Below are 55,641 nucleotides of genomic sequence, written 5' to 3'. Positions count from 1 at the left end.
CGGCCTCGAGGGAACGATAGGTCGCCTCGGTGTCGTCCAGCTGGTCGCGGGAGATGGATCCCTTGGTGAACAGGTTCTGATAGCGATCGAACTTGGCCTTGGCCGCCGGCAGCTTGGCCATGGAGGCGCGCAGGTTGGCCTTCTCGACGCTGGCATCCAGGCTCAGCAGCAGCTGATCCGGCTTGACGGTATCACCCGACTCGAAGGAGATGCTGTCGATGGTGCCAGATTGCTCGGTCGACAGGGTTACCCCCTGGTTGGGTTCGATGAAACCGATGGCCTCGATGGTCGGCACCCAGTCGCGGGTCTCCACCTTGTGGGTGGTGACCGGAAACTCGGGCTCCGGCATGTTGGCCATGTAGTTGGCTATCATCTTTTGCTTGAACAGGTTGAAGCCAATCACGCTGCCGAACAGGGCCAGCGCGATGAGCAACATGATGCTCATCCACTTTTTCATGAACTCTCGCTCCTGAGATATGAGTGCAATGTTTAAGGGGTCAAAATAGCTCGCCAGCAGGCCCGGATCACGGCTTCCAGCTGGTCTTGCGTCAGTTCGAATTGGTGCACCTGGCTTTGCAGCGCCATATTTGCCACGCAATCCAGGCTCAGCACCTGCAGTACCCGGACGGGCAGGTCGATAAACAGACCCTGTTCCAGGCCCCGTTCGAAGAAGCGATCCAGCGGGGCCCAGGCAGCCTTGATGACCGGGTCCTGCTCCAGCTCTGCTCCCAGCGGGGACGTTTCATACTGCAATTTGCATTTGAGCGCGTTCGGTTCGTCGACAAAGATGGCGTGGATGTTGAGCCACAAACGCCGAAATTGTTCGAACGATACCTCCTCTGTCTGCACGCCTTCCATGACCAGGGGATGACACTGGAGGATGGTGTGCCGATAGAGTTGGCGGATCAGGTCATCCTTGTCGCTGAAATAGCGATAGATGGTGCCTGCCGCCACTCTGGCTTTCTTGGCCACCACGGCAATGGAGAGACCGTGGAAACCCTGTTCGCCGAGTACTTCATGAGCCGCATCGAAAATGCGTTCTTTCTTGTTCATGACGGGATGATCACAACGGCTGAATGAACGTTCATTCATTCTAGGGGGGCTTTGAGGCAAGTCAAGTTTTGCCCATCATCGGATTGCTATGTGGGGGGAGCCAAAAGTAGCGGAACCGGGCTGGATCCAGCCTGAATGAAACAAAAACGCTTAAAAAAAGCCATAAACGATGGAAAAACAAGCGGTTGATTCTGCGAGATAAAAAAATAGTAGACAAGGTGGGTCCCCATCATTAATATTGCGCCCCGTTCGACAGCGTAGCGCCCGTAGCTCAGCTGGATAGAGCGCTGCCCTCCGGAGGCAGAGGTCACAGGTTCGAATCCTGTCGGGCGCACCATCAAAAGTGCGCCGGTTAAGCGGGCGAGTTGAAGAACGAAAACAGCTGTGGTGGCTGTAGCTCAGTTGGTAGAGTCCCGGATTGTGATTCCGGTTGTCGTGGGTTCGAGCCCCATCAGCCACCCCATTTTACAGCTTGTCAGGTATGCGAAGGTGGCGGAATTGGTAGACGCGCTAGCTTCAGGTGTTAGTGCCCCCCGGGTGTGAGGGTTCGAGTCCCTCTCTTCGCACCATACTTGCTGTATGACGAGGATGACCGTTCATGGTCGTCTTTGTGTTTTGAAAAGAAAGCTTTTTTTAAAGCCTCGGTGATTAGCGCAGCCCGGTAGCGCATCTGGTTTGGGACCAGAGGGTCAAAGGTTCGAATCCTTTATCACCGACCACATTCTGAAAAACCCCGCTCAGGCGGGGTTTTTTGCTTTCTGTCGTCTGCCAGCCTGCTGCCGCAGGTTTCTGTCACGTCTGTTTACATTTCTGTTGGCACTTTCTCGCTGTCGCTTCGGGTATGCTGGGACGCAGACCCACGGCAAGTGGGCGTTATTGAACACAATTCAGGCCAACATGTCATATGCACCCAAATTCTTTTCGCGTCAGCACACTGGCGCTGGTTGTCGTGGCCCTCAGCGGCTGCTCATACAAACCCAAACCCGACGAGATCCTGATGGGGGCTGCCCCCATGCAGAGTATTGCCACCTCTGCGCTGGTAACCGATGCCGGATTCTGTGTGGCCCTCAATGACCACAATCAGCTGATCACCCAGCCTTGCGACCAGACTGTTCGCCAGCAGTTCAGCTGGGATGCCGGTGCCTTGCAGCTTGACCAGCGTTGCCTGGTGGCCAAAGGGGTGAGCGAGCTGACCATGGCCGAGTGCCAGGATGAGAGCCGGCAATGGCAGTGGCAGGAAGATCGGCTGTTCAACAGCAAGGCTGACCGCTGTCTGGATGTGGCCGGCCGTCGTCACAAGCCGGGCACCCCGCTGCGGCTGGCCGACTGTTTCGGCGGGGCCAACCAGAGCTTCGCATGGCAGAACAAGAGCAGCATGTTCGACAAGCTGAACCTGAAAAGCCTCATCTGGTAGGGCGTCAGGCCAATCTGGCCAGCTCCCCGTGGCTGGCCGCGAGGCCATGCCCTGCCGGTTCCATCTCCTGTTCGGCGGCCAGCGCGATGCGGGCCATGGCGGCGACCGCTTCCACCGGATAGCGGCCGGTTGCCGACTCGGCCGACAGCATCACCGCATCGCTGCCATCCATGACGGCGTTGGCCACATCCATGACCTCGGCCCGGGTGGGCATGGGGCTGGCAATCATGGATTCCATCATCTGGGTAGCGGTGATGACCGGGCGGCCGAGCGCCCGGCAGCGCCGGATCAACCTCTTCTGCACGCCGGGCAGTCTGGCATCGCCAATCTCGACCCCCAGATCCCCACGCGCCACCATGATGAGGTCGGCGGCGTGAATCAGCTCATCCATGGCGGCCACTGACGCCACCACCTCCGCCCGTTCCACCTTGGCCACGATGGCTGCCCGGCTGCCGCTGGCACGAATGAGGGTTCTGGCCTCTTCGAGATCGGCGGCGCTGCGCGGAAACGAGACGGCGATATAGTCGGCCTCGAGCAGGCGGGCCGTCAGGATGTCGGCCTTGTCCTTGTCGGTCAGGGCCGGAGCGCTCAGACCGCCACCCAGCACATTGATGCCCTTGCGGCTGGACAAGGTGCCGCCGACCAGCACCCGGGTTTCGATGCGCTCGTCGATCACCTGTTCCACACAGAGCTGGATGCGGCCGTCATCCAGCAGCACGACGTTGCCCGTCTGCAGTTCGCCGGCCAGCGCCGGATAGTCGGTACCGACCCGAGATTGATCGCCCTGGTGGCTGTCCAGGCCGGCATCGATGGTGAAGGGGTCGCCCGGTTGCAGCCGGATGCAGCCGTCGGCAAAGCTGGCGATGCGGATCTTGGGGCCCTGCAGGTCGGCGAGGATGCCTATCTCGCGGTCGAGGCGGGCGGCGCAGGTGCGGATCTTGGCCGCCAGGGCCAGGTGTTGCTCCGGACTGCCGTGGGAGAAGTTCAGCCTGAATACATTGGCTCCCGCCTGGATCAGCTGCTCCACCATGGCGGCGGATGAGCTGGCCGGGCCCAGGGTGGCGATGATTTTGGTCTTGCGCATGGGATGCTCCTGTTGCGAGGAAAATGCACAAGGGTGGCCGCCGGGCCACCCTTGTGCGGAACGGGGATCAGTGGTTGACGACTTTCTTGGCGTTCCACACCGTCATGGCAAGCAGCATGGAGACCACGGAGGCTCCGAGCCAGAAGTACTGGGCGCTGCTGAAGTCGTAGTGGGTGACGCCGTCGATCTCGCTGGTCTTGATCAGGGCGGCGGAGACCAGCTCCTGGATGGAGGCGGCGATGTAGGAGCAGAGGCCGATGAAGCCCTTCACGGCGCCTACTGCGGTCTTGGGCATCAGGTCGCAGGCGGTGAGACCGGCCAGGAAGACCACCAGCCCGCCGATGGCATAACCGATCAGGGCGAGGGCGACGGCATCCATCATGCGGCTCTGCGGGCCCCAGAACATCAGGCACATGCCGGCCACGTTGGCCAAGCCGTAGAGCAGGGTCGGGATGTGGCGGTTGGCGTTGAACAGCTTGTCGGAGATGATCCCGGCCAGAATGGCGCCGAGGAAACCGGCGATGGGATAGGCCGACATGGCGAAGCCGGCGTCGATCAGGCTGTAGCCCTTCTGCTCCTGCAGGTAGAGCACGGCCCAGGAGCTCATGGCGTAGCGGGACATGTACATGCAGGCGCAGGCGGCAGCGATGAGCCAGACGGCGGGCTGCTTGAGCACGAACAGCTGGGCGCGGCGGATTTCGGCCGGGTCCACCTTCTTGGCAATCTCGGGTGATTCACCAAAGGCGACTGCTGGCTCCGGCAGGGCGTAGGTTTGCGGGCGATCTTTCAGCACCAGATACATGCACAGGGCGGCGATCAGGGAGGCGATGCCAGCGCCGATGAAACCGGCCTTCCAGCCGAAGTAGCTGACGATGGTGGCGGTCAGGATCCAGGAGATGCCTTCCCCTATGTTGCGCGAGCCGCCCCAGATGGAGTAGACCGAGCCCCGTTGCTTGGGGGAGAACCACTGGAAGATGGAGACGCAGGAGGGGGCGGACCCGACGGACTGGAACCAGCCGTTCAGGCCCCACATCAGCACCAGAAAGAAGGTGGCGGTGTTCATGCCCATCAGGATGGTGCAGATGGACGAGAGCCCCAGCGAGACCGACATGAAGCGGCCTATGTTGGCGTAGTCGGAGAGGAAACCGTTGGAGAACTTGCCGACGGCGTAGGTGAACAGGAAGGCGGAACCGATGACCCCCAGCTCTTCCAGGGTCACCACGCCGGAGTCCAGCATGGGCTTCTTGACCACGTTGAGGCTCATGCGCACGACATAGAACATGGCGTAACCGAGTACCAGACCCAGGAAGACCTGCCACTGGTACTTGCGGTAAATGGAGCGGATTTTATCGGGCGAGGCTTCCATGACCGGCAGGTCGGCTCGCGTCTTGAAAAAGTTGAACATGGGGTTCTCCGTTTATATTTGGCAGCTTGGTTTCAGAGGGAGCTCTGATAGCGGCTGCCATCATATGAAGGGAGAAATTCAGCCGGCAAAAAGCCGGATATGGGTCAACTCTGACTCAATCATGGGAAAACCATGAGTCAAAAATGACATATTTGAACTGTCCTATTGATATTCGATGAATAACAATAGCGGCATGCCGAGGCATAATGAGTCAGAACTGGCTCATCCTCGTGGAAATAAAAATAACGGCATGTGCCAAATATTAGATGTACTGCACATAATCCTGAATTAAAGCGCGAGTCGACCGATAGTCATGCACCTCGTTTTCCGCCGGCTGGCCCTGTTCATGGGCTGTGTTTTGTTGCCATTCAGCACCCTTCAGGCCGCCTCGCTGACGGTGCTTACCTCCTTTTCTGAGGCGCCGGTCAAGGCAGTGATCGAGGGCTTTGCCGAACAATATCCCGGGATCCGGATCGAGGTTATTTATCGGCGCACGATTCCCTCCCTGCGCTTATTAACGGAAGCCGGTGCACCGAAAGTCGATATTATCATGTCGTCATCGCCGACTTTTTTTAACACGCTGGACAAAGCCGGTTTGCTGGCAGCTTTGCCAAATGAAACTATGCCGCCCAAATGGCTCGCTCCTCATACGCTTGGGCTGGGCAATAAAGTGGCCGTGGTCGGTTATTCCAGCAGCGGCATCATGTATAACCGCCATTATCTGGCCAAATATCAGCTGCCGCTGCCCACCACCTGGCAGCAACTGGCGTCCCCGCTCTTCATGGGGCACGTGATGATGAGCTCGCCCTCCCAGTCCGGCACCACCCACATGATGGTAGAGAGCGTGCTGCAGCAATATGGCTGGCAGCAGGGTTGGGCCCTGCTGATGCGGCTGGGCGGCAACCTGTCGGCCATCACGGCGCGCAGCTTCGGGGTGAGCGACGGCATCAGCCGGGGTCTGGCGGGGGCCGGCCTGGTGATCGACAGCTACGCCCTCAACAGCCAGGCCCGTTTCGATCACGTCGGCTTCAACATCATGCCCGACTCGGTGATCCTGCCGACCTACCTGGGGGTGGCACGCCACAGTACCCAGCCGGCCAGCGCGGCTCTGTTCATCCAGTACCTGCTCTCCGAGCGCGGCCAAGCCATCATCGCGACCCCCGGCATGGCCAAGGCCACCTTGAGCCAACCCCGGCTGGCCCGGCAGACCCGCTACGTCACCGACAAGGCGCTGCTCTATCGGCGGGCCGGTCTGCTCAAGGCCCTGTTCGAGCAGACCATCACCCAGCAGTTGCCCAGGCTGAAGATGACCTGGCAGGGGATCAATGGTCTGAATACCCATGGCGAGTCCTGGCGGGTCGCGCTGCTGGAGCAGGCCGTCGCCAAGGCGAGCACACCGCCGCTGAGCGAGCAGGAGGCGCAGGATCCGGCGTTGCTGGCGCTGTTTGACGGCCTCTATGACCGGGAGCAGGGCAATCCGCAGGCGGAGCGGGTGATGCATCAGTGGCGCCAGGCGACCGAGGCGCGCCTGCACGAGGCGCAGCGCCTGGTCGAACAGGCAGCCAGACCATGAGCCGGCTGGGGCGCATGCTGGCCATGCCGCGCACTCTGGGACGGCGGCTCATCCTCGCCTTCGTGACCATCACGGCCCTGACCGGTGCCATGGGCATGGCCGCCTATGTGATGTGGGATCGGTTGGGCCGGCAGATCCACCTCATCGTGGAGGAGAGCCTGCCCGCCATCGACGGCGCCTACCAGCTGGAGCGGGCCAGTTCCCGCCTGTTGTTGTTGCTGGCCCAGCTGCGCGATACCCGGGATCCGGTGCAGTACCAGCGCCTCTCCAACGCGGTGTCGACCACCCTGCGGGATATCCAGCGCGCCTACCTGCTGGGCACCCCGGGGGATCAGACCCCCTCGCAGCGCCAGGCGTTCGAGGAGTTGAGCGCGCTGGTGGCGGATCACGGGCGTTACCTCAAGCAGCAGATCGAGCACGCCGAAACCCTGCAGCAGTTGCAGAAGCGCAGCAACTGGCTGCACCAGGATCTGGTGGACGATGCCGCCCCTCTGCTGCAGGAGGTTGAGTGGCATCTGACCAGCATGGTGGCCAGCCCGGACGACATGAGCGAATTTGGCAACGTCATCAAGGAGTTCTCCGCCCTGCAGGATCTCACCTTCAAGGAGAATGAGCTGCAGTCGCTGGTGGGCGAGGTGATCGCCCAGCGCTATCAGCAGGATCTGGAGAGCGCCTTCCTGTTCATCGGCTACAAGATTGACGAGATAGATGCGCTGACCTCGCGGCTGGCGGAGTACCCCTCGACTGTGAGCTATCGCCAGATCCTGCAGGACATCATCACCCTGGTGAAGCCGGATGGCCCGCTGCACCGGCTGCTGCTGGCGGATGTGCTGACCCACCAACAGCTGACGGCTCTGCGGCCGCGGCTGGACGATTCCGTATCGCGTTATCACCAGCGGGTCAGCCTGATGGTGAGTGACGCCAACCGCTCCCTCAGTGCGCTGGGGGAAGACAGCAGCCAGCTGGTGGCGACCGGCAAGCTGGTGATCCTGGTGGTGCTGGCACTCACCCTGTTGCTCAGCATCTTCGTGCTGGTGGTGTTGATCGGCCGCCGGCTGATCAAGCGGCTCGACCTGTTGGGACAGGAGCTGGACAGGGTGGCGGCAGGCCGGCTGGACGTGCCGGTCAGCACCTGCGGCCGGGACGAGATCGGCCGGCTGGGCGACAGCCTGCGCCACTTCAGCCTGCAGTTGCAGCAGATGGAGCGGGCCAATGCCCTCAATCTCATCAACAACACCCAGGCCTGTCTCATCACCTGCCATCCAGATGGCACCATAGAGTCGGTCAACCCGAGCGCGCTCACCCTGTTCCAGCAGACCGGTGTCGAACCGGGTCAGCCGTTGTGGCAGGCCTTTCCGCCAGAGGCGGGGGCGGTGCTGGCCGATCAGTTCAGGGCAGGCCAGCCGCTGCACCGGTTCGGCCACAGCGAGTGCACCCTGGCCTGTGGGCTGGGTGAGACGCCCCGCTTTTTGCACCTCAATCTGCGCCGCTTCGAGCAGGGGCGCGGGTACAGGTTCATCATCACCATCACGGATGTCACCCGCCAGGAGCTGACGGCCAGGGAGCTCAGCCTGCGGGTGGCGGAGCGGACCCGCGAGCTGACCGAGAACAACCGGCTGCTGGCGGAGGAGGTGGTGCAGCGCCAGCAGGCGGAGCGCACCCTGCTGCAGACCCAGGATGAGCTGATCCAGGCGGCCAAGATGGCGGTGGTGGGGCAGGCGATGACCAGCCTGGCCCACGAGCTGAACCAGCCGCTGTCGGCGATGATGACCTACCTCTACACCAGCCGGACGGCGCTCGCCGCCGGTCAGCTGCAGGCGCTGGACCAGGATCTGGGCAAGCTCGACAAGTTGGGGCGGCGCATGAGTCGGATCATCAACGCCCTGCGCCACTTTGCCCGCAAGTCGCCGGCCGAGGAGGTGCGGGTCCGGCTCGCGCTGGGGTCGCTGGCTGAGCAGGCCATGCTGCTGCTGGAGACGCGGGCAAAGCGCGATGGTTGCATCCTCTGCAACGAATTGCCGGACGGACTCTGGCTCGAGACCGACCCCGTGCTGCTGGAGCAGGTGCTGGTGAACTTGCTGGTGAACGGTCTGGATGCGGTGGCCGGGCTGGCGCGGCGCGAGATCCGGCTGCAGTTGCTGGAACGAAGCGAGGCCCGGCTGCGGCTGGCGGTGGTCGACAGCGGCGCCGGCTTCAGCGAGGCCATCCTGCCGAGGTTGTTCACCCCCTTCACCACCTCCAAGGAGGTTGGACTGGGGTTGGGGCTGACCATCTGTCGCTCCCTGCTGGCCCGTTGTGGCGGCGAAATCATGTTGGGATCGGCGCTGACCGGCGGCGCCATGGTGATCATGGAATTTGCGTTGGCCGACCCTGCCGGGTCGGTCGCCCATCAGAACGAGGAGAACGCCATCGATGTTGTTGCCCGCTAACCGTCCTGCCAACGTGCTGCTGGTGGACGATGACGAGGACGTGCTGGAATCCTATTGCCACCTGCTGCGGCTCTCCGGCTACCACCCCAGGGCGACGACTTCGCCCCACGAGGCGCTGGCGCTGCTGGCCGATCAGTGGCCAGGGGTGCTGGTCTCTGACATCTACATGCCGGCCATGAACGGCATGGACCTGCTGGCCAGCGTGCAGGCGCTGGACGCCGAGATCCCGGTCATCATGATCACCGGCCACGGGGACATCCCGCTGGCGGTGCGGGCGGTCAAGCAGGGGGCGTTCGACTTTCTGGAGAAACCGCTCAATCCGCAGGATCTGTTGGGCCTGCTGGAGCGGGCCTGCCGACAGCGCAGCGCCGTGCTGGCGCGCCGCAGCGAGATCCAGGCGACGGTGGATGACGAGCTGATCGGCACCAGTCCACAGATAGTGGCGCTTCGCAGCCAGCTCAACCAGCTGGCACAGACCGACAAGGACTTGCTGCTGGAAGGGCCTGCCGGCTCGGGCCGTCACACCCTGGCCCGGCTGCTGCACCGGATAAGCGCTCGCCGGGAGCAAGCCTTCCAGCTGCATGACTGTGTCTCGGCCCCCAGCCTGGCGGAAGTGCAGGCCAGCCTGGCACAGGCGGGGCAGGGTACCCTGGTGCTGCAATCCCCGGCCCGCCTGAGTGCCGACTGCCAGCGCTGGCTCGGCAACCACCTGCTGGATCAGGAGCGCAAGGGGAGCAAGTCGCTGCGTACCATAGGGTTGTTTGACGAGTCGCCGGAGGCGCTGGTGGAGCGCCAGCAACTGATGCCGGAGCTCTACTATTTCCTCTCCCAGGTGCGGCTCAAGCTGCCCCGGCTGGTGGAGCGCAGCTGTGACATCATCCCCCTGTTCCGGGCCTTTCTGCGACAGGGCTGCAAACGCATCGGCCGGCCGGTGCCGGCGGTGGACCGCGCCTATCTGGAGACGCTCAAGCGGCATCAGTGGCCCGGCAACCTGCGCGAGCTGCGCAACGTGGCCGAGCTCTATGCGGTGGGCATCGTCAAGCTGGCCGGCGCGGAGCAGGTTATCCCCCTGGCCAGCGGCAAGGAGCCGCTGGACGACCTGGTGGAGGAGTTCGAGCGGCGGGTGATCGAGGATACCCTGTTCCTCTTTTCCGGCCGGGTGTCCGATGCCGCCCAGTACCTCGGCATTCCGCGCAAGAAGCTCTATCTGCGCATGAAGAAGCACCAGCTCGACAAGGATCGGTTCAAGCCGGCCACCTGAGCCCGGCTGCCGGTCGAGTCGTTCGGACGGTTATCCGCACAGGAGCACACCATGAGATGCCCGCACTGCATGAGTGAAGGGGTAGTACGGATCGAGGATGAACGGGTGAAGCGAGCCTGCGGCCTGGGCTTGGGGGCTGCGGGCGGCTATGCCTGCGCCGCCACGCTCGCCAGGATGGGGGCTGCAACGGGCTCGGTGCTGGGTGGTGTCGGTACTGTCGTCGGTGCCCTGGCGGGAGCGTTGGGTGGTGCCGTGCTGGGAGGATTGATAGGGGGAGGGCTGGGCTGGTGGCTGGGGCGTACCCTGGATCGACGCCTGTCCCGCCAGTATTGCTGCGGGGTCTGCGGGCATCGCTTCAGCCGCTGAATGGGGTCGTGCGCCATGAGCCGCAGAACTGCTCATGGCGCCTTGTCTCAGGCGACGTTGACGCCCTGCAGGGCGAACAGCTGCTCCAGATAGACGGCAACGCCATCCTCGTCGGAGCTCAGGGTCTGTTCGTGATTGGCCAGCGCCAGCTTGAGCCGGTCGTGGGCATTGCCCATCACCACGCCGCGGCCGACCATGCTCAGCATCTCGAAGTCGTTCATGCCGTCGCCGAAGGCCACCGCCTGGGACATCTCTAGCCCGTGCTGCTCCAGCACGGCGCGCACGGCATTGCCCTTGTGCACCCCGGCGTGCATCACCTCGAGGCAGTCCGGCAGGGAGAAGGTGACGTTGAGCCGATCACCATAACGCTGGTTCAGCTCTGCCTCGATCTGCAGCAGCTTCTCGTGCTCGCCGATGTAAAACACCTTGTTGACCTTGTCCAGCGGGTGGCTGGCGAGATCGGTCAGGCGATAGCTGAAGCCGGATTCATGATGGAACTGCAGCAGCCAGGGCATCTCTTCTTCCACCAGCCACTCGTCGCCGTAGTAGAGGTTGATGTGGATGGAGGGGTCGCGCTCCAGCGCGATCAGCTCGGCCGCCACGCTGTCCGGCAGGGCCTGGTTGAAGATCAGCTGATCCTGCTTGTCGTGCACCACGGCGCCATTGGAGGTGATGAGATAGATGTCGAGCCCGAGCGTGTCGCGGATGCTGCGTACATCCACATGGTGACGGCCGGTGGCCACCACGAACTTGATCCCCTGATCCACCAGACGGTGCAGGGTATCGCGGGTGCGGGGGGAGATCTGGTGCTGCCCGTTGAGCAGGGTGCCATCGAGATCGGATACAACGACCTTATACATCATCACCTCGGGGTTACGAATGAAAGCGGGAGCAGTGTACAGCAACCGCTCCCGCGACCCCATTTATTTAGGGATACAAAAAATAACCAGCCGCTAGTAGCGTGCGAAGAAGGCCAGAGTCGCGTTGAGCGCGGCCTGGCGCTGGGGATCGGCCTCCATGAACAGCTCGTGCCAGGCCCCTTCTATGCGCAGCGGTTTGCCTCCCTCGCAGCGAGCGAGTGCGCAGAAGGCATCCTGCGCGGCGTTGTCCACCACGCCGTCGTCGCCGGCCTGCAGCAGCAGCAGCGGCGTCTTGATGGCGCCGGCCTCGGCCACGGCGGCGTCCGCCCCCGTCAGCCCCTGATAGATCCAGTGGGCGGTGGCGCCCCCCAACTTGATCTGCGGGCGCTGCTCATAGAGCTCGCGGAAGGCCTGATAGCGGGCTTCGCTGTGGCTCAGACCGTTGTCGGCAAAGTCGTGGCTCTCGTACGGGCCCTGACCCGGGCCGTAGGGAGGCTCACCCAGCCAGCCGCCGACCGTGCCGATGGTGGCTGCCAGCCCCTTGGCCAGCCACTTGGGCAGGCCGCCGAGATTGATGCCCATCATGGGGGAGGAGAGCACGGCCGCCTCGATATCATCGGGCCAGCGCTCCAGATAGCGGGCCGAGATGGCGCCGCCCATGGAGTGGGCCAGCAGGAACAGCTTGGCGGGCTGGTCCTGGGCGATCACCTCGTCATGAAACTGCTTGAGATCGAGCACATAATCGTCGAACTGGTCGACATAGCCCTTCTCCTGGTCGGCCAGCAGCCGATCGGACAAACCCTGCCCGCGGTGGTCGATGAGGTAGAGGCTGTAGCCCTGACGCCACAGATCCCAGGCCAGCTCCTGATACTTGAGGTAGCTTTCGACCCGGCCGTTGACGATGAGGATGGCGCGATCGACCTTGGCCTGGCGCAGGGCGGCATAGCGGATGGTGACCCCGTCCTTGCCCTTGAAGGCGCTCTCGACGGCGTGCTGGCGCCAGAAGTCGGGCAGGGTCTGCTGATGAAGGGTAGCGACGTCGGCTTCCGGCGTCAGCTGATAGGGATTGTTCACGGCGAGGGCTCCGGCAGAAAACAGGGTCAGGGCCAGCAGGGGCAGGTGGTTAAGCTTCATCAGCGTACTCTTCCGAGGGGTCATCCGATTGCTGGGCGGCCCAGCCCTTGCGGGTCAGCTGCATCTGCTGCCACCACTGCTCGTCCGCCAGGATTTCGCCGGCCGGGCCGAGCTGGGGGTAGGGCATCTCTTTCTCTTTGCAGAGCTGGGCATAGATGGGGTAGCCCCCCTCAAACAGTATGCTGTTCTGCTCCTCCTGGTCGAGCGGGCAGCCGCGCTGGTAGCAGCCGGCCAGTTCGCGCTGGCGTTGGGCCTCATAGAGGATGGCGGCGGCGGCTACCGAGACGTTGAGAGACTGCACCATGCCCACCATGGGGATGACGATATGGTGATCGGCCAGGGCCAGCGCCTCTTCGCCGATGCCGTGCTTCTCCTGACCCACCAGGATGGCGGTGGGTTTGGTGTAGTCGATGGCGCGAAAATCCACCGAGCTGTCGGAGAGGTGGGTCGCCAGGATCTGCATGCCGGAGGCTTTCAGCTCGGCCACTGCACTGCCGATGTCCGGGTGCAGCTTCACATCCACCCAGTTCTGGCTGCCGCGGGCCGTGCCCTTGCGCTTGTGGATCCAGCTCTTGGGCCAGACCGCATGCACCCTGTGGATGCCGATGGCATCGGCGGTACGCACGATGGCGGCCAGGTTGTGCGGCTTGTGGACCTCTTCCATGCAGACGGTCAGATCGAGCTGGCGCTGGGCCAGCATGTCGGTGATGCGCTTGAAGCGTTCAGGAGTCATATCGGTTTCTATGTCGTGAGGTGTGTGCACGCATCGCTTGCATGCACAGGATCAAATCGGGCTGGCACCGGGCCAGCCTGTCGTAAATTCGTTCGACGCGTTCCGCGGTTATGCCGGCGCTGGGTCAAGCTTGTCTCTTGAAAAGCAGCAGGCGGCTTGCGCCGCCTGTGGTCAGTTTTTCTGTCGGCTCACCTTGAGCACGTTCGGCATCACCCGGATCTTGCGCATGATGTTGGCAAGGTGGATCCGGCTCTTGGTGGTGATGAGCAGGGTGACCAGATAGACCCGGCCATCCTTCTCCTCGGTGCTGATGGCGTGAATGTTGGCGCCGGTGGCGGCAATCACGTTGGCCAGCTCCGCCAGGGCGCCCTGGTGGTTGACGATCTCGATGCTGATACCGGTGCGGAACTCCTGTTCCTGCTCCTTGTCCACTTCCCACTGCACCGGCAGGTACTTGTCCGGTTCCTTGCTATAGCCCTTGATGTTGCGGCAGGCTTCCTGGTGGATAACCAGGCCCTTGCCCGGGCTGATGTGGGCGATGATGGCGTCCCCCGGGATCGGGCGGCAGCAGTTGGCGAAGGTGACCAGCATGCCGTCGGCCCCCTTGATCGGCATCTTCTTGCTGCTGGACTTGGGCTGCTCTTCCGGCGGCAGTTCATCCCCCAGCATGCGGCGCGCCACCATCACGCTCATGGCGTTGCCAAGGCCCACGTCGGCCAGCAGGCCCTGCAGGTTTTCGTGCTTGGTGTCGGCCAGCACCTGCTTGATGCGCGGCTCCGGGATGTCTTCGATGTTCTTGGCGCCGAGCGCATGGTTGAGCAGGCGGCGACCCAGCACCACCGACTCTTCGGTGCGCAGGTTCTTGAGGAACTGGCGGATCTTGGAGCGGGCCTTGGTGGTCACCACGAAGTTGAGCCAGGCCGCGTTGGGGCGAGCCCCCGGCGCCGTGATGATCTCCACCGTCTGGCCGGAGTGCAGCGGGCTGCTCAGCGGATAGGGGTGGCGATCGACCCGCGAGCCGACGCAGGCGTGGCCGATGTCGGTGTGTACCGTGTAGGCGAAGTCCACCGGGGTAGCCCCGGCGGGCAGCTCCATGATGCGGCCTTCGGGGGTGAACACGTAGATCTCGTCGGGGAAGAGGTCGGTCTTGACCCCCTCGATGAATTCAAAGGAGCTGCCGGCACTTTGCTGCAGCTCGAGCAGGCTCTGCATCCAGCGCTGGGCGCGGATCTGGGCGGTAGTACCCGAGCTGTCGCCATCCTGCTTGTAGGCCCAGTGGGCGGCGACGCCCTTGTCGGCCATCTGATCCATGAATTCGGTGCGGATCTGCACCTCCACCGGCACCCCGTGCGGCCCCACCAGGGAGGTGTGCAGCGACTGGTAGCCGTTGGTCTTGGGGATGGCGATGTAATCCTTGAAGCGGCCGGGGCGGGGCTTGTAGAGACTGTGCATCTGGCCCAGCACCCGGTAACAGGTATCTATGTCCTTCACCCTCACACGAAAGGCGTAGATATCCATTACCTCATGAAATTGCAGCTCTTTTTTCTCCATCTTGTTGTAGATGGAGAACAGGTTCTTCTCGCGGCCGCTGACCTGGGATTCGATGCCAGCCTCGCGCAGCCGGCCTTCAATCTCGCTCTGGATGGAGTCGATGATTTCGCGGCGATTGCCGCGGGCGCGGCGCACCGATTCGCGCAGCACGCGCGAGCGCATGGGGTAGAGCGCCTCGAAGCCCAGCTCTTCCAGCTCGTTCTTCATGGTGTGAATACCGAGGCGGTTGGCGATGGGGGCGAAGATTTCGAGGGTTTCCCGGGCGATGCGGCGGCGTTTGTCCGGTCGCAGGGAGCCCAGGGTGCGCATGTTGTGGGTGCGGTCGGCCAGCTTGATCAGAATGACCCGGATATCCTGGGTCATGGCCATCACCATCTTGCGGAAGTTCTCGGCCTGGGCCTCCTTGCGATCGCGAAACTTCAGCTTGTCGAGCTTGGAGACGCCCGCTACCAGCTCGGCGACGGCATCGCCAAACAGTTCGGCCAGATCGGCCTTGGTGACAGGGGTATCTTCGATGACGTCGTGCAGCACGGCGGCCATCAGGGTTTCATGATCGAGGCGCATGTCGCCAAGAATGCGGGCAACGGCAACCGGGTGGGTGATATAGGGCTCGCCGCTGGAACGCATCTGTCCCTGGTGAGCATCACGGGCCACCACATAGGCTTGCCTGAGCTTCTCCACCTGCTCGGGTGGCAGGTAGGAACTGGCTATTTCTTTAAGATTTTCAAATAAATACAAGACAGTCCCCGCAGCGGTGAAACGGCAATCCGTGGATATAGAGGGTATAGTCCTGAGTTTGCGAGGTTTTCGAGCGGTTGTAAATGGGGGAGAACAGTCGGCACCCGGGCGGGCGCCGACTATAAGAAATAACTGACTTAACCGCGGCCTTCGGCGATGGCAGCAACGGCAGCCAGCTCGGCGGCTTCCTGCTCTTGCTGCTCGTAACGGTCCTGGGTGTCCATCACCTGGTTGTTCACCAGACCCAGTTCGATCTCGCGCAGGGCGATCACGGTCGGCTTGTCGTTCTCTTCGTCAACCAGGGGATCTTTGCCTTGAACCGCGATTTGGCGGGCGCGGCGGGCGGCGACCAGCACCAGGTCAAAACGGTTACCTACCTGTTTTACAGCATCTTCTACAGTAACGCGTGCCATGCAGGACTCCAGTGTTTGGGCTTTCTCGGTTTAAAAAAGCGGTGTTTAAAAATGACGCAAAAGTTTACTTGTTTTTGGCCTATTCTGCCAGTAGCTGTTGCAGCAAGTTTTGTTGGGCCTGCTGCTGCTGGCGCAATTCCAGCCGTTGGCACTCGATGACGGCCCTCAGCTGGAACAGTGCCTGCTCAAAGTCTTCGTTGATGATGACATAGTCATACTCGTCATAGTGCACCATTTCGGCAATGGCTTTCTCCATCCGGCCCTTGATCACCTCGGCACTGTCCTGGCCGCGGCCGATCAGGCGACGCTCCAGCTCTTCGCGGCTGGGCGGCAGGATGAAGATGGACTTGGTCGGCATCTGTTCACGGATCTGGCGGGCGCCCTGCCAGTCGATATCGAGGAACACGTCGATCCCCTGCGCCAGGCAGGCTTCGATGGCGGCGCGGGAGGTGCCGTAGTAGTTGCCGAACACCTCGGCCCACTCCAGAAAGTCGCCGCGCTCGATCAGCGCCTTGAACTCTTCCACCTTGACGAAGTGGTAGTGCACCCCGTGCTCTTCACCGGGACGGGTGGCGCGGGTGGTGTGGGAAACCGACAGCTGCATCTTGCCAGCTTGATTGTGGTTAGTCAGCAAGGCATTGAGCAGGCTGGATTTACCCGCTCCGCTCGGGGAGGAGATGATATAGAGAGTGCCTTGTTGCGCCATGTCTGTACCTTTAAGCGAGACCGTGTTTTGGTTGTAGCAGAGGCCGCCGTCTTGTGCCCGAAAGGGAGACAGCCAAATCCGAAACGCGGAAAATTCTTGAATTAAGAGGGATGTAAAGGCGGCGAATTTTAACAGAAGGTGGCGGATAAAAAAACGGCCGGAATCATATTCCAGCCGATCAAAGTATTCGTAGCTTGCTGCGGGAGCGTCACCCACATCAGCCGCCATTCTGCCTACCGCCGTGTGGGTGGGCCAGCAGATTATCCCTGCTTCACTGCTCGGAAATTCCGAGTTGCTGTCCGGTGAGCAGCTGGCGATCGGCGCAGAGCCGGTCGAAGGCGGCGATGACCCGCTCGCGGGTTATCTTGCTCATGGCGTCCGGATCCTTGAGGCGGGTGCGCCAGCCGAGCTCGGCCAGCGGCTTGCCGGTCTCCTGCTCGACCAGCTCCTGATAGACGCTGACCGCGTAGTCGCGGCACAGATAGGGGCCGGTCCGCTCCGGGTTGTGGTGGGCATAGAGGCCGAGCACCGGCGTACCCACCAGGGTAGCCATGTGGGTGGGGCCGGTATCGGGGGCCAGCACCAGGCTGGCCTCCTTGATCAGCGCCAGCAACTGCTTGAGGTTGGTCTGCCCCACCAGATCCACCGGCTTGCTGTGGCTCAGCCGTTGAATATCGGCGGCCAGATCCCGCTCCAGTTTGGCCGGCCCGCCGCACAGATAGACTTGAAAGCCCTTGTCTGCGGCGTGATCCGCCAGCGCGGCATAGCCGGCGGCAGTCCAGTTCTTGAATGCCTTGCTGGCGGCGGCGCAGATGAGCAGGGTCGGCTTGCCGTCAATCTTCTCTTTCGCCCAGGCCTGGTGCTCGGCGCTGATGAGCAGTTGCCAGTCCGGGGTCAGATTCTGGATGCCGAGCTCTTTGGCGAAGGCGAGAAAGCCGTCCAGCACGTGGGGCGAGGCGGGGGATGGCACCTTGTGGTTGGTGAACAGCCACTGGCCATCGCTGGCCCGCTCCCGATCAAACCCGAGCTTGACCTTGGCCTTGATGCCGAGGGTGGCGATGCTGGCCCGCATGGCCGCCTGCAGGTGCAGCAGGGCATCGAATTGGCGTCCCCTGAGGGTCTGCCAGAGCTCGCGATAGCCGCGCCAGCCCTTGCTCTTGTCGAAGGCGATGACTTCGACCCCGGGCAGATCGGCAAAAAGCGTCGCTTCAATCTTGCCGGTGATCCAGGTGATACGGGTCGTCGGCCAGGCCCGCTGGATGACGCGCACCAGCGCCAGCGCGTGGCAGCAGTCGCCGATGGCGGAGAGCCGCAGGATGCAGATGGAGGAGGGCGGCGTTTGGAACAGCGGCATGATGTGGCGCAATGGTGGCAAAATGGATGGATGGCATTATGCAAACTCCCCCGTGGATTGTAAAATTGCGCACGACCGGCAGCCGGTGCCCCTGACAAAGCCCGTGTTGCCGTTGCCTGCCCTTGCCTTGTGTAGCCATGACTGACCGACCGGAATCGCCAAAAATGCAAATTCAGACCGAACACAACCAGATCTGCTGGTACGCCGAAGGGGCGTTTCGCGACCCTTCTCCCGAGCTGTTTGATCCGGCCTGGTGGCAGACACATCGCCAGGTGGTAGGGTCTTCCATCGGCCGCGGAGTGACCTGGTTCGTCAAGGATGAATCCCGCCATCTGGTGCTGCGTCACTACTATCGCGGTGGCATGGTGGGCAAGGTGGTGCGGGATCGCTTCTGGTTCGAAGGGGTTGAATCGAGCCGTGCCATGGCCGAATACACGCTGCTGGCCAAGTTGAGCGCCCAGGGATTGCCGGTGCCGCGCCCGTTTGCCGCCCGGATGGCCAAGCAGGGCCCCTTCTATCGGGCCGACATCCTGATCGAGCGCATCCGTGGCGCCAAGGATCTGGTGGCCCTGCTCAAGCAGGGGCCGATCGCCGGCGAGGTGTGGCACAAGGTGGGTCAGACGGTGCGCCGGTTGCACGACGCAGGTGTCTATCACGCCGATCTCAACAGCCACAACCTGCTGCTCGACAAGGAGGGCAAGGTGTGGGTGATCGACTTCGACAAGGGGGCCATCCGCTCTCCCGGCAACTGGCAGCAGGCTAACCTGGAACGGTTGCTGCGCTCCTTCAACAAGGAGTCCCAGTTGCATACCAGTTTCCATTTCGTACCGGAGAACTGGCAGGCCCTGATGAACGGCTATCAAGGAAAAGCGAGCTGACCCTGTTGCTCGGCGCGAGAGCCAATGTTACTTATTGAGAAGGTCTTCAGATTCGGTGTCGAGGCGCTCGATGGACATGCTCAAGGCTCCCCACAGGGAGGCAATTACCCGGTTTGATCTGGCGCTGATGGCGGATGCCATCGCCTTGCTGGAGGCAGGGCTCTGGAGCTGGAGCCCGCAGCAGGGCGTGCAGCGGGATCTCTCCTGTCTGCGGCTGCTGGGATTGAACGAAGCCGGTCTGGACGATCTCGGCTGGCTGGAGCGGGTGCACCCCGATGACGTGGGAAGCCTGCAGGAGGCGCTGACCGCCTGCCAGAGCGGGCGGGTGGCCCAGATCCGGCTCGAATACCGCATCCTGCATCACGACGGCCACTATGTTCGGTTGGAGGAGCGGGCCCGGCGCGATGTTCACGGCCAGGTGCTGGGGGTGGTGCGTCTGCTCGACTCACAGACACTGCTGGTGGAGGAGCGGCACGGTACCGATCCCCTCACCGGGCTGGAGAGCCGTAGCCACTTCGAGCTGTTGCTCGATGAGCGGCTGGCCAGCGAGAGCGGCAGCTTCAGCCTGCTGCAATTCAGCGTCGACCACAGGGCCAAGATCCAGCAGCTGTTCGGCGAGGTGGCCTGCGATGCCATGCTGGCCAAGCTGGCCCGTATCGTGCGTCACGAACTGCGGCGGGAAGACCCCTTCGCCCGCTGGGACGAAGACGGCTTCATCCTGATGCTCTCCCAGACCGATCGGTTGAGCGGCCTCGAGATTGCCGAGCGGCTGCGCCTCGAGATCGCCGATGCCAGCCTGCTGCCGCAGCGACCGGTGACCGTCAGCATCGGCCTGGTGCAGAGCCAGGTCAGCGAGCAGATCGATCACCTGCTGGCCCGGCTGGCCACCTGCCACGGTCAGGCCAGACGGGAGCACAATACCGTCGTCGGCTGATTTTTAGTCAGCGCTCACTTACCTCATGACGCTGGCATACCCAGAGGGAGGCCAGCATCAGCAGGCCGCCCAGGGTGAGCCTGAGCAGGTCGGTATCCTTGCCCCACAGCAGCAGATTGACCAGCAGACCCGCCGGGATCAGGGCGTTGTTCATGATGGCCAGCACACCGCTGCTGACCTGGGTCGCCCCCTTGTTCCACAGGAAGTAACCAAGCCCGGAAGCGCCAATCCCCAGCCACAACAGAATGCTCCACTGCAGGGTACTGGTGGGGTATTGCGGCGTGCCCAGCAGCCACCAGGCGGGCAGGGCCACGACCAGGGCGCCCAGATAGAAGCAGCCGAACACGGCGAGCTGGGGGGGCTGTTCCTTCTCCCGCGCCAGCAATACCTTGTAGCCGACCTGGCCGATGGCGAAGCAAATGTTGGCACCTTGCACCACCAGGAAGCCCAGCACGTAGCTTTCGGTCAGCCCGTCGAAGCGGATGACGGCCGCCCCCAGCACCGCCAGCAAGGCTCCCCACAGATAGGTGGGCTTGAAGCGCCGCTCCAGCAGGTCATGGATCAGGGTGACGTAGATGGGGGTGAAGATGGTGAACACCAGCACTTCCGGCACCGTCAGCAGCAGGAAGGAGTGGTAATAGAACAGATACATGATGCCGAGCTGGGTAGCGCCGAGGGCCATCAGCTTGGCCACCAGGTCGGGCCGCAGCCAGCGCCGTCTGAGAAAAGGCAGAAACACCAGGCTGGCGAGCACGATGCGGGTCAGTACCGAGAAGTAGGCATCCACCTGACCGGCGAGGTAGACCCCGATCAGGCTGAAGGAGAATGACCAGAGCAGGGTAACCCCTATCAAGTAGTTCATGTGGTTGATTTATCGTCAGTTGTCAATTTTTAAGGGGGCTATGATGGCCGAGATGGAAGCCTTGATCCAGCGTTTATGGCGCCAGTTGCCACAGATCGGAGCATTTTCCTTTACCGCGAGCAACGGGGCAGGCTCCGCCACCGACTGGTGTGGCAGTGGTGAGGGGGAGGTGACAGTGACCGATCATCATGGGGGTTGGCTGTTTGCCGAGCTGGGTCGCTACACCACGCCCCATGGCCGGGTGCTGACCATGCACAACCGCTTCTGGTGGCAGCGCAGCGAGCAGGGGATCCTGCTCTCCCACCTGCGCTACGAGCAGCCGGTGGTGCTGTTCGAGCTGCTGCCTCAGGCGGATGGTCGCTGGCTCACCGCCGAGCCCCACCTGTGCGGTCAGGATCACTACAGCGCCGAGCTGACGCCGACCGGGGACGGCTTTCTGCTCGGCTGGCAGATCACCGGTCCGCGCAAGAACGAGCGGCTGAGTTATCGCTATCGGGTGTGACGGGCGGCAGGCATAAAAAAACCGGCGCAGAGCGCCGGTAGAAGGGACAAATCGGAGGTTTTTTTGAAAAACGGTCCCAAAAACAGGAGAGATACACTCTCGTCACACATTCAGAAATGGATGTCAGGCACTCAGCGCATAGCTCAGCATGGCTTGCAGCTTGCTGTCGAAGAACCAGGGCAGCAGCACCATCAGCAGCCCGAGCAGACCCATCAGCCGCTGGCGATACTGCCAGCCGGCGATCACCACCAGACCGCCGCAGAGCGTGGTCAGGATGCCTGACATAGGGCAGCCTCCCGCTGGACGCGGCGCTGCTGAGCCCACTGGTTGAGGGCGACCGAGCCCAGGATCAGGGCCAGTGCCACGCCGGTGGTGGACTGGATCTGCTCGCCGAGGAACAGGGCACCCAGCATGACGCCGAACAGCGGCACCAGGTAGTTGCTGAAGGAGGCGAAGGTCGGGCCCGCCTTCTGGATCAGCGCCATGTAGAGGAAGTAGACCAGACCGGTACAGAACACCCCGAGCACCGCGACGGCGCCGATGGCATGCTGGCTCGGCATGGTGAGCGCGCTCAGATCGGTGACGAACGGCGCGGCCAGCAGCAGCTGGATGGCCGAAGAGATCAGGATGTTGCGTGCCACGACCACCGGGTGGTCCTTGGCGAAGCGCTTGATCATCAGCAGCCCGATGGCGAAGCAGCTGGCCCCGAACAGGATGGCCATGGCGCCGAGCAGGCCGGCATTCATGCCGCTGGCCAGTTTCGGCCAGAACAGCACCAGTACGCCGACGAAGCCGATGACCACGGAGACGAGACCGCCCTTGGTGATTTTTTCACCGGAAACCAACAAGGGTGCCATCAGGATGGTGACAAACGGGATACAACCCATTACCACGGCCGCGATGGCGCTATCCACATACTGTTGACCCCAGGCCACCATGATGAAAGGCAGGGTGGCATCGAGCAGGGCGATCAGCATATAGGTACGCCACGGAGTGTGTTCGCTCTTGAGACGCATGAACAGGCAGAGCAGACCCAGGGTCAGGCTGCCACACAAGGCGCGACCCGCTGCCACCATGATGGGGGGCAATTCGGTCACGGCCTGATGCATGAAAATGAACTGGGAGCCCCACAACAGGCCAATCGCCAGCAACAACAGATAGCTACGCATTTTAATCTCCGATGTAATTCGCCTGCGCATTCTATGCAATCTGCTACTATGCCAAAAATGAATTGTCGTCATTCAACCATGGCCAATATCGATGGAACTGCCCCTTTCCCGCCTCGATCTCAACCTGCTCACCGTGTTCGACATGCTGATGCAGGAGCGCAACGTCACCCGTGCCGCCGAGCGGCTGCACCTTTCCCAGTCCACCGTCAGCCATGCGCTGGGGCGGCTGCGAACGGCGCTGGACGACCCCCTGTTCGTGATGAGCCGGCGCGAGATGATGCCGACCGAACGCGCCAAGGCGCTGGCCGGCCCGGTGCGCCAGGCGCTGGCCATGCTGGAGCAGGGGTTGCGGCAGGCCAAGGGGTTCGACCCCGCCAGTGCGCGGCGGATCTTTCGCATCGCCACTCCGGGCTCGGTGGAACACGGCCTGGTGCCGGCGCTGGTGGAGCGGCTGCATCGGCATGCCCCGCACTGCCGGCTGGAGGTATGCGAGCTGGCCGACAGCGACTACGAGCGGGAGCTGGAGAAGGGGGAGCTGGATCTGGTGATCGGCTTCGCCGATGCCAACCACCTCTCGCCCCGGCTGTGGCGCGAACCCTGGTTCAACAACCCGCTGGTCTGTCTGTCGCCCCTTGGCAGCGAGCTGCCTGACGTGCTGGGGCCGGACGATCTGGTCAGCCGGCCCCACATCCATACCTCCAGCTGGGGTCATAGCCAGGCCATGGTGGACCTCTGGCTGGCCCGCTTCGGGGTGGAGCGTGAACTGGGTGTCCGATTACCGAGCTTTATGGCGGTGCCGCCGCTGATGGCCACCGGTCGCTATCTGGTGGTGGTGCCCGAGATGATCGGGCGCCACTTCTGCCGCTACTATCCGCTGCGTCTGCACCAGCTGGACCCCGACATCCCCATCGTCTATCTGATGGCGGGCCACCCGCTCACCGCCCATGACGAGGCGATCGGCTGGTTCAAGGGGTTGTTGCACCGGCTGGCGTTCGAGCGCTACGGCGCGGATGCGCTCGGCAGCCCGGCGCAGCGCGGGGCGGATCAGTTCAATCCGGCGAAGTAGTCGAGCCCCATCGCCCCCTTCACCTCGGCCAGCACCTCGTCGGTCAGGGCGCGCGCCTGCTCGGTACCCTGCTGCAACAGGCGCAGCAGCTGGCGCTTGTCGGCGATGGCCGCCTCGCGCCGTGCCCGCATCGGGGCGAGCAGGGTCTGCAGGCAGTCGTTCAGCACCTGCTTGCAGCGCATGTCCCCCAGCCCGCCGCGCTGGTAGTGGGCCTTCATCTCGGCCACCAGTGCCTTGTCGGGGTGGAAGGCATCGAGATAGGCGAACACCGTATTGCCCTCCACCTGACCCGGATCGCTCACCTTGAGGTGATTGGGGTCGGTGTACATGGCGAACACTGCCTGCTTGATCTCCTCCGCCGACATGCCGAGCTCTATGGTGTTGCCGAGGGACTTGGACATCTTGGCCTTGCCGTCGATGCCGGGCAGGCGGCCGGTGTCGCTCAGAATGGGCTGGCACTCGGTCAACACCTCTTTGCCAACAAGAGTGTTGAAGCGGCGCACTATCTCGTTGGTCTGCTCCAGCATCGGCAGCTGATCCTCGCCCACCGGCACATGGGTGGCACGAAAGGCGGTGATGTCGGCGGCCTGGCTGACCGGGTAGATCAGGAAGCCGGCCGGCAGGCTGCGCTCGAACCCTTTCTGCTGGATCTCCGCCTTGACGGTGGGGTTGCGCTCCAGCCGGGCGACGCTGACCAGGTTGAGGTAATAGGTCGTCAGCTCGGCGAGGGCGGGCAGGGCGCTCTGCAGACAGAAGGTGGTCTTGGCCGGGTCGAGGCCGGCGGCCAGGTAGTCGGCCATCACCTCCAGCACGTGGTCGGTCACCTTGGCCGGGTTGTGGCCATTGTCGGTCAGCGCCTGCAGATCGGCGATCATCACGAACTGGCGGTAATGGTGCTGGGCTTCGACGCGCTGGCGCAGCGAGCCTACGTAGTGGCCGATGTGCAGTTTGCCGGTGGGACGGTCGCCGGTCAGGATAACGGGGTTGTACATGTCACTCTCTCCAGTTGGGTGAGCCGGGAGGCGACAAAGGGATGAAAACAATGACCGCCTCTCGGCGGTCACGGTGTTTTCTTTGGAAAATTTTACATAGAAAAGCAGTGCCGCCTGTTTAAGAGCAGCACCACCAGTAGTTGTGATTGAATGAGGTCATATTCATGGCAAATCAAACTACGCCTGTTTGATCACTTCTGCAAGGGGACGACCAGCAGATCGCAGGGCACGGTATTCATCAGCTGGCGCGCACTCGAAGTGAGCAGGCTCCAGAAGCTCTGGCGGTGGCCGCACACCAGCAGATCGATCTGATAGTCCCTGACCGCCTGGTTGACTCGCTCGCTCAAATCACCGCAGATCACCAGCTTCTTCTCGATGGGGTAGTCCACCGAGGCCAGGAAGGCTTCCAGCTTCTTTTTCGCTTCGGCGATCACCTGATCCTGCACGTTGTCGATGTCGATATCGATCATCTCGGTGTAGAGATCCTTGAGGTCCACATCGACATGGATCACCGACAGCTTGGCGCCGTTGGAGCGGGCCCGGTCGACCGCCTTCTCGATCACCTTGCGGTTGTCTTCCGACAGGTCGATCGCGGCCAGTATGTGTTTGTAATAGGTTCCATTCATGGGAGTTCTCCTCACTGATCCTGAGTCCACTATACCAATGTCTGCTGAAACTAAAATGGTGTCCCCGGCACAGTTTTGGGATTTAAACGAGTTTCTTATGGAGCTTGTCGCCGACGGCAGGCAATAAACTGGCTATAAATCGAACAGGAGTTTGAAGCAGGTCACACCCGCCGGCTTGCCCGCGGCCGGTGACAGGCATAGGATGTGCCCGTGCTTCGCAATGAACACAAAACAACAAAAAGCATCTGAATACCGCTTTGGGGAGCCTCGCGCTCCCTTTTGTTTTTCTGCCGCCTTCTCGCCGATATTCCGCCCGACATCAAGGTAATCCCGCCTCGCTTGGTTATGCTGTAGCCAGTTCCTTTGGCAGACCGTCGCCGGCCATTGAACACCGGATCCCGGTTGGATACGGGCCGGTCTGCGACCGTCATTTCGCGTATCGTATTGATTCCTTGGAGACTCCTTGATGATCATTCACCCACAGATCCAGGGCTGCGTCGCCCGCAACTGTCATCCCATCGGCTGCCGTGCCGCCGTGCTGCAGCAGATCGAGCGGATCCGGGCGGCGGGCCCGTTCGACGGGCCGAAACGGGTGTTGGTGCTGGGTGCCTCGTCCGGCTTCGGGCTGGCGTCGCGCATCGCTCTGACCTTCGGGGCCGGGGCCGACACCGTTGGCGTGTCGTTCGAGCGGGGCCCCTCCGACAAGGGGCCGGGCAGCGCCGGCTGGTACAACAACATCTGGTTTCGCAAGGAGGCGGAGCAGGCCGGCCGCATCGCCATCAATCTGATCGGGGATGCCTTCTCCACCGGGATGCGCCAGCAGGCCATCGACACCATCCGCCAGCAGCTGGGGCAGGTGGATCTGGTGATCTACTCGCTGGCGAGCGGCATCCGGGTGTTGCCTGACGGCACGCAAGTGCGCTCCGTGCTCAAGACCACCGGCCAGCCATTCAGCGGCTGGGGACTGGATCTGGAACACGACACCCTGGTGCAGCAGTCGCTGGATCCGGCCACCCCGGAGGAGATCCGCGACACCGTCAGCGTGATGGGCGGCGAGGACTGGCAGCTCTGGTTGCAGGCGCTGCAGCAGGCGGATTGCCTCGCGCCCGGCGCGCAAACCGTGGCCTACTCCTATATCGGCCCCGAATCCACCTACCCCCTCTATCGGGACGGCACCATCGGCTATGCCAAGGAGCACCTGCACGCCACCGCCGAGACCATCAATCTGCAGCTGGCGGAGATTGGCGGCCACGCCTGGGTGTCGGTCTGCAAGGCGCTGGTGACCAAGGCGAGCGCCTACATTCCGGTGCTGCCGGTCTATCTGGGCCTGCTGATGGGGGTGATGAAGGAGCGCGGCGTGCACGAGGGCTGCATCGAGCAGATGCAGCGGCTGTTTGCCACCAAGATGTACGGCCCGCAAGGGGTGGTGGCCGACGGTAACCGGCTGATCCGGATGGATGACCACGAACTGGACCCGGCCATTCAGGCCGCCGTCTCGGCGCTCTGGTCCAAGGTGACGCCGGACAACTTCCACGCGCTGGGGGATTTTGCCGGGCTGCGCCAGGATTTCATGCAGCTCAACGGCTTCGAGCTGCCGGGCGTCGACTACGGCGCGCCGGTGGATCTGGCCTCGCTCAGCGAGCTGCTGCCCTGAGCCAGGGGGGCTGAGGGTCAGGCCACGCTGCTGGCCAGGGCCTCCGGCTCCTCCTGATTGATCGGCTCAGCGGCCAGGATGGTCTGGTTGCGGCCCTGGCGCTTGGCCTGATACATGGCCATGTCGGCCCGGTGGATAAGCTGGCCCAGCCCGTCATCGGCGGTCGAACGGCCGGCTACCCCGATGCTGATGGTCATGCGGGGTTTGTCGATCTGGCCGATGCGCTGGCGTAGCTGCTCTGCCAGATACCAGCAATCCGCCGCCGGCAGCGGCACCGCCACCAGAAACTCCTCGCCGCCCCAGCGCCCGACCAGTTGCAGGTCGGGTGCCCAGGATCTCAGCTCCCGCGCCAGCCGCTGAATGGCCCTGTCTCCCGCCTGATGGCCATGACGGTCGTTGATCTGCTTGAAGTGATCTATGTCGATGATCAGCAGGGTGAGCGGGCCCTCTTGCTGCCACTGGGTAGCCAGCCGTTCCAGCAGCGCGCGGCGATTGGGCAGCTCGGTCAGCTGATCGAAAGTGGCCAGCTTGTAGAGGTGGCGCGAGCTGCGGTGCAGCCGGTGGGTGGTGACGCCCAGCAGCAGCAGGGCACTGGCCAGCAGGCCGACCAGCGCCAGCTGGTAGTGGCGGGCGCTCTGCTGATGCAGCAGCTGTTGGCGCTTGTTCTCGTTCTCCTGCTGCAGCACCCGGTTGCTGGCCTCGCTGCGGGCCAGATCCATCTCGGCCTGGAAGGCGGCGGCATGCTGGCTCAGGGTCTGGTTGAAGTGCTGCTTGTAGTCGTTCACGTATTCATTGAGCGCCTGGTAGGCCTCGGGGTAGCGCCCCTGATCCGCCAGCAGGCTGGCCTGCAAGGCCTTGCTGCCGGCACCGGCAGGCCCCTGGCTGGTCAGCAGTTGCAGCGCCAGCTGCTTCTCGCCGCTGCCCTGCAGTGCCCTGGCCCGGGTCTCCAGCAGGCGCACCCCGGCTTCCGGGTAGCCCAGTTGCTGATAGAGCGCCTGCGCCTCGTCCAGGGCGCGCAGGGCGCCGGCCCAGTCGCGCTCGGCATTGAGCGCCATGGCCTGATAGCCGAGGATGATGGCACGGTAGTCCGGTGCCAGCGTTGGGTTGGCCAGCAGATTGTCCAGCAGCCGTCTGGCCTGGGCGGGGCGATCGGTATCGATATAGAGCCGTGCCATGTTGGCCCGGATGATGGTCTGGCTGTTGGGTTCGTCCAGCTGCACCATGCGCTGCAGCGCCTCCAGGTAATAGCTTTCGGCCTCCCGTGCCAGATTGAGGTCGGCATAGAGGTTGCCGAGGGTCATCAGCAGGCGGGCGCACTGCAGGCTGGCGATGGTGGAGTTTGGTATCGTCTGCTTGAGGCGAAAGGCGGTCTTGAGCTCGGCGATCGCCGCACTGAGCTGCTGGGTGCGATAGAGCGCGAGCCCGTTCAGGGCGTGCCACTCGGAGGTCTGCTGCGGATGGCCGGCGACGGCGGGTTTGAGCTGCTCCAGCAGGGTGAGCGCCTGATCCGGCGCTTCGGTATCCAGGGTGAGGGCGATCTGCTGCAAGCGGAAGTCGAGCAGGCGCAGGGTCTCCTGCTGGGCACTGGCCAGCCCGCGGGCACGGGCGTTGTCGAGCAGGGCTTGCGGATAGCGCCCCAGCGCGGCCTGGGCCAGGGCTCTGGCGTAAAACTGCTCCATGTCCTGCTGCGGGTTGGCGTCGAGGCGTTGCAGATAGCCGACGGGATCGCGCGCCGCCTGCAGTTCAGCCTCTTTCAGCAAGGAGGGAGTGGCCTGCAGCTGGGTCATCCAGAGCAGCGCCAGTGCCATTATGAATCTCATTGAATCCTTTCCCCGACCACTGGCGCCATCATAATGGCTGAATCCACCTACACCATGTTTCTTTGCTTCTCTATAACCGTATGGGGGATAGGATGAGGCGAAAAGCTGTCACAACTGAGAGCTTGGGCAGCGGTATCTGGTTGCTTCATAACGAAACTGTGGCGACAATCGTGACCAAATCACAGTGGAGAATCATCATGTTGGCCAAAGCCATGATCGAGAAGTTGAACGAGCAGATTAATCTTGAATTCTATTCCTCCAACCTCTACCTGCAGATGAGCGCCTGGTGCGAGGACAAGGGCTTCGAGGGGGCGGCCAACTTCCTGCGCCAGCACGCCGTCGAGGAGCGTCAGCACATGGAGCGCCTGTTCACCTACGTGAGCGAGACCGGTGCCATGCCGCTGCTGGGCGCCATCGATGCCCCTCCCCACGAGTTCAAGTCGCTGGGCGACATCTTCCGCACCACCCTCGAGCACGAATACCACATCACCAAGTGCATCAACGGCCTGGCCCACGTGGCGTTCACCACCCAGGACTACTCCACCTTCAACTTCCTGCAGTGGTACGTGGCCGAGCAGCATGAAGAGGAGAAGCTGTTCAAGAGCATCGTCGACCGCCTGTCGCTGGTGGGTGAAGATGGCAAGGGTCTCTACTTCATCGACAAGGAGCTGGCCGAGCTGGCCAAGGGCGCCCCTGCCAGCATCATGGATGGCAATGCCTGATAGTCGTGGACACTTAGTGTTCAGCCAGTACAATGACGGCCCCTCTTAACGAGGGGCCGTTTTCTATTGCGGCAGCCATGAAACCGCAGTGCTGGTTGCTGCCGGATACAATGACGGTCTTCGTATAAAAGGGCCGTTTTTCTTTTGATGAGTGAGTGATGATGAAGCAGTTTGATGTGGTGGTGATCGGCGCCGGGGCGGCCGGATTGATGTGTGCGGCCCAGGCCGGTTATCGGGGCCGCTCCGTGCTGGTGCTCGACAACGCCAAGAAGCCGGGCCGCAAGATCCTCATCAGCGGTGGCGGCCGTTGCAACTTCACCAACCATCAGGCCAGTCCCCACGCCTTTCTCTCGGCCAACCCCCACTTCTGCAAGTCGGCGCTGGCGCGCTACACCCAGCAGGATTTCATCGATCTGGTGGACCGGCACGGCCTGAGCTATCACGAGAAGACCCTGGGCCAGCTGTTCTGTGACGAGAGCGCCAAGGAGATCGTCGACATCCTGCTGACCGAGTGCGACTGGGCCGGCGTCACACTACAGTTCCAGACCGAGATCCTCACCGTCAGCAAGACCGATGACGGTTTCGTGCTGACCACCAGTCAGGGGGAGATCAGCTGCCACTCGCTGGTGGTGGCCACCGGCGGCCTCTCCATGCCGAAACTCGGTGCCACTCCCTACGGCTTCAAGCTGGCGGAGCAGTTCGGCCTCAAGGTGCTGCCTACTCGCGCCGGCCTGGTGCCCTTTACCCTGCATCAGGCCGAGAAAGAGGCCTTCGCCGATCTGGCCGGGGTCAGCCTGCCGGTGGCGGTGACCGCCGAGGATGGCACCTGTTTCAAGGAGGCCATGCTGTTCACCCATCGCGGTCTCTCGGGCCCGGCCATCCTGCAGATCTCCTCCTTCTGGCTGGCGGGGGAGAAGATCCACATCAACCTGCTGCCGGAGCTCGACATCGCCGCCACCCTCCGGGAGTGGGCCCAGGCCCATCCCGCCCAGGAGCTGAAAACCGTGCTGGGGCGCGAGCTGCCCAAGCGCTTCGTCGACAAGCTGGTGGAGCTGGGCCAGTTGGTCAGCAAGCCGATGCGCCAGTACAACGAGCGGGAGCTGGAGGCCGTGGCTACCCTGCTGGGGGATTGGCAGATCCTGCCCAACGGCACCGAGGGTTATCGCACCGCCGAAGTGACCCTGGGGGGGGTGGATACCAACGATCTCTCCTCCAAGACCATGGAGGCGCGCAAGGTGGCCGGTCTCTACTTCATCGGCGAGGTGGTGGACGTGACTGGCTGGCTCGGTGGCTACAACTTCCAGTGGGCCTGGTCCTCCGGTTGGGTAGCCGGCCAGTACTGCTGATAGAGGCTGCTTCTATATCGTCGATGAGCGCGATAGCGGCCTTTGGGGGGCAACTTCCAGTGGGCCTGGTCATCGGGCTGGGTGGCTGGCCAGTACTGCTGACCAACCATCGCACTCATCCACTTCAGACGCGGCCGCTCAGGCCGCGTTTTTTATGGGTGGTATCCCTCACGGGGTGGCCCGTTCCCCCTTTCTAAGAGTCGGCAAGAACGCGGTCAGCAAGCCGATGAGCGGCAGGTAGGCGCAGATCTGGTACACGGTTTCGATGCTGGTGGCATCGGCCAGCTGGCCCAGCAGGGCCGCCCCTATACCCCCCATGCCGAAGGCGAAACCGAAGAACAGGCCTGAGATGGTGCCGACCTTGCCGGGGACCAGCTCCTGGGCGTAGACCAGGATGGCGGAGAAGGCCGAGGCCAGGATCAGGCCGATGATGACCGAGAGCACCGAGGTCCAGAACAGGTCGACGTGGGGCAGCAGCAGGGTGAAGGGGGCGACGCCGAGGATGGAGATCCAGATCACCCGCTTGCGGCCGATGCGATCGCCAATTGGCCCGCCGAGGACGGTACCCGCCGCGACGGCAAACAGGAAGGCGAACAGATAGAGCTGGGCGCTGTCCAGCGACAGGCTGAACTTGTCCATCAGGTAGAAGGTGTAATAGCTGCTCAGGCTGGCCATGTAGAAGAATTTGGAGAACATCAGCAGGCCGAGGATGGCCAGCGACCAGCCGATCTGGCGGCGGCTCAGGCCGTGACCGAGGTGCGCCTTCATCCGTTTATGGAAGTTGGCGGCGTGATGGCTGGACCAGCGCCCGACCAGGCTGAGCACGATGACGCCGACCAGGGCGAACAGCGAGAACCAGGCCGCGCTGTCCTGGCCCTGCGGCACTATGATCAGCGCGGCGAGCAGCGGGCCTATGGCCGATCCCAGATTGCCGCCGATCTGGAACAGCGATTGGGCCAGTCCAGGCTGACTGCCGGCCGCCATGCGGGCGACCCGGGAAGATTCCGGGTGGAACACCGATGAGCCGATGCCGATCAGCATGGCCGACAGCAGCACGGCGCCGAAGCTGGCCGCCTGCGACAACGACAGCAAGCCGATCATCGTAAAGCCCATGCCGAACGGCAATGAATAGGGCATGGGCCGGCGGTCGGTGTAGAGGCCGATCAGCGGCTGCAACAAGGAACCCGTGAACTGGTAGGTGAGGGTGATGAGGCCGATCTGGGCGAACGACAGGTTGAGGCCGAGCTTGAGCAGCGGATAGATGGCCAGCAGCACAGACTGCATCATGTCGTTCAACAGGTGCGAGAAGCTGATGGCGGCGATCACCGGATAGGTGGTGCGATTCAAGGCGTCGTGCGCGGTAGCGGCGGCGAGTGGCTGATCGGTACTGAGGCTCTTTTCCATGAGGGCGGGTTCTGTGAGTCTGGGTATGGCTTAACATGCCTGATCCCGACGCGTCTGGACACCACAAAGTGGGGCGGGAAGAGTGCCGTGAGAGAATGGGGCGAGCGATCACGGATCGGCACTTGTGCTCGGCGGGCGGCGGATTAGTATAGAAAGCCGTCGCTGTGTTATCCGGGTTACCACCCGCCATGGAGGGAACATGTTCGAAAGCCTGGGAGTCATCAATGTCTGGACCTGTTTGAGCGGGCTGTTTTCCAGGTCCAGAGGGGCGCGCCATGTTTGAGAGTCTGGGGGTTATCAATGTCTGGACTTATCTGGTCGGGCTCTTCTTCATCATCATAGCGCCGGGGCCCAACTCGATTTATGTGCTGCGCACCGGGGCGAGCCGCGGCGTCGGCCCCGGCTACCAGGCGGCCCTCGGGGTCTTCGTCGGCGACGCCATCCTGATCTTCTGCGCTTATCTGGGCATCGCCTCCCTCATTCGTACCACCCCCTTGCTGTTTACCCTGGTGCGCTACCTGGGGGCCCTCTATCTGCTCTATCTCGGGGTGAAGATCCTGCACGCCAACTTCATCGCCAGGCGGGAAGGGCAGGCGTCCGTGGTCGAGCACGGCGAGCGCTACTTCTCCAAGGCGCTCACCTTGAGCCTCACCAACCCCAAGGCGATCCTGTTCTACGTCTCCTTCTTCGTGCAGTTTGTCGACTTCAACTACGCCCACACCTGGGTCTCCTACCTGGTGCTGGCGAGCATGCTGGAGGCTATGAGCTTCGTCTATCTGACCCTGTTGATCTTCGGCGGCACCCTGATGGCCCGCTTCTTCGCGCGCAAGGTACGCCTCGCCAAACTCGGCAATGGCCTGATCGGTCTCTTCTTTATGGGCTTCGCCGCCCGTCTGGCGACCCTGTCGTCCTGACCGGCCTGCGGGCCTGCCAAGCCATGGACGCCCGGTGCCGGGCGTCTAGTCTGGCCAGCAATCCTTGCCAACCCGTACAAAACGGGATTGATGCACGATCAGCTTCTGATTGCCAGACTGGCTGATCTTGGGATTGCGATAGGTCTCGCCGGGCAGCAGATATTTGTTGTCTGCCATGCTGTCCGGCTGGTCACACCCCTGTTTCACCATGAACTCAAAGAAGCTGTTGCCGGTATTGGTGATGCTGCCCGCCACCTGATCGAGACGATATTCGAACCGTTCCTGGCGGGGCCTCACCACCAGAATGGATTGCAGCGCTATGGTCATTTCGACCGCACTGCGTTTGCCTGCGTTATCGGGTATGCCGGCCTGTGCCACCGGCACCTCGGTGAAAACGACCCGGTAGTAGCGCTCCTGCCTATCGCCTGGCCCCTTGTAATAGAGTTTGACGTGTTTCCGCTGGTCCGGATGCAACACAAACCGCTTGGGGGCGAACAGCAGTTCGCCAGGGGCCATGGGTAGAATGGCCTCGTCCGCTGTCGGACTGGTGATGCGATACGCCGCCAGCTCGTAGAGCTTGGGTGTGCTGGCGTTGTTGGTGACGGTGCGGGAGATGAACTCTTCATCGTGCTCCATGATGGCTGTCATGGGGCCTATGTCGATGGCCCATGCCTGGGGGCCGGCAAGCAGCAGAGCCGTCAGCAGAGTCAAACTGCGCGCCAGGTTTTTCATCATTGTCCTGAGATCCATGTTGATTGCTAACGCCAGCTGCCCTTGATGGTCAGGGTGCCGCTCTGGTGCCGTTCTCCTTCCCACATGCTGCCCTCCGTGGTTTGTGCCGCCCTTGGATCGGTCAGATCAAAGTCCAGCTTGAGCAGATAGAAGCGGGTAATACCCGGGTTCCCGTTGGGATCTATCCAATTGTGAGCCGGTTGACTGTCTTTGATGGCGAGTGTCCTGATATTGACCGGCACCCGGTCACAGCCGATCGGATGGCGGTAGTTGGCACCATAGCGGGTGGAGTCGAACACCAGCCTGGCGGGGATGGGCACGGCACTCTCAGGTTCCTGGCTATCGGCCGGGTAGAAGGTGCAGTACCCCTGATAAGGAGTTCCCTTGTCCTGGGCCAGGCTCATCTCCAGCACGTCGGCCGAGACGGGGCCGCTGTCCGAGATATTGTATTGGAACGACAGCACATCCTTGCCGATTTGTCCCTCACGATAGGGATTGGTGATCCCTTCGGACGAGAGGATGGAAACGCTGAAGTGGCGTGGCTTGATGATGATTTCCGTGGTGCCGCTGAACTCGTAATAGCCACTCTCGGGGGCGTGAGCATTGCGCATATTGAAGTTGATCAGATCCCGGGTCAGCCGATCCTGCAAACCCAGCCGTACGACCTGCTTGAAGAAGTTGCCCGAAAGAAACAGGGAGACGGATTGCTGGTTCTTTAGGTAGCGAGCCGTGTAGTCATAGCCATTCCAGGCCCAGTTGGTCATGTTGGCGGTGACTTGCACATCGGTGGCCGAGATGGCTGACTTGAGGCCTGCATCCTTGATATTGGTAAACAGATAGATGGGGTCGAAGGTCTGGCTGCCATCTTCGATGAAGGAGTAATCGAGGAAGCGGCACAACACCCCGCTGACGTTATTCAGCACATAGTTCTCGCAGCCGCGGGAGCCCGGCAATACATAGGGATTGCCGTTGCTGTCGACGGTCACTTCGCTGATGGCGTTGGTCTGGGTGAACTTGATATGACCCGCCTTCTTGTGTTCAATCTTGCGAACATACCAGTAGCCACTTGCCTGATCCTTGCAGCGCGCCCCTGTAGCTGCGTTGAAGCTGACCAAGGTGGCGCACAGGTTCATTTCACGCAGCAGTTTGCTGCCGACCGGCATGCTTCTCAGGTAGTCGAAGAAACTGGCACTCAGCTTGGCATGGCCCCAACCCGCTGCCGCGCCCAGCAGGCCGTAGAAGCCCTTGCCATCGACGACGGCAGGTTTGTTGACAGCCTCGGCCGTGTTGGGATCGCAGCGGGTGTAGCTCATGATGCAGCGCTGGTTGATGTAGGGCTGGTTGATGGGCCCCTCTTCCCACATGTCGACGTTCCAGTTGTTGATGTCGGTGTTATAGCCGTTGTCGACATAGGCCAGGCTGACCTGGCGGGTGCCCTTGAGGGAGGTCCAGGCGTTGGCTCCGCTGAGGCGGGGATCGAGGGCATCGGTCGGGGCGACAAACAGGTTGCTGTCTTCCTGGTTTTCGATAAACAGAAAATTGCGTAGCGGCGCATCGCCCCAGACGGTCTTGGAGACGGCGGCCTGGGTGCCGGCACTGGCGAGCATGCCGCCGATAAAGCAGGCCGAGATAACTATTTTCGTCATTTTCATGCCATCAACCTCTCACCATGGCGTAAGTGGGCAGGCCGCGACAGATCACATCACCTACCCAGGCGGCGCCGCTCTGCTGGGCCAGATCAAGCTCTGCCTCACAGAATTCGTTGCCATGCTTGAAGCTCAATACCGGATTGGCCTTGTCCACATCCAGGGAAAACTCACCGGTCTCATTGGTCACAGTGGTGCCGATATGGTTGTCGATCCTGGCGTTGGCGATCACGCTGCCATCCTCGGCGCGTATGATGCCAAAGACGGTGACCATCTCCTTGACCGAACGGGTTGCATCCAGCGTAGCCACGTTGCCGGGAAACAGGGTATAGCGCTGCTTGCCGGTATTGATGTCATAGCTGTCTTTGGTCGTCTTGCTGTTGAGCAGTTCCACTTCGTACTCCTGAAAGGGGGAGAGGGCGACAAAGGTCTTGCTGCCTTCGAGCGAGTACTCCTGGCCATTGATCTTGGCGAGCATCTTGCCTTCCTTGCCAATGCCGGTATCGATCAGCAAGCCGGAACCGGATCGGTTCTGGCTGGAGGCCAGGATCTCATCCCCTGTGGTGATGACAGCACCACGTGCAATCAGGTTGCCGTTCACATCGCCACCCTGACTGCGACCCAGGGTCAGGGTGCCGCCCGTCATGCTGTTTTCAAAACCCAGGGTCCCCGAGAGGGCCAGGTCATTGTGCTCTGCACCATTGATGACTTTGGCTCCGTTGAGTGTTGCCGTATTGATGAAGCCTTCCATCCGTCGCTGATAGCTGAGGTTGGCCGTGGTGTGGCCCTCTTCGTTGCTGCTCATGCCCAGACTGAACAGGTTGTCGAACGGGATCGAGTAGTCCAGGGTCAGGCTCTTGTTGTTGAAACCGCTCAGGGTTGCGCTGCTGCTCTGCAGGCTGGTACGCAGCGACAACTGGCCATAGCGACCGGAATAGAGGCTCTGGTAATAGTCGATATAGCTGCGATCGCTCCCCTGCTCACGGTCGTGCGTGGTGTTGAACGAGAGGCTGCCCAGCCTGTCATGCCAGCCGCCCAGGTTGATGCTGATGCCGGCGGTATAGAGATCCAGGGGGGCCGTGGTCAGCTTGCTGCCCGTGTCGAGCTTCTCCTGACTGAGCCAGAGCGAGATGTTGTCGTGTACTTGTGCCGTCACGCCGGACGATAGCCGCCAGGAGGTGTCCGAGGCCAGCATGCCCTGCAACTGGGTGCTGATTCTGTCGGTCAGTTGCCAGTTTGCCTGGCTCTCGCTGACCAAGGCATCCTTGAAGCCATAGCCGGTCAGGGTCAGGTTGGTGGTCTCGAAGGTGCGAGCCAGCGACAGCCCCAGCAGGGGAGAGCGGGCACCATCCTGACTGGCCTCCATCAGACCGCCCCAGGATTGCCAGCCCCACTCCTGATCGAAGCCCAGGCTGTTGTTGAGTTTGGTGACGCGCTGATTGCTGGACTCCGTCAGGCGACCGTCGATGTGGATCTCGACCGTGACGTTGTAGGAACCGTGGGGGAAGCGGCTGGTATCGATGCGGTGGTTGCCGATCGAGAAATTCTGCAGGCCGATCAGCTTGCCATCCCGATAGACCCGGACCTCGCCCGCCGAGGGCATGAAGACCTGGATCGGGGTGGTGGACTCGCTTTCGTTGACGGTGCGTGAGCGGGCCTGGTTGCCGTAAGAGATCCCGTAGATCCGGCCAGCATTCAGGGCGGATACGCCCCCCAGGGTCTGGAGATCCCAGGTCGACACCATGCCGGTCGCAAAACGGCGATCTTCGATATCCCGCTCATACATGGCGCGATAGAGGGAGCCGCTCTGGTTCGTTTCCCCCAGATTGTAGAGAGAACCATCAAGATCCAGGTGGTGTTCACTGTACCCCACCAGGCTGTTCAACTGGGCGAAGTTGGTGCTGGAGCTGCCCGCCTGACGGCTGTTGGCAAAGGAGTAGCCCAGGTTGTAGCGATTGACGCTGGTCAACGCTGCAACAGAGGGCATCAGGCTGGTCTTGGTCGTGCTGACGCGTTTCTCGCCAAAGGCGGCCTTGGTGACCTGTATGGTCAGCAGCATGGCGATCAGATCCAGCTGCAGGGTGGCGCTGTCGTTGATGACCAGCCGACCGTCGCTGGAGAAGGTACGCAGCTGGTTCTGTTGCAGCAGATCCACCAGCTCCTGGCGCAGGGCCACATCGCTCTGGCCCTGGTTGAAGTCCAGGTTGAGCAGATGCAGCGTGCCGTCCCGCAGGATCAGCGTGGCGTTGCCAACGGACTCTTCGGTGATGGTGTCGAGTGCCAGCGCCTGATCCTGATACTGCAGCCTGACCGGTACGGCAATGCCCTCTGCCAGTGCACTGGCAAAGCTGGCAGGAATGATGATATTGGCGATTTTGAGTGGCGCTGAGGCGTTGGCCGACGCTGACATCGCGATCAGTAGTGAGGCTGGCAACAGGCAGGCTTTTTTCAACATATCACGCACCATGGTTTCAAATTTCGGCAAAACAACACCGCCACTCGACCGGGTGGTGGAGGCAGTACCAGCACATAGGGTTATTTGATGACGACGAATTCCTGGCCCAGCCAGAGGCCGACATGGCTCTTCGGATCCCGGAGATCGACCTGGCGGAATTGACGTTGTTTACCCGGCAGGTCGTAATAGGTTTCCTTGCACTGCTCCCGGCTCTGCTTCAAACATGTGCCGTAAGCCACTGTGCGGTATGAGGCGTTTCCTTTGTTGATCAGGACGTCACCTTGCAGAAGGTAATCAAACTTTTGCTGGCGTGGCGTGACCACCAGGATGGTGCCTATCTGGGCCGAGGTGGTGGCGACGGCCTGGCGACGCTCGTTGCGCTGGTCGTCCATCGACAGTGCGGTATCCAGCCAGCGGATGCGGTAATAACGCTCTTTGCCATCCTGTGGGCCTTTGTAAAAGAAACGCACGTTGTTTTTGGCGTTGGCGGGCAGCATCAGCCGGCTTGGCGACAGCATGAGTTCACCGTCCACTTCCATCGGCATCTCCTGGCCACCCTCTTCAGGTGATGAGATGCGTGTCACCGTGATGGTGACCAGCCTGGCCTGATCGCTGGCGTTCTCGATCTCTTTGGCGACATCCTGACTGCCCGCGTCAATAAAGGTGGTCACCGAGCCGACGTTGATCGCCTGGCTTATTCCGGGAATAAACAGCATCCATGCCATCAGCATCTTCAGGTTCATGTAATCTCCTGTGAATACAAAGGGCCCCGCAGGGCCCCGAGTGATATGCGTTGAGGCAATCAGGCCCAGTTGGCCACGAACTCGACGTTGACTTCGCCGCTCCACAGGCCGTCAGGCAGGGCTTCAAAGGTGGCAGTGCTACCGTTGGCAGTGGCACTCTCAATGTTGAAGCTGAAGGAGCCCTGTGCCGTGGTGCGCTGGGTGTCTTCCTTGAAACCTTGGGCTATGGGGGAGAGGTTGCCGCCGCTAATACCTGCCGCCGTATCGATCAGGGTGGTGTAGGCGGTGGTGCTGACCGGTGCGCCGCCCCACAACACGCCGACGTCGACGGTGGAGTTGCCGCCCAGATGGTTCAGGGTGCCATTCAGCTTCTTGGCTTTCAGGGTGAAGGAGGTCGCGCTGGCATCCCCTTTGATAGCGACGTCGAACAGGCCGTTGACGGTATTGAAACCCTTGATCCCCTCGGCGTACTGGAAGGAGAGGCTGGAGAGCGGAGTGACAACCAGTTCGGAGGTGGTGTCTTTTTTGGCGGTTGCCTGCCAGGTGGCAACCGCGGATGCTTCAACGGCAGCCTGAGCGGTGGCGGCCAAGCCCAGACCAGTCACAGTCAGTGCAATCAGAGTCTTTTTCATCTTGATATTTCCTACACATTTCCTGATAGGGGGCGTTTTGCCACCCTTTTGATTTCACGCACCCGGGGGGCGTTCGTTTTCCATCTGCCGGACTTGCTTGTCCAGACGGCCTTGCCAGTTGCCGAAGCATAAAGCTTCATCAACCAGCTCATCTTTTCGTCAATCAAGATAGCGGCCCGACCTGTTTGGATCGATCTAATGCTGTGTAGGAAAAGTCTTAAAAGATGGTTGTGGTCTGCAACTTAAAGTTGGCCATATTCCCATGGTGAATATGGGTGTTTGTTTGTTTTATGACTTTGATTTTTAAGCATATTGATGCTTCTCTTATCCAGAGCCTCTGGCATTGTGATAGATAGGGACTGGTGCGATTGAAACGGTATAAATAGCCCAAATCAAAACTGAGATTCAAAGGAATATATGTGCTTGTAAGTATTTGATGAATATATGTAAAAGTGTCAGCTTAAAATTGGTAACAACTGAGGGAATTAGCAAGCCATTGAAATATGCAACATATCATTAATATCTAAGCGCCATATGGTACACGTGCTGATTTTGTAGTTAGTATACGCATGACCAAATGGGTTAAGGATAGGTAAGTATATGGCAAAAATATTGATAGTCGACGACCACCCAGCGATAAGAATGGCAGTAAACATCCTCTTGAAACAGGATGGTCATCATATCTTGGCAGAGGTTGATAATGGTGTTGATGCCATTTCATATGCTAGAAAAAATAAACCTGAGATGGTTGTTCTGGACATCGGAATACCCAAGCTGGACGGTATAGAAGTAATCAAAAAGTTGAAGGATATGGATGCTTCTATCCAGGTTGTAATACTTTCTGCACAAGCTACGCATCATATTATGGTACGTTGTTTACAAGCGGGTGCAGATGGCTTTATATCCAAGCTTGATGACCTATCTTTACTGAGAAGTGCGCTTGATAAAATAGGAAAAGGTCAGCTCTATTTTCCTCGAGATATTATTGCCGGAGCCAGGCATGCCCACGAGGTTGATCGTACGGATCTGTTGTCGGCACTCTCCGACAGAGAGATGAGTGTGCTGTTGCTGATATGTCAGGGACACACCAACAAGCAGATTGCCGAGAACATGCTGCTCAGTGAGAAGACGGTCAGCACCTACAAGACCCGGCTGATGCAAAAGCTCAATGTCACCAACATGGTTGACCTGATCAGTCTGGCCAAGCGCCAAGAGTTGCTGTGAGCATGATGAAACTCCTCACCATCATACTGGTCGCTCTTTGCACACTCTGTGCCTCTGCTCATGAGCTGGAGGCACAGCTGCTGCACATATATGCGCGCAATGACAGCGAGTATCTCGAGAAACGGAGTCTACCGTTGCATGCGGAAGATTGGCTGTGGCTGAGAAATCGTGGCCGACTGATCCTTGGGGTGCCCAGGCCGGACAATCCCCCGATGGACATCACCCTGCGCGCCAATGCCTACGAAGGGGTTACCGCCGACATAGCGGGTATGCTGAGTCATCTGCTGCGTGTCGAGATCGTCGTAAAGACCTATCCCTCTCGGGCGGCAGCCATAGATGCGCTCAAGAGGGAAGAGATCGACTTGCTGAGTACCTCCAATGCCTATGAAGAAGAGCAGCAATTATTGTTGACCGATAAATATATGTCGGATGATCCTGCTATATATAAAAATATGCACGTAAAGGAGCGTGATATAAGAACGGTGGCCGTCCCGGAGTATTATCTGCCAGCCATAGACATAATGCGCTACCTGCCTGATGTTCAAATAAAAACATATCCCTCTCGTTATAGTGCATTATCTGCAGTAGCATACGGTCAAGTGGATGCCGTCATGATAGACATGATTTCCGGCAACTTCATCGTTAATAAGTTTTATCAAGACAGCATTCAATTACTGAAACCTCTTTATATAGATACCCATGGTTTTTCGTTTTCGCTGGAAAAGAAAAATCAGCGGCTTAAAAAAATTATCAATATTGCCCTGGATGAAATTCTGGAAGGCAAGCGGGAGGAAATTGCCAAACGCTGGAATGGCGGCGGCCTCTCTATCGGTGCCAGCAAGGTTGGCTTGAGCAGTGAACAGTGGGCCTGGTTGGGTCAGCAGAAAAAAATCCGGATCGCTGTCAACAGCGGGGTACCACCGCTGAGCTTTCTCGACATCAACGACACCTTGCACGGGGTGGTAGCCGATTTGCTGCAGGTGCTGCGGGCAAAGCTGGGGGTCGAAATAGAAGTCGTACCGGTCAAGACATCCAAGCAGATGCTGCAACTGCTGGATGGGGGTCTGGTAGATGTTGCAGTTTTGAGTCCGTCTGTGGAGCGCAGGCATCGTTATCTGTTCAGCCGCGCCTTTGTGCTTGATCCTTTGTCATATGTGGTTGGCGTGCGACATGAGGCGAGCCGGCCGGAGATGCTGCTGAGATCCGGCACCGTTGCCATGATCAGGGATTTCATCTCGGAGCAGGCCATCGCGGAGGGGTATGGCAAGCTGACCGCCAGGCAATTTGACCGGATTGAGGATGCCCTGCGCTGTGTGGCGACTGAGCTGTGTGATGTGGCCGTGCTGCCGCTGCGGGTGGCCAAGTACTACATCAACAGCAAGTTTCCTGACAGTTTGCTCATCACGGGCGAGTTGTTTGATTCGATTCCTATCGGTGCAGCCTTTGCCGTTTCGCCAGATCATCAAATCTTGCGCGACATTCTGGACAAGGTGATCACCATCATTCCACCGGATGAGCTGGAGGGACTTTCCAACCGCTGGCGAGTCAGTACCCAGCAGGAGGCCATTACCTGGCAGGAGCTGGTGCAGGAGTTCGGGGTGTTCATCGCCTTGATTCTGCTGTTGACCATCTGGATCAGTCTTTGGGGTCTCTCTTTACACAAGCAAGTGCGTCAGCGCCGGGCTGCCGAGATGGCTTTGAGCACCCAGCTCAAGTTCATCGAAGATCTGGTGGACGGCACACCCCATCCCATTTATGCCAGGGATAGGGAAGGCAGGCTCATTCTTTGCAACAGCAGTTATGCCGGTTTCTTCGGTGAAGAGAAGCCCCGCTTGCTGGGGGCCAGCATGGAGGAGGATTGTCGGCGCTGGCCCTTTATCGCCCCTCTGTTTGAGGATCTGAGCTCCGCTCGTGCGGTACGCTGCACTCATCAGGGCGATCATCGACTGCCTATGCCAACCGGCACCGTGGATGTCTACCATTGGGTGCAGCCCTACTACGATCTGGATGGCAATGTTCAGGGGGGATTGGCGGCTGGATCGATGTGAGTGAGCGCCAGCGCTTGCTGGATGAGCTGGCGCTGGCCAGCCAGGATGCTCAGGAGGCCAATCGAGCCAAGTCGACCTTTCTGGCAACCATGAGCCACGAGATCCGCACACCCATGAACGCCATCATTGGTTTGCTGGAACTGACTCTGCGTCGTGACAGGTTGCACGAAGAGGACAAGGCTTCGCTCACCATCGCTCATGGTTCGGCAAATGACCTGCTTAGCCTGATTGGCGATATTCTCGATATTTCCAAGATAGAGTCGGGCCGGCTTGAACTGATGCCGGAACCCCATGACATTGCTGTGCTGACCGGTTCTGTCGTCACCGTCTTCAGTGCATTGGCCAGACAGAAGCACCTGCAACTGGAGCTGATCGCCGAAGACGCTCGCTGGGTACAGATAGATGGCCTTTGCTACAAGCAGATCCTCTCCAACTTGGTCAGCAATGCCATCAAATATACGGAACAGGGATCGGTGCAGGTCGAGCTGCGGTCCAGGTCCAGCGATGGTTGGTGTACGTTGCAACTGGTCGTCAGAGATACCGGCATTGGCATCGAGCCTGCGGAACAGGCCAGACTATTCCAGCCTTTTGGCCAGGCCAGCCAGCCCGAACATATCCAGCGCTCCGGTACCGGTCTCGGACTGATGATCTCCCGCTCGCTGTGCGAGTCGATGGGAGGCTCGCTGCTGCTGGAGAGTGAGCCTGGCCACGGCACGTGTGTCAGCATCGAGATGAAATTGCCATTGGCAGCCGCACCAGAGCAGGAGCCGGTAGTGGATGCCGTCATCGTGGCCGAGTACAGCCGGCGGTTGCGGGTCATGATTGTGGACGATCACCCCACCAACCGGCTGCTGGTCAGCCAGCAGCTGGCGTACCTGGGGCATGATGCCACCGCCGCCGAGTCAGGGGCCGAAGCGTTGGCACTGTTTGCCAGGCTCCCTTTCGACGTGATGATCACCGACTTCAACATGCCCGGTATGAATGGCTTCGAATTGACGCGGCAGTGCCGGGCGCTGGAGCAGGACATGGCAGCCCGTCGCTGCCTGATCCTCGGCCTGACGGCCGACGCCCGTCAGGAGCAGGTGAGCGAGGGGCTGGCAGCCGGCATGGATGATTGCCTGTTCAAACCGGTGGGCCTGGAGGAGCTTGAACGTTGTCTGTGCCGGCATATGCTGCGGGAAGAGCAGCTCAGAATCGCCAGCTATATGCATGAGATAAAACAGTGTCTCGGACCATTGACCGGCAATCAGCCTGCGCTGATGCAACCCTTGCTGAGTGAGTTTGTGCGGGCCAGCGACGATGACCTGCTGGGCCTGCAGCAAGCCGCAGAGGGTGGTGAACTGGCCCGTTTTCTCGACTATGTACACCGTCTGAAGGGCGGGGCCAGGATCATGGGGGCGATGACGCTGGTTGCGGTGTGCGGTGAGATAGAATCAGGCGGGATCGCGCCGCAGGGATTGCCGATGGCATTGCGGCAGTTGCAGCATGCCTACGGGATCGTCAGGCAGGCCATGGTGCAAATGCAGGCCGAGCCGGAATGAAAATGAAGGCATGCCGGGCATGCCTTCATGGATGGTCAACCGTGCCAGTAGACCAGCAGCTCATAGGCTGCTTCGCCAGTCTGGTCCGGTCTGGCGGCCGGAGCCAGATAGCTGAGGAAGTAGCGGGTAGCCTGGGTCAGGGGCAGGGCATGGTGTCGCGGCAGTGGCTGGCCGTTGAGCGCCAGCTTGAAGTCGGTGCCGGCCTGTTCGGGCAAACTGGCATACAGGGTGCGAGCCTGCAATTGGTAGGTGGTGTTGAAATCCGGATTGCTGACGTTGATGGCCTCGGTCTGGACCGGGCTGGATGTGGAAACGGAATTGACCGGTTGCTGGCCTGGGTGGGTGAGCGAGATTTCCATCCCGGTGCTCTTGCTGGCGGTGGCAGGCCAATTGAGCTGATAGGTTTGCGTGCCGGCCTGAGCCGCCATTGCGTAGCAACCAGCCAGTAGTGCCACCAGAACTCCTTTCTGAGACATATGATTATCTCCTGGATATCGAGGTTACCCCGCTGCCGGGGGTCACTCATCTATCGACCCGTCAGCGGCAAAGCTTAATCTGGAACCCACTATTCGGAATGAGCTGACACGGGATACGGGGTATGATCCCGCGCCTTGTCCTCCCTTTAGTCATAGATATGGAATCCCTGCTTTGCTCGAAAATCAGATGATGTTGTTGGCGGTGTTCGAACGGGCGGCGCTGATGTTGATGACCCTGTTCTTCCTGACCCGTACCCGGCCGTTCCAGCGGCTGTTCCAGAAGCGGGATCACACCCCGGCCGAGCTGGTGCTGGTGGCGGCCATCTTCTGCCTGTTTGCGGTGTTCAGCACCTATACCGGCATTCCGGTGGAGGGGGCCCTCATCAACGTGCGGATCATCGCCATCATCTCGGGCGGCATCCTGTTTGGCCCCTGGGTCGGCATTCCGGCCGGGGTCATATCCGGTCTGCACCGCTATCTCATTGACATGGATGGCCACACCTCGATCCCGTGCCTCATCGCCAGTATCATCGCCGGCCTGCTCGCCACCTGGCTGCACCTGCGCTGTCGCAAGTCGCGGCTCTGGCTGTACGGCATTCTGGCGGGGATGTTGTGTGAAGGGCTCACCATGCTGCTCATCTGGCTGCTGACCGAGCCCCATGCGGTGGGCGTCGAGATCGTCAGCCACATCGCCTACCCGATGATCGCCGGGGCGCTCTGCATCGGCCTCATCATCAAGCTGGTGCAGGATCTGGATGACGAGAAGGAGCTGATCGCCGCCAAGCAGGCCAAGCTGGCGCTGGACATCGCCAACAAGACGCTGCCCTTCTTCCAGAACATCGATCGCCACTCCCTGAGCCAGGTCTGCGCCATCATTCGCAGCGAGATCAGCGCCGATGCGGTGGCCATCACCGATACCCGCGACGTGCTGGCCTATGTGGGGGTGGGCAAGGATTACTACGAGCTGGACGAGCACCACGCCATCAGCGACATGACCCAGCGGGCGGTGCTGCTGGACCAGATCATCATCAACAACGATCTGCGCCAGTATCACCTCTCCGATTTCCACTCGGTCATCATTATTCCGCTGCGGGAAAACGGCTCGGTGAGCGGCACTCTCAAGATCTACTACCGCCGCACCCACAGCATCACCAGTTCGCTGCGGGAAATGGCGGTGGGCCTCTCCCAACTCATCTCCACCCAGATGGAGGTGTCGCGTATCGAGCAGCTCAAGGAGATGACCCGCAAGGCGGAGTTCACCGCGCTGCAGAGCAAGATCAACCCGCACTTCCTGTTCAACGCCCTCAATGCCATCTCGTCGCTGATCCGCATTCGGCCCCAGCAGGCACGTCAGCTGATTGCCAATCTGGCGGACTACCTGCGCTACAACCTCAACAAGGGGGACACCCTCATCGATATCCAGGAGGAGCTGCAGCAGGTGCGCGACTACGTGGCCATCGAGCAGGCCCGCTTCGGTGACAAGCTGGAGGTGGTATTCGAGGTGGACGACGTACACATCCAGGTGCCGAGCCTGTTGTTGCAGCCGCTGGTGGAAAACGCCATTCTGCACGGCATCCAGCCCCGCAGCGCGCCGGGTCGGGTCACCATCGAGGTGAAGCAGCTGGCGGGCGGCATCCGGGTGGCGGTGCGCGATACGGGTTACGGCATCAGTCAGGAGGTGATCGACGGGGTCGCCGCCGGTCGGGTGGAGAGCCGCAGCATCGGCCTGATGAACGTGCATCAACGGGTCAAGCTGCTCTATGGCGATGGCTTGCACCTCAAGCGGCTGGAGCCGGGTACCGAAGTGAGTTTCTATCTGCCGGATCAGGAGTCGATGCCATGCTGAAGGCCATCATTGAGGAAGTTAAGTGTCTGACTCGCGAGGCGTTGCCATGCTGAAGGCCATCATAGTGGAAGACGAATATCTGGCTCGCGAAGAGCTGGCCTACCTGGTGGGGCAGCACAGCACCATCGAGATAGTGGCGAGCTTCGAGGATGGGCTGGCCGCGTTCAAATACTTGCAGGATCACGAGGTGGACGTGGTGTTTCTGGATATCCAGATCCCCTCCATCGACGGCCTGCTGCTGGCCAAGAATCTGCACAAGTCGAGCCATCCGCCCCACATCGTGTTCGTTACCGCCTACAAGGAGTTTGCGGTGGAGGCGTTCGAGCTGGAGGCGTTCGACTACATCCTCAAACCCTACAACGAACCGCGCCTCATCAGTCTGCTGCAAAAGCTGGAGCAGGCGGGCAAGTCGCAGACGGGGCAGGGGAGCGAGCCGGGCACGCCGCACAATCGCACCATCAATCTGGTGAAGGGGGAGCGCATCATCGTCACCCCCTGCGAGCAGATCTACTACGCGGAAGCCGACGAGAAGCTCACCTATGTCTACACCCGCGATGATCGCTACGTGATGACCATGACCCTCAGCGAGTTCGTCAGTAGGTTGCCGGCCGAGGGCTTCTTCCGCTGCCATCGCTCCTACTGCGTCAACATCAACAAGATCCGCGAGATAGTGCCCTGGTTCAACAGCACCTATCTCATCCGGCTCCATGACCTGCCGTTCGAGGTGCCGGTCAGCCGCAGCAACATCAAGGCGTTCCGTCAGCTGATGCGGCTCTGATTGTCATTCATTCCCGCCGATCTGCATTTCATGCCTTAATCGGTCGGCGGGAGTGGCGTCTTGCCTATAGTGGCCCCAGTTTCCTTAAGGCCATTGACCGAGACGCATCATGACCAAAGAGATGAATCGCACCCGCTACCTCACCCTGTTGGGGACCATCATCACCCAGTTCGCGCTGGGATCCGTTTACACCTGGAGCCTGTTCAACGCCCAGCTCTCCGACAAGCTGGACGAGCCGGTGAGTCAGGTCGCCTTCGCCTTCGGCCTGCTCAGCCTCTCCCTGGCGGTAGCTTCCTCCCTGGCGGGCAAGCTGCAGGAGCGGTTCGGGGTGCGCAACGTCACCCTGGGTGCCGGCGTGCTGCTCGGCATCGGCTTCTTCCTCACCGCCCACGCCAGCAACCTGGCGATGCTCTACCTCTGCGCCGGCATCCTGGTCGGTTTTGCCGACGGTACCGGCTACCTGATGACCCTCTCCAACTGCGTGAAGTGGTTCCCGGAGCGCAAGGGGCTGATCTCCGCCTGTTCCATCGGCGCCTACGGCCTCGGCAGCCTGGGTTTCAAGTACATCAACCTGCTGCTGCTCTCCAGCAACGGCCTTGAGACCACCTTCCAGCTGTGGGGGCTGATCGCCATGTCCATGGTGCTGGTGGGCGGTATGCTGATGAAGGATGCACCCAAGCAGGCGGCCGCCGTGCAGCAGAGCGAGAGCCGCGACTTCACTCTGGCCGAGGCGATGCGCAAGCCGCAGTACTGGATGCTGGCGCTGATGTTCCTCACCGCCTGCATGAGCGGTCTCTACGTCATCGGCGTGGCCAAGGACATCGGCGAGAACATGGTGGGCCTGCCGGCCGTGGTCGCCGCTAACGCCGTCGCCATCATCGCCATGGCCAACCTGGGTGGCCGGCTGGTGCTGGGCATCCTCTCCGACAAGATGTCCCGCATCCGGGTCATTACCATCGCCCAGCTGATTACCCTGGCCGGCATGGCGCTGCTGCTGTTCGTGCCGCTCAACGCCAACCTGTTCTTCGTGGCGGTGGCCTGTGTAGCGTTCAGTTTCGGTGGCACCATCACCGTCTACCCCTCGTTGGTGAGCGACTTCTTCGGTCTCAACAACCTGACCAAGAACTACGGCGTCATCTATCTGGGCTTTGGTCTGGGCAGCATCATCGGCTCCATCGTGGCCTCCCTGTTCGGCGGCTTCATGGCGACCTTCAACCTGATCCTGGTGTTGCTGGTGGTGGCGCTGGTGCTCTCCCTCACCATCCGCCTGCCGGCGCCGGTATCGGTGGAGCGGGCCTGATCACCCGCCTGTCGCAGCAAGCAATGAAAAGACCCGGGCCTGGCCCGGGTCTTTTTTATGCGCGGCTCATTACTCAGCGTGGCGGCAGCCCCAACAGCTGGCGCACCCGCTGGCAGGTCTCTTCCACCGTCGGCCAGTCGGCGGCGGTGATGGTGACATGGCCCATCTTGCGGCCGGGGCGGGGTTCCCCCTTGCCGTACAGGTGCAGATGCACGTCGGGCAGTGCCAGCAGAGCTGCCCAGTCTGGTGTGCCGGCCTGCCAGAGATCCCCCAGCAGGTTGAGCAGCATGGCGGGGCGCACGGCAATCCGGGCGGGCAGCGGCAGATCGCACAGGGCGCGTACCTGCAGCTCGAACTGGCTGCACTCGGCGTTGTTGAGGCTGGGGTGGCCCGAGTTGTGGGGGCGGGGCGCCAGCTCGTTGACCAGCAGTTTCCCTGCCACCAGGAAGAACTCCACCGTCAGCACGCCGACGTAGTCGAGGGCGGCGATCAGCTGCTCGGCGATGCGTCTGGCGTCGGCCTCCAGCGCCGGCACCTTGGCCGGGGAGCGGGTCTGATCCAGAATGCCGCCGCTGTGCCAGTTCTGCACCAGCGGCAGGGCACCGATGGCACCGCTCGGGCTGCGGGCCAGGGTCAGGGAAAACTCACCCTCCAGCGCCAGCCGCTGTTCCAGCACGCAGGGTACGCCGCTGGCGGCCAGCGCGGCCGGCAGCTGGTCGGCGGCCTGAATGGTCCACTGGCCTTTGCCGTCGTACCCCTCGCGGGCGGTCTTGAGGATGGCGGGGAAGAGGGCGGCGGGCAGCGCCGGCAGCGGCTCGCCCGGCTGCAGGGTCTGGTTGGGGGCGACCGGGATGCCGGCTCTGCTCAAGAAGGCCTTTTCTTCGCGGCGATCCTGACAGATGCGCACGGCGCCGGCGGCCGGGCGTACCGGCTGGTACTGCTCCAGCAGGGCCAGGGCGGTGGCCGGCACGTTCTCGAACTCGCAGGTGACGGCGGCGCAGCGGCTGGCCAGATCGTGCAGGGCGGTCGGGTCGTCATAGGCGGCAACAATATGGTGATCGGCTGCCGCACCGGCGATGCTGGCGGGATCGGGGTCCAGCACCACCACCTTGTAGCCGAGGCGGTGGGCGGCCATCACGAAGTAGCGGCCGAGCTGGCCGCCTCCCAGCATGCCGAGGGTGGCGGGTGGCAGTATCATGCCGGGTCCTCCAGGGTGAGGGCCAGCACCCGGTCGCGCTCATTGGCGCGAAAGCCGTCGAGCTGCTGCTGGTAGCGGGGGGCATCGCCGTCTTGCGCGACGGAGAGCAGGGAGACCGCGAACAGGCCGGCGTTGGCGGCGCCCGCCTCGCCGATGGCGAAGGTGGCGACCGGCACCCCCTTGGGCATCTGCACGATGGAGAGCAGGGAGTCCATCCCCTTGAGCTGGCGGGTCGGAATGGGCACACCCAGCACCGGAATGGTGGTCTTGGCGGCCACCATGCCCGGCAGATGGGCGGCGCCGCCAGCCCCGGCGATGATGGCGCGCAGGCCACGTTCACGGGCGCTGGCGGCATATTCGAACAGCAGATCCGGGGTGCGGTGGGCCGAAACCACGCGCGCCTCATAGGGGACGCCATGCTCCTTGAGGATGCGGGCGGCGGCCTGCATCACGGGCCAGTCGGAGTCGGATCCCATTACCAGGCCGATCAGGGGAGGGGTATTCATGGCTATGACTCCTTGCAGTAAAACGTTTGTCTCTGGTTGGCAAAAAGAGCCGGCAAGCCGGCTCAGAATTTTTCGGGTCGCACGATTTCGACCGGTTGCAAAAAGGCGACCATGGCATAGTCGGGGTAGTAGCGACTCTGCAGGTGGGCGAGCAGGCGTTCCGCCTGTTCGCGGCTGCAGATCGCCTCCAGCCGGATGTTGCCGCTCTCGCTCCAGCTGGCGTTGCGCTCACCGTGGTCGCCGCGCCCTCTGGCATCGGTGATGGTGTAGCCGCGCAGCCCCTCGCGGGTGAGGGTGCGCAGCAGGGTGGGTTCCAGGTTCGCTTCCGTGATGACGGTGAGCAGGGTGCGGATCTCGGTCTGCATGTGGCTACTCCGTGAAGTGGCGGGCCCAGCTGTAGTAGAGCGGGATCCCCAGCATGATGTTGAACGGGAAGGTGACCCCCAGTACGGCGCTGAGCGACAGGCCCGGATTGGCCTGGGGCACGGCGATGCGCATGGTGGCCGGCACGGCGATATAGGAGGCGCTGGCCGCCAGGGTGGCCAGCAGGGTCAGGCCACCGAGGGAGAGCCCCATCAGCTGGCCGATCATCAGGCCCAGGCCAGCCGAGGCGAGTGGCATCAGCAGGGCGAAGCCGAGCAGGAACAGGCCGTGGCGGCGCAGGTCCTGGCACTGGCGGGCGACGATGAGGCCCATCTCCAGCAGGAACAGCGCCAGCGCCCCCTTGAACAGGTCGACGAACAGGGGTTTGAGCGGGGCGATCCCGTCGGGACCGGCCAGGTAGCCGATGGCCATGCCGCCCAGCAGCAGGGTGACCCCCTTGCCGAGGAAGGTTTCATGGGCCAGCCGGCGCCAGCGGGTCTGCCGGCTCACTCCCTGGGCCAGCACGATGCCGACCAGGATGGCGGGGATCTCCATCACCGCCAGGAAGATGGAGAGCTGAGATTCGAAGCTGATGCCGCGCTCGGTGAGCCAATTCACGCCGACCGCAAAGGTCGCCACGCTGACCGAGCCGTAGTGGGCAGCGGTGGCGGCGGCATCGACCCGGTTCATCTTGAGGCGCAGCACGGCAAACCCGGCCAGGGTCTGCAACATGCCGAGCAGGATCACCAGTGCCAGTTGCGGTAATAACGGTTGCAGTGATTGCTGCGCCAGACCGACGCCGCCCTTGAGGCCGATGGCCAGCAACAGAAAGAGGGAGAGGGTATCGTAGAGGGCAGGCGGCAGCTTGAGCTCGGAGCGCACCAGACCGGCCAGCAGGCCAAACAGGAAAAAGAGTACAACAACATCCAGCATGGGAGTTCGCAGGAGGCAATTCACAGGGTGGTTGCATGCTAGAGTGCAAGATGTTTCGATAAAATCAGATTTTGATTGATGATTGTTCGGTAGAAACTGATAAGGGGCCCGATGCTCAACTACAAACAGCTCTATTACTTCTGGCACGTGGCGCGCAGCGGGAGTGTGACGCGGGCCGCCGAACAGTTGCACCTCACGCCGCAGACCGTCAGCGGTCAGGTGGCCGAGCTGGAGCTCTCGCTCGGGGTGGCATTGTTCAACCGGGTGGGGCGGCGGCTTGCCCTGACCGCCGCCGGTCGCCAGGCGCTCGAACAGGCTGGCGCCATCTTCTCGCTCGGCGCCGATCTCGAGCATACCCTGCGCCATGCCAGCCAGGAGCTGACCATGCAGGTGGGGATCGCCGACTCAGTCCCCCGCACCCTGGCGTTCGAGCTGCTGGCGCCCGCCATGGCGCTGGCCACCCCGCTGCGGCTGGTGTGCCATGAAGAGCGGGCGGAACAGCTGTTCAGCGAGCTGGCCAGCCACAAGCTGGACATGGTGCTGATCGATCGCCCGCTCCCCCCCGACAGCGGGGTGCGCGGCTACAACCACGAGCTGGGACGCAGCCCCTTGGCGCTGTTTGCCAGCCCTGAGCTGGCTGCTCGGGCACGGCAGGGTTTTCCTGCTTCCCTTGAAGGGCTGCCACTGCTGATCCCGGGGGAGAAGTCGGCGACCCATGACAGCCTGCTGGCCTGGTATCGGCAGCAGGGCATCCATCCCCATCTGGTCGGCCAGTTCGATGATTCGACCCTGATGAAGTCGTTCGGCAAGGCGGGGATGGGGATCTTTCCGGCGCCGCTGGCCATGGCCGACGAGATCGCGCGGCTCTATGGTGTCGAACGGATTGCCACCCTGACCGAGGTGACGCTCTCCTACTATCTGGTGTCGGCCGGTCGTCACCTCTCCCATCCCGGTGTGCAGGCGGTGATGGAGGGTGCGAAGCAGCGGCTGGCTGCGCTGGGTGGCAAGAAATAGAAATCTGGATGGCTATACATCCACCTCTGCTCTGCCTATAATCCCTGCGCTTTGGCGCATCATGCTTAATAGGGAATCCGGTGAAAATCCGGAGCTGGCGCGCAGCGGTAAGGGGGAACGAAGCGACACAGGGCACTGCCACAGGTGGGAAGCCGTCGCCGTAGGCCATCAGCCCCCCAGCCCGAAGACCTGCCAAAGTTCGTATTTCGGGCCGAGAGAAACCGGCCACGAAGTAGATGCTTACGCGAACTTAAGGATCTCTCATGTCCAAGAAATTATTGGCGGCTGCCCTGTTGCCAACGGCGGCCTTTGCCCAGACCACCATCCCCGTCAATCCTACCCTGGTGATCACCGCCAATCGGGTGGAGCAACCCATCAGCTCGGTACTGGCTCCCGTTGTGGTGATCGATCGCGCCGAGATCGAGTCCCGTCAGGTGCAGAGCCTGCCAGCGTTGCTGAAGACGCTGCCCGGCGTGCAGATCACCACCCTGGGTGGTCGAGGCCACATGAGCAGCCTGTTCATCCGTGGTACCAACTCCAACCATTCACTGGTGCTGATGAATGGGCGCCCCATCGCGGCCATGGTGGCCGGCACGCCCGATCTCAGCCAGATCCCGCTCGGCAATATCGAGCGCATCGAGTACATCCGTGGCCCGCGGGCGGCCGTGTATGGCTCGGACGCCATCGGAGGCGTCATCAACCTCATCACCAAGACATCCGCCAAGAATGGCAGCGAGACCCACCTGAAGGGCGGTGTGGGCAGCAATGGCTACGGTCAGGGTCAACTGCGTACCGTGCAGGCTCTGGGCCAGCAGACCGACATGAATATGATGATCGGCTACGAGCGCACCGATGGGTTCGACGTGATAGCGAATGCCCAGCAGCCGGATCGGGATGGCTTTGACAGCCTGAACGGCCAGTTCGGACTGAATCATGCTTTCAACGACGCATGGAGTGCCGACTTCAACGCCCAGGGCTATGACAACCAGACCGAGATGGATGATGCGTATCAGTCGGCCGATCAGAGCCGGGTGCAGGCGTTCCAGTACGATGGCGGCCTCAAGTATCAGAGCGGTGCGCTGAGCAGCCGGCTGGAGGCCAGTTATGGCGAGAACAAGCTGAAGAGCTGGCTGGAGAGCAAAGGGGAGTCCAGTGCGGAGCCCATCCACACCGGGTTGACCCGCTTCTCTTGGATCAACAGCTGGAGTGGTGTCGAGGGGCTCAACCTGACCGGTGGTGCCGACTGGCAGCAGGAGCAGCTGAAATCCGATACACGCAGCTATGGTCAGGCATTCAATGCCCCGGATCGCGACAACACGGGTCTGTTCGTGGTGGGCAGCTACCGCTGGCAGGCCCTGCTGTGGGAGCTCTCTGGTCGTACCGATGACAACAAGCAATATGGCCGCCACAACACCTGGTCTGCTGCCAGCGGGCTGGATCTCGATGACAACCATAATGTGCGTCTGAGCTATGGCACTGCCTTCAAGGCACCGACCTTCCTCGATCTCTACTATCCGGGTTATGAGAACCCCGCGCTGAAACCGGAAGAGAGCAAGAATCTGGAGCTGGGCTTCAACGGTCGCTACACCGGTTGGGATTGGTCGCTGAACCTCTACCGCAACCAGATCCAGAATCTGATTGCCTGCCAAAGCGCGTCCTCAACCTGCCGACCGGACAACACCGACGCCGAGATCCGCGGTGTGGAAGTGGCGCTCGGTCTGGAAACCGGACCACTGCGGCACGACCTGAGCTTTGACTACACCCGGGCCGAAGACAAGAACGATGGGGATCAGCAACTGCTGCGTCGTGCCAAGCAGAAGGCCAGCTGGCTGACTCAGGTACAACTGGGCCCGGTCGATCTCTCCACCGAACTGCTTTATGTCGGCAAACGGGATGACAAGAACTTCAGCAGCTTCCCGGCGGAGCGGGTTGAGCTGGGTTCCTACACCCTGATCAACCTGGGGGCGAGCTATGGGGTGACGCCTCAGTTCACACTGGGTGGCCGCATCGACAACCTGTTAGATCGTGATTACGCCCCGGCCTATGGCTATGCGTCGGCAGGTACCGAGTTCAAACTGACGGCGGACTACCGTCTCTGAGCGGCAACGCTGCCTATATAAGAGAAGATAAAAAGCGAGGCCCCGCCATTGGTGGGGCCTTTTCTATTGGCGGTCGGCGGGAGTATGATCGCCGACTTGCACCAAAGGGGAGCTCAAGTGGCCAATATTCTCGTGTTCGACTCCGGTATGGGTGGCCTGACCATCTACCGCGAGATCCGCCGCGCATTGCCGGCACACAACTACTTCTATTGTTTTGATAATGCCAACTTCCCCTATGGTGAGCTGAGCGAGGCCGCCCTCACCGAAGTCTGCACCAGGTTGGTCAGCCACATGGTGGTCGAGCATGCCATCGATCTGGTGGTGATTGCCTGCAACACGGCCAGCACCATCGCTCTGCCGTCCCTGCGTGCTGCCATGACAGTACCGGTCGTCGGCGTGGTACCCGCCATCAAGCCCGCAGCCGCGCTTACCCGTAGTGGTTGCATCGGCTTGCTGGCAACCCCGGGGACCGTCAGCCGTGAATATACCCACGAGCTCATCGCCCAGTTTGCGCCGGGCAAGCGGGTGCTGCTCAAGGGAGCGACCGAGCTGGTTGTCGAGGCCGAGCACAAGCTGGCGGGTCTGCCGGTCAATATGGCGCTGTTGCGGGAAGTACTGGCAGACTGGCTGGAAGGGGAAGAGCATCCGGATACCCTGGTGCTGGGCTGTACCCATTTCCCCTTGCTGGACGAAGAAATACGGCAGTTGATGCCTGCGTGCCAGCTGGTGGATTCCGGCAGTGCGGTCGCCAAGCGGGTGGCTCACCTGCTGGCCGGTTTGGTAACGACACCGACACGGCTGGAAGATGTCCGGGGTAAGGCCTATTGCACCCGGCTGGATGCCCAGACCCGGAAACTGACAGCCCCCTTGCAAGCTTGGGGGCTGTCATCACTCGAAGAGGTCAGGTTCTAACGGATTGCCTGCTAGTGGTCAGGCATCCACTTCACTGCCTTCTCGCTCATCTTTGTCCCGCTTGTCATTGGCTTCACGTACTTTAAGGGTACGCTGTTGATACTCCTTGTCGTTGAGTGCGGCGATCGCCTTGGCGGCATCGGCAGCGGGCATCTCCACGAAACCGAATCCTCTTCGCTTGCCGGTGGCCTTGTCCTTCATCAGGCGAACCGAGATCACCTGGCCCTGCTCG

51 protein-coding genes, 4 tRNA genes and 1 riboswitch (2 of these 56 only partly in view) are annotated in these 55,641 nt (G+C 61.5%); of the genes, 26 read left to right on the top strand and 29 right to left on the bottom strand.

Annotated elements, in window-relative coordinates; genetic code table 11:
* Both E5E97_RS04195 and E5E97_RS04190 read right to left on the bottom strand, forming a co-directional pair.
* A protein-coding gene (locus E5E97_RS04195; RefSeq protein WP_011704066.1) for an efflux RND transporter periplasmic adaptor subunit crosses the window boundary here: on the bottom strand, nt 1–457 show its beginning. It extends 650 nt beyond the left edge of the window; only the first 457 of its 1,107 coding nucleotides appear in the window; its start codon is at nt 455–457; the stop codon falls past the left edge of the window.
* Between the two features lie 32 nt (nt 458–489).
* Nucleotides 490–1,053, bottom strand: a complete 564-nt coding sequence (locus tag E5E97_RS04190; protein ID WP_016348886.1) for a TetR/AcrR family transcriptional regulator — start codon at nt 1,051–1,053, stop codon at nt 490–492.
* A 260-nt stretch (nt 1,054–1,313) separates the two neighbouring features.
* Here E5E97_RS04190 and E5E97_RS04185 point away from each other — a divergent pair.
* From E5E97_RS04185 to E5E97_RS04165, 5 genes are all read left to right on the top strand, one after another.
* A tRNA-Arg gene (locus E5E97_RS04185) sits at nt 1,314–1,390 on the top strand.
* A 50-nt stretch (nt 1,391–1,440) separates the two neighbouring features.
* Nucleotides 1,441–1,516 (top strand) — tRNA-His (locus tag E5E97_RS04180).
* A gap of 20 nt (nt 1,517–1,536) precedes the next feature.
* A tRNA-Leu gene (locus E5E97_RS04175) sits at nt 1,537–1,622 on the top strand.
* A 73-nt stretch (nt 1,623–1,695) separates the two neighbouring features.
* Nucleotides 1,696–1,772: transfer RNA gene (locus E5E97_RS04170), tRNA-Pro, on the top strand.
* A gap of 185 nt (nt 1,773–1,957) precedes the next feature.
* Complete coding sequence (locus tag E5E97_RS04165; protein ID WP_118880078.1) at nt 1,958–2,467, top strand: RICIN domain-containing protein; 510 nt, start codon at nt 1,958–1,960, stop codon at nt 2,465–2,467.
* 4 nt (nt 2,468–2,471) lie between these two features.
* Here E5E97_RS04165 and pyk read toward each other — a convergent pair whose 3' ends face one another.
* Nucleotides 2,472–3,551, bottom strand: coding sequence for a pyruvate kinase (pyk, locus tag E5E97_RS04160; protein ID WP_118880079.1), 1,080 nt, complete (start codon nt 3,549–3,551; stop codon nt 2,472–2,474).
* A gap of 67 nt (nt 3,552–3,618) precedes the next feature.
* Entirely contained in the window at nt 3,619–4,956 is a 1,338-nt protein-coding gene (locus E5E97_RS04155; protein ID WP_042064413.1) for an MFS transporter, read from the bottom strand.
* 313 nt (nt 4,957–5,269) lie between these two features.
* Between E5E97_RS04155 and E5E97_RS04150 the strand changes: the two genes are divergently transcribed.
* The 4 genes from E5E97_RS04150 to E5E97_RS04135 are packed head-to-tail and all read left to right on the top strand — an operon-like array spanning nt 5,270 to nt 10,585.
* Nucleotides 5,270–6,529, top strand: coding sequence for an ABC transporter substrate-binding protein (locus E5E97_RS04150; RefSeq protein ID WP_162901758.1), 1,260 nt, complete (start codon nt 5,270–5,272; stop codon nt 6,527–6,529).
* Nucleotides 6,526–8,958, top strand: a complete 2,433-nt coding sequence (locus E5E97_RS04145) for an ATP-binding protein (protein ID WP_118880080.1) — start codon at nt 6,526–6,528, stop codon at nt 8,956–8,958. Before E5E97_RS04150 ends, E5E97_RS04145 begins: the two co-directional genes overlap by 4 nt.
* A complete protein-coding gene (locus E5E97_RS04140) occupies nt 8,942–10,219 on the top strand; it encodes a sigma-54 dependent transcriptional regulator (RefSeq protein WP_118880081.1) in 1,278 nt (425 codons plus the stop codon). The genes E5E97_RS04145 and E5E97_RS04140 overlap by 17 nt, the downstream gene beginning before the upstream one ends.
* Before the next feature lie 51 nt (nt 10,220–10,270).
* On the top strand, nt 10,271–10,585 hold the full coding sequence (locus tag E5E97_RS04135; RefSeq protein WP_118880082.1) for a hypothetical protein: 315 nt from the start codon (nt 10,271–10,273) through the stop codon (nt 10,583–10,585).
* Nucleotides 10,586–10,632: 47 nt separating this feature from the next.
* Here E5E97_RS04135 and E5E97_RS04130 read toward each other — a convergent pair whose 3' ends face one another.
* The 7 genes from E5E97_RS04130 to E5E97_RS04100 all read right to left on the bottom strand — a co-directional run bounded on the left by E5E97_RS04130 (nt 10,633) and on the right by E5E97_RS04100 (nt 18,074).
* A complete protein-coding gene (locus tag E5E97_RS04130) occupies nt 10,633–11,445 on the bottom strand; it encodes a Cof-type HAD-IIB family hydrolase (RefSeq protein ID WP_029305093.1) in 813 nt (270 codons plus the stop codon).
* A 93-nt stretch (nt 11,446–11,538) separates the two neighbouring features.
* The gene (locus E5E97_RS04125) at nt 11,539–12,579 is read right to left on the bottom strand and encodes an alpha/beta fold hydrolase (RefSeq protein ID WP_101616829.1); all 1,041 of its coding nucleotides are present in this window, start codon (nt 12,577–12,579) and stop codon (nt 11,539–11,541) included.
* A complete protein-coding gene (gene trmH, locus E5E97_RS04120) occupies nt 12,569–13,312 on the bottom strand; it encodes a tRNA (guanosine(18)-2'-O)-methyltransferase TrmH (RefSeq protein ID WP_162901759.1) in 744 nt (247 codons plus the stop codon). Before trmH ends, E5E97_RS04125 begins: the two co-directional genes overlap by 11 nt.
* A 171-nt stretch (nt 13,313–13,483) precedes the next feature.
* Nucleotides 13,484–15,601, bottom strand: coding sequence for a bifunctional GTP diphosphokinase/guanosine-3',5'-bis pyrophosphate 3'-pyrophosphohydrolase (gene spoT, locus E5E97_RS04115; RefSeq protein ID WP_011704079.1), 2,118 nt, complete (start codon nt 15,599–15,601; stop codon nt 13,484–13,486).
* Between the two features lie 137 nt (nt 15,602–15,738).
* Nucleotides 15,739–16,014 (bottom strand): DNA-directed RNA polymerase subunit omega, encoded by a 276-nt coding sequence (rpoZ, locus tag E5E97_RS04110; protein WP_005307060.1) that lies wholly within the window; start codon nt 16,012–16,014, stop codon nt 15,739–15,741.
* A gap of 79 nt (nt 16,015–16,093) precedes the next feature.
* Nucleotides 16,094–16,720: a guanylate kinase gene (gmk, locus tag E5E97_RS04105; protein ID WP_171279903.1), complete on the bottom strand. Its 627-nt coding sequence runs from the start codon at nt 16,718–16,720 to the stop codon at nt 16,094–16,096.
* A gap of 271 nt (nt 16,721–16,991) precedes the next feature.
* The gene (locus tag E5E97_RS04100; RefSeq protein WP_118882208.1) at nt 16,992–18,074 is read right to left on the bottom strand and encodes a glycosyltransferase family 9 protein; all 1,083 of its coding nucleotides are present in this window, start codon (nt 18,072–18,074) and stop codon (nt 16,992–16,994) included.
* Nucleotides 18,075–18,238: 164 nt separating this feature from the next.
* Here E5E97_RS04100 and E5E97_RS04095 point away from each other — a divergent pair, with 164 nt between their 5' ends.
* Together E5E97_RS04095 and E5E97_RS04090 are read left to right on the top strand one after the other, a co-directional pair.
* The gene (locus tag E5E97_RS04095) at nt 18,239–18,952 is read left to right on the top strand and encodes a 3-deoxy-D-manno-octulosonic acid kinase (protein WP_011704082.1); all 714 of its coding nucleotides are present in this window, start codon (nt 18,239–18,241) and stop codon (nt 18,950–18,952) included.
* A gap of 70 nt (nt 18,953–19,022) precedes the next feature.
* Nucleotides 19,023–19,886 carry a sensor domain-containing diguanylate cyclase gene (locus tag E5E97_RS04090; protein WP_162901760.1) on the top strand — a complete coding sequence of 288 codons (864 nt, stop codon included), beginning with the start codon at nt 19,023–19,025 and terminating at the stop codon, nt 19,884–19,886.
* A 7-nt stretch (nt 19,887–19,893) separates the two neighbouring features.
* On the opposite strand, the gene E5E97_RS04085 is transcribed toward E5E97_RS04090, so the two are convergent.
* Entirely contained in the window at nt 19,894–20,748 is an 855-nt protein-coding gene (locus tag E5E97_RS04085; RefSeq protein ID WP_118880084.1) for a carboxylate/amino acid/amine transporter, read from the bottom strand.
* Between the two features lie 43 nt (nt 20,749–20,791).
* Between E5E97_RS04085 and E5E97_RS04080 the strand changes: the two genes are divergently transcribed.
* The gene (locus E5E97_RS04080; protein WP_118880085.1) at nt 20,792–21,250 is read left to right on the top strand and encodes a DUF6314 family protein; all 459 of its coding nucleotides are present in this window, start codon (nt 20,792–20,794) and stop codon (nt 21,248–21,250) included.
* 123 nt (nt 21,251–21,373) lie between these two features.
* Here the strand turns inward: E5E97_RS04080 and E5E97_RS04075 are convergent, their stop codons facing one another.
* Nucleotides 21,374–21,535 (bottom strand): hypothetical protein, encoded by a 162-nt coding sequence (locus tag E5E97_RS04075; protein WP_016348904.1) that lies wholly within the window; start codon nt 21,533–21,535, stop codon nt 21,374–21,376.
* Nucleotides 21,520–22,419 (bottom strand): DMT family transporter, encoded by a 900-nt coding sequence (locus E5E97_RS04070; protein WP_016348905.1) that lies wholly within the window; start codon nt 22,417–22,419, stop codon nt 21,520–21,522. The genes E5E97_RS04075 and E5E97_RS04070 overlap by 16 nt, the downstream gene beginning before the upstream one ends.
* Nucleotides 22,420–22,510: 91 nt before the next feature.
* On the opposite strand from E5E97_RS04070, the gene E5E97_RS04065 reads away from it, so the two are divergent.
* Nucleotides 22,511–23,485 (top strand): LysR family transcriptional regulator, encoded by a 975-nt coding sequence (locus E5E97_RS04065; RefSeq protein WP_011704088.1) that lies wholly within the window; start codon nt 22,511–22,513, stop codon nt 23,483–23,485.
* On the opposite strand, the gene trpS is transcribed toward E5E97_RS04065, so the two are convergent.
* Both trpS and E5E97_RS04055 read right to left on the bottom strand, forming a co-directional pair.
* Nucleotides 23,464–24,477, bottom strand: coding sequence for a tryptophan--tRNA ligase (gene trpS / locus E5E97_RS04060; protein WP_171279902.1), 1,014 nt, complete (start codon nt 24,475–24,477; stop codon nt 23,464–23,466). The genes E5E97_RS04065 and trpS overlap by 22 nt on opposite strands.
* Before the next feature lie 191 nt (nt 24,478–24,668).
* Complete coding sequence (locus E5E97_RS04055; protein ID WP_171279901.1) at nt 24,669–25,103, bottom strand: universal stress protein; 435 nt, start codon at nt 25,101–25,103, stop codon at nt 24,669–24,671.
* Between the two features lie 466 nt (nt 25,104–25,569).
* On the opposite strand from E5E97_RS04055, the gene fabV reads away from it, so the two are divergent.
* Nucleotides 25,570–26,757: an enoyl-ACP reductase FabV gene (gene fabV, locus E5E97_RS04050; protein ID WP_044798716.1), complete on the top strand. Its 1,188-nt coding sequence runs from the start codon at nt 25,570–25,572 to the stop codon at nt 26,755–26,757.
* 17 nt (nt 26,758–26,774) lie between these two features.
* Here the strand turns inward: fabV and E5E97_RS04045 are convergent, their stop codons facing one another.
* The gene (locus E5E97_RS04045) at nt 26,775–28,565 is read right to left on the bottom strand and encodes a GGDEF domain-containing protein (protein ID WP_065474977.1); all 1,791 of its coding nucleotides are present in this window, start codon (nt 28,563–28,565) and stop codon (nt 26,775–26,777) included.
* A gap of 209 nt (nt 28,566–28,774) precedes the next feature.
* Here E5E97_RS04045 and ftnA point away from each other — a divergent pair, with 209 nt between their 5' ends.
* Both ftnA and E5E97_RS04035 read left to right on the top strand, forming a co-directional pair.
* Nucleotides 28,775–29,299, top strand: a complete 525-nt coding sequence (gene ftnA / locus E5E97_RS04040; protein ID WP_016348910.1) for a non-heme ferritin — start codon at nt 28,775–28,777, stop codon at nt 29,297–29,299.
* 161 nt (nt 29,300–29,460) lie between these two features.
* Nucleotides 29,461–30,645: an NAD(P)/FAD-dependent oxidoreductase gene (locus E5E97_RS04035; RefSeq protein WP_171281195.1), complete on the top strand. Its 1,185-nt coding sequence runs from the start codon at nt 29,461–29,463 to the stop codon at nt 30,643–30,645.
* Nucleotides 30,646–30,813: 168 nt separating this feature from the next.
* Here the strand turns inward: E5E97_RS04035 and E5E97_RS04030 are convergent, their stop codons facing one another.
* A complete protein-coding gene (locus E5E97_RS04030; protein WP_171279900.1) occupies nt 30,814–32,049 on the bottom strand; it encodes an MFS transporter in 1,236 nt (411 codons plus the stop codon).
* Nucleotides 32,050–32,324: 275 nt separating this feature from the next.
* Here E5E97_RS04030 and leuE point away from each other — a divergent pair, with 275 nt between their 5' ends.
* Nucleotides 32,325–32,963 carry a leucine efflux protein LeuE gene (leuE, locus tag E5E97_RS04025; RefSeq protein WP_044798721.1) on the top strand — a complete coding sequence of 213 codons (639 nt, stop codon included), beginning with the start codon at nt 32,325–32,327 and terminating at the stop codon, nt 32,961–32,963.
* A 45-nt stretch (nt 32,964–33,008) separates the two neighbouring features.
* Here the strand turns inward: leuE and E5E97_RS04020 are convergent, their stop codons facing one another.
* The 5 genes from E5E97_RS04020 to E5E97_RS04000 form a co-directional block, all read right to left on the bottom strand.
* Nucleotides 33,009–33,695 (bottom strand): fimbria/pilus periplasmic chaperone, encoded by a 687-nt coding sequence (locus E5E97_RS04020; protein ID WP_171281194.1) that lies wholly within the window; start codon nt 33,693–33,695, stop codon nt 33,009–33,011.
* A 26-nt stretch (nt 33,696–33,721) separates the two neighbouring features.
* Complete coding sequence (locus E5E97_RS04015) at nt 33,722–35,347, bottom strand: hypothetical protein (protein ID WP_171279899.1); 1,626 nt, start codon at nt 35,345–35,347, stop codon at nt 33,722–33,724.
* A gap of 4 nt (nt 35,348–35,351) precedes the next feature.
* Nucleotides 35,352–37,796: a fimbrial biogenesis outer membrane usher protein gene (locus tag E5E97_RS04010; protein WP_253265140.1), complete on the bottom strand. Its 2,445-nt coding sequence runs from the start codon at nt 37,794–37,796 to the stop codon at nt 35,352–35,354.
* 80 nt (nt 37,797–37,876) lie between these two features.
* Nucleotides 37,877–38,539, bottom strand: coding sequence for a hypothetical protein (locus tag E5E97_RS04005; RefSeq protein WP_171279897.1), 663 nt, complete (start codon nt 38,537–38,539; stop codon nt 37,877–37,879).
* A gap of 59 nt (nt 38,540–38,598) precedes the next feature.
* Nucleotides 38,599–39,171 carry a common pilus major fimbrillin subunit EcpA gene (locus E5E97_RS04000; RefSeq protein WP_171279896.1) on the bottom strand — a complete coding sequence of 191 codons (573 nt, stop codon included), beginning with the start codon at nt 39,169–39,171 and terminating at the stop codon, nt 38,599–38,601.
* A 600-nt stretch (nt 39,172–39,771) separates the two neighbouring features.
* Here E5E97_RS04000 and E5E97_RS03995 point away from each other — a divergent pair.
* From E5E97_RS03995 to E5E97_RS23460, 3 genes are read left to right on the top strand one after another with little or no spacing between them, the layout of a single operon-like run.
* On the top strand, nt 39,772–40,395 hold the full coding sequence (locus E5E97_RS03995) for a response regulator transcription factor (RefSeq protein ID WP_171279895.1): 624 nt from the start codon (nt 39,772–39,774) through the stop codon (nt 40,393–40,395).
* Between the two features lie 2 nt (nt 40,396–40,397).
* Nucleotides 40,398–42,443, top strand: a complete 2,046-nt coding sequence (locus E5E97_RS23465; RefSeq protein WP_253265139.1) for a transporter substrate-binding domain-containing protein — start codon at nt 40,398–40,400, stop codon at nt 42,441–42,443.
* On the top strand, nt 42,440–43,984 hold the full coding sequence (locus E5E97_RS23460; protein WP_253265138.1) for an ATP-binding protein: 1,545 nt from the start codon (nt 42,440–42,442) through the stop codon (nt 43,982–43,984). The genes E5E97_RS23465 and E5E97_RS23460 overlap by 4 nt, the downstream gene beginning before the upstream one ends.
* Nucleotides 43,985–44,019: 35 nt before the next feature.
* Here the strand turns inward: E5E97_RS23460 and E5E97_RS03985 are convergent, their stop codons facing one another.
* Nucleotides 44,020–44,460: a hypothetical protein gene (locus E5E97_RS03985; RefSeq protein ID WP_171279894.1), complete on the bottom strand. Its 441-nt coding sequence runs from the start codon at nt 44,458–44,460 to the stop codon at nt 44,020–44,022.
* Between the two features lie 172 nt (nt 44,461–44,632).
* Between E5E97_RS03985 and E5E97_RS03980 the strand changes: the two genes are divergently transcribed.
* The 3 genes from E5E97_RS03980 to E5E97_RS03970 all read left to right on the top strand — a co-directional run bounded on the left by E5E97_RS03980 (nt 44,633) and on the right by E5E97_RS03970 (nt 48,384).
* Nucleotides 44,633–46,306: a sensor histidine kinase gene (locus E5E97_RS03980; protein WP_049046457.1), complete on the top strand. Its 1,674-nt coding sequence runs from the start codon at nt 44,633–44,635 to the stop codon at nt 46,304–46,306.
* Between the two features lie 46 nt (nt 46,307–46,352).
* On the top strand, nt 46,353–47,084 hold the full coding sequence (locus E5E97_RS03975; protein ID WP_171281193.1) for a LytTR family DNA-binding domain-containing protein: 732 nt from the start codon (nt 46,353–46,355) through the stop codon (nt 47,082–47,084).
* A 109-nt stretch (nt 47,085–47,193) separates the two neighbouring features.
* The gene (locus E5E97_RS03970; protein ID WP_016348936.1) at nt 47,194–48,384 is read left to right on the top strand and encodes an MFS transporter; all 1,191 of its coding nucleotides are present in this window, start codon (nt 47,194–47,196) and stop codon (nt 48,382–48,384) included.
* Nucleotides 48,385–48,457: 73 nt separating this feature from the next.
* Here the strand turns inward: E5E97_RS03970 and E5E97_RS03965 are convergent, their stop codons facing one another.
* From E5E97_RS03965 to E5E97_RS03950, 4 genes are all read right to left on the bottom strand, one after another.
* Nucleotides 48,458–49,582, bottom strand: a complete 1,125-nt coding sequence (locus E5E97_RS03965; RefSeq protein ID WP_171279893.1) for a 5-(carboxyamino)imidazole ribonucleotide synthase — start codon at nt 49,580–49,582, stop codon at nt 48,458–48,460.
* Nucleotides 49,579–50,088, bottom strand: coding sequence for a 5-(carboxyamino)imidazole ribonucleotide mutase (gene purE, locus E5E97_RS03960; RefSeq protein WP_011704108.1), 510 nt, complete (start codon nt 50,086–50,088; stop codon nt 49,579–49,581). The genes E5E97_RS03965 and purE overlap by 4 nt, the downstream gene beginning before the upstream one ends.
* Nucleotides 50,089–50,150: 62 nt before the next feature.
* Nucleotides 50,151–50,453: a hypothetical protein gene (locus E5E97_RS03955; RefSeq protein ID WP_005306985.1), complete on the bottom strand. Its 303-nt coding sequence runs from the start codon at nt 50,451–50,453 to the stop codon at nt 50,151–50,153.
* A 4-nt stretch (nt 50,454–50,457) separates the two neighbouring features.
* Nucleotides 50,458–51,384 (bottom strand): sodium-dependent bicarbonate transport family permease, encoded by a 927-nt coding sequence (locus tag E5E97_RS03950; RefSeq protein ID WP_162516919.1) that lies wholly within the window; start codon nt 51,382–51,384, stop codon nt 50,458–50,460.
* 111 nt (nt 51,385–51,495) lie between these two features.
* Between E5E97_RS03950 and E5E97_RS03945 the strand changes: the two genes are divergently transcribed.
* The 3 genes from E5E97_RS03945 (at nt 51,496) to murI (ending at nt 55,409) form a co-directional block, all read left to right on the top strand.
* The gene (locus E5E97_RS03945; RefSeq protein ID WP_017410538.1) at nt 51,496–52,398 is read left to right on the top strand and encodes a LysR family transcriptional regulator; all 903 of its coding nucleotides are present in this window, start codon (nt 51,496–51,498) and stop codon (nt 52,396–52,398) included.
* A 35-nt stretch (nt 52,399–52,433) separates the two neighbouring features.
* Nucleotides 52,434–52,610: riboswitch (cobalamin riboswitch) on the top strand.
* 51 nt (nt 52,611–52,661) lie between these two features.
* A complete protein-coding gene (locus E5E97_RS03940) occupies nt 52,662–54,497 on the top strand; it encodes a TonB-dependent receptor (RefSeq protein ID WP_171279892.1) in 1,836 nt (611 codons plus the stop codon).
* A gap of 117 nt (nt 54,498–54,614) precedes the next feature.
* On the top strand, nt 54,615–55,409 hold the full coding sequence (gene murI / locus E5E97_RS03935; RefSeq protein ID WP_118880102.1) for a glutamate racemase: 795 nt from the start codon (nt 54,615–54,617) through the stop codon (nt 55,407–55,409).
* Between the two features lie 18 nt (nt 55,410–55,427).
* Here the strand turns inward: murI and E5E97_RS03930 are convergent, their stop codons facing one another.
* Nucleotides 55,428–55,641: the 3' end of an RNA-binding protein gene (locus E5E97_RS03930; protein WP_011704113.1), read on the bottom strand. The gene runs 278 nt beyond the window's last position; only the last 214 of its 492 coding nucleotides appear in the window; the start codon falls outside the window, past its right edge; the stop codon is at nt 55,428–55,430.

The organism is Aeromonas sp. 2692-1 (assembly GCF_013085505.1).
Lineage (GTDB): Bacteria > Pseudomonadota > Gammaproteobacteria > Enterobacterales > Aeromonadaceae > Aeromonas > Aeromonas hydrophila.
The sequence above is the reverse complement of the archived record's forward strand: the minus strand, read 5'-3'. Positions and strand labels throughout refer to the sequence as shown.

Coding starts and splice junctions, on each gene's coding strand:
- E5E97_RS03975 (WP_171281193.1), top strand. CDS start 46,353: ATGCTGAAGGCCATCATAGTGGAAGACGAATATCTGGCTCGCGAAGAG.
- E5E97_RS03950 (WP_162516919.1), bottom strand. CDS start 51,384: ATGCTGGATGTTGTTGTACTCTTTTTCCTGTTTGGCCTGCTGGCCGGT.
- E5E97_RS04045 (WP_065474977.1), bottom strand. CDS start 28,565: ATGGCACTGGCGCTGCTCTGGATGACCCAGCTGCAGGCCACTCCCTCC.
- E5E97_RS04035 (WP_171281195.1), top strand. CDS start 29,461: ATGAAGCAGTTTGATGTGGTGGTGATCGGCGCCGGGGCGGCCGGATTG.
- leuE (WP_044798721.1), top strand. CDS start 32,325: ATGTTTGAGAGTCTGGGGGTTATCAATGTCTGGACTTATCTGGTCGGG.
- pyk (WP_118880079.1), bottom strand. CDS start 3,551: ATGCGCAAGACCAAAATCATCGCCACCCTGGGCCCGGCCAGCTCATCC.
- E5E97_RS04095 (WP_011704082.1), top strand. CDS start 18,239: ATGCAAATTCAGACCGAACACAACCAGATCTGCTGGTACGCCGAAGGG.
- E5E97_RS04030 (WP_171279900.1), bottom strand. CDS start 32,049: ATGGAAAAGAGCCTCAGTACCGATCAGCCACTCGCCGCCGCTACCGCG.
- fabV (WP_044798716.1), top strand. CDS start 25,570: ATGATCATTCACCCACAGATCCAGGGCTGCGTCGCCCGCAACTGTCAT.
- E5E97_RS04055 (WP_171279901.1), bottom strand. CDS start 25,103: ATGAATGGAACCTATTACAAACACATACTGGCCGCGATCGACCTGTCG.
- E5E97_RS04085 (WP_118880084.1), bottom strand. CDS start 20,748: ATGAACTACTTGATAGGGGTTACCCTGCTCTGGTCATTCTCCTTCAGC.
- ftnA (WP_016348910.1), top strand. CDS start 28,775: ATGTTGGCCAAAGCCATGATCGAGAAGTTGAACGAGCAGATTAATCTT.
- E5E97_RS23465 (WP_253265139.1), top strand. CDS start 40,398: ATGATGAAACTCCTCACCATCATACTGGTCGCTCTTTGCACACTCTGT.
- E5E97_RS04135 (WP_118880082.1), top strand. CDS start 10,271: ATGAGATGCCCGCACTGCATGAGTGAAGGGGTAGTACGGATCGAGGAT.
- E5E97_RS03945 (WP_017410538.1), top strand. CDS start 51,496: ATGCTCAACTACAAACAGCTCTATTACTTCTGGCACGTGGCGCGCAGC.
- E5E97_RS04190 (WP_016348886.1), bottom strand. CDS start 1,053: ATGAACAAGAAAGAACGCATTTTCGATGCGGCTCATGAAGTACTCGGC.
- E5E97_RS03985 (WP_171279894.1), bottom strand. CDS start 44,460: ATGTCTCAGAAAGGAGTTCTGGTGGCACTACTGGCTGGTTGCTACGCA.
- trpS (WP_171279902.1), bottom strand. CDS start 24,477: ATGTACAACCCCGTTATCCTGACCGGCGACCGTCCCACCGGCAAACTG.
- E5E97_RS04080 (WP_118880085.1), top strand. CDS start 20,792: ATGGCCGAGATGGAAGCCTTGATCCAGCGTTTATGGCGCCAGTTGCCA.
- E5E97_RS04145 (WP_118880080.1), top strand. CDS start 6,526: ATGAGCCGGCTGGGGCGCATGCTGGCCATGCCGCGCACTCTGGGACGG.
- E5E97_RS04140 (WP_118880081.1), top strand. CDS start 8,942: ATGTTGTTGCCCGCTAACCGTCCTGCCAACGTGCTGCTGGTGGACGAT.
- E5E97_RS04005 (WP_171279897.1), bottom strand. CDS start 38,539: ATGAACCTGAAGATGCTGATGGCATGGATGCTGTTTATTCCCGGAATA.
- E5E97_RS03970 (WP_016348936.1), top strand. CDS start 47,194: ATGACCAAAGAGATGAATCGCACCCGCTACCTCACCCTGTTGGGGACC.
- E5E97_RS04065 (WP_011704088.1), top strand. CDS start 22,511: ATGGAACTGCCCCTTTCCCGCCTCGATCTCAACCTGCTCACCGTGTTC.
- E5E97_RS04010 (WP_253265140.1), bottom strand. CDS start 37,796: ATGTTGAAAAAAGCCTGCCTGTTGCCAGCCTCACTACTGATCGCGATG.
- E5E97_RS03995 (WP_171279895.1), top strand. CDS start 39,772: ATGGCAAAAATATTGATAGTCGACGACCACCCAGCGATAAGAATGGCA.
- E5E97_RS03955 (WP_005306985.1), bottom strand. CDS start 50,453: ATGCAGACCGAGATCCGCACCCTGCTCACCGTCATCACGGAAGCGAAC.
- trmH (WP_162901759.1), bottom strand. CDS start 13,312: ATGACTCCTGAACGCTTCAAGCGCATCACCGACATGCTGGCCCAGCGC.
- E5E97_RS04000 (WP_171279896.1), bottom strand. CDS start 39,171: ATGAAAAAGACTCTGATTGCACTGACTGTGACTGGTCTGGGCTTGGCC.
- E5E97_RS04015 (WP_171279899.1), bottom strand. CDS start 35,347: ATGAAAATGACGAAAATAGTTATCTCGGCCTGCTTTATCGGCGGCATG.
- E5E97_RS04155 (WP_042064413.1), bottom strand. CDS start 4,956: ATGTTCAACTTTTTCAAGACGCGAGCCGACCTGCCGGTCATGGAAGCC.
- purE (WP_011704108.1), bottom strand. CDS start 50,088: ATGAATACCCCTCCCCTGATCGGCCTGGTAATGGGATCCGACTCCGAC.
- E5E97_RS04075 (WP_016348904.1), bottom strand. CDS start 21,535: ATGTCAGGCATCCTGACCACGCTCTGCGGCGGTCTGGTGGTGATCGCC.
- E5E97_RS04125 (WP_101616829.1), bottom strand. CDS start 12,579: ATGAAGCTTAACCACCTGCCCCTGCTGGCCCTGACCCTGTTTTCTGCC.
- E5E97_RS04150 (WP_162901758.1), top strand. CDS start 5,270: ATGCACCTCGTTTTCCGCCGGCTGGCCCTGTTCATGGGCTGTGTTTTG.
- E5E97_RS04100 (WP_118882208.1), bottom strand. CDS start 18,074: ATGCCGCTGTTCCAAACGCCGCCCTCCTCCATCTGCATCCTGCGGCTC.
- E5E97_RS04020 (WP_171281194.1), bottom strand. CDS start 33,695: ATGAAAAACCTGGCGCGCAGTTTGACTCTGCTGACGGCTCTGCTGCTT.
- E5E97_RS04130 (WP_029305093.1), bottom strand. CDS start 11,445: ATGTATAAGGTCGTTGTATCCGATCTCGATGGCACCCTGCTCAACGGG.
- E5E97_RS04090 (WP_162901760.1), top strand. CDS start 19,023: ATGGACATGCTCAAGGCTCCCCACAGGGAGGCAATTACCCGGTTTGAT.
- rpoZ (WP_005307060.1), bottom strand. CDS start 16,014: ATGGCACGCGTTACTGTAGAAGATGCTGTAAAACAGGTAGGTAACCGT.
- E5E97_RS04165 (WP_118880078.1), top strand. CDS start 1,958: ATGCACCCAAATTCTTTTCGCGTCAGCACACTGGCGCTGGTTGTCGTG.
- E5E97_RS03965 (WP_171279893.1), bottom strand. CDS start 49,582: ATGATACTGCCACCCGCCACCCTCGGCATGCTGGGAGGCGGCCAGCTC.
- E5E97_RS04070 (WP_016348905.1), bottom strand. CDS start 22,419: ATGCGTAGCTATCTGTTGTTGCTGGCGATTGGCCTGTTGTGGGGCTCC.
- gmk (WP_171279903.1), bottom strand. CDS start 16,720: ATGGCGCAACAAGGCACTCTCTATATCATCTCCTCCCCGAGCGGAGCG.
- E5E97_RS03940 (WP_171279892.1), top strand. CDS start 52,662: ATGTCCAAGAAATTATTGGCGGCTGCCCTGTTGCCAACGGCGGCCTTT.